The sequence below is a fragment of the Tabrizicola soli genome, assembly GCF_015999335.1.
GTDB lineage: Bacteria > Pseudomonadota > Alphaproteobacteria > Rhodobacterales > Rhodobacteraceae > Tabrizicola > Tabrizicola soli.
The window spans coordinates 125,048-179,863 of the sequence record NZ_JAEACP010000011.1; the positions used below are offsets into that span (position 1 = coordinate 125,048).

At 66.6% G+C, this 54,816-nt stretch carries 54 protein-coding genes and 3 pseudogenes (1 of these 57 running past the window's edge); 33 read left to right on the forward strand and 24 right to left on the reverse strand.

Features of this window, described 5'->3' with window-relative positions; all coding sequences use genetic code 11:
- Together I7S92_RS11905 and I7S92_RS11910 are read left to right on the forward strand one after the other, a co-directional pair.
- Positions 1-1,939 (forward strand): class I tRNA ligase family protein (locus I7S92_RS11905; protein WP_242070182.1); only part of this gene is annotated, 1,939 nt, incomplete at its 5' end.
- A gap of 109 nt (positions 1,940-2,048) precedes the next feature.
- Entirely contained in the window at positions 2,049-2,303 is a 255-nt protein-coding gene (locus tag I7S92_RS11910; protein ID WP_206761074.1) for a DnaJ family domain-containing protein, read from the forward strand.
- Between the two features lie 64 nt (positions 2,304-2,367).
- Here the strand turns inward: I7S92_RS11910 and I7S92_RS11915 are convergent, their stop codons facing one another.
- Positions 2,368-3,405: a cytochrome-c peroxidase gene (locus tag I7S92_RS11915; RefSeq protein ID WP_197644395.1), complete on the reverse strand. Its 1,038-nt coding sequence runs from the start codon at positions 3,403-3,405 to the stop codon at positions 2,368-2,370.
- Between the two features lie 409 nt (positions 3,406-3,814).
- Here I7S92_RS11915 and I7S92_RS11920 point away from each other — a divergent pair, with 409 nt between their 5' ends.
- Positions 3,815-4,915, forward strand: coding sequence for a pyridoxal phosphate-dependent aminotransferase (locus I7S92_RS11920; protein WP_197644397.1), 1,101 nt, complete (start codon positions 3,815-3,817; stop codon positions 4,913-4,915).
- Here the strand turns inward: I7S92_RS11920 and I7S92_RS11925 are convergent, their stop codons facing one another.
- The 3 genes from I7S92_RS11925 to I7S92_RS11935 form a co-directional block, all read right to left on the reverse strand.
- A complete protein-coding gene (locus I7S92_RS11925) occupies positions 4,916-5,296 on the reverse strand; it encodes a DUF4177 domain-containing protein (RefSeq protein WP_197644400.1) in 381 nt (126 codons plus the stop codon). It lies immediately after the preceding gene.
- 154 nt (positions 5,297-5,450) lie between these two features.
- A complete protein-coding gene (gene gatB, locus I7S92_RS11930) occupies positions 5,451-6,962 on the reverse strand; it encodes an Asp-tRNA(Asn)/Glu-tRNA(Gln) amidotransferase subunit GatB (RefSeq protein WP_197644403.1) in 1,512 nt (503 codons plus the stop codon).
- Between the two features lie 66 nt (positions 6,963-7,028).
- Entirely contained in the window at positions 7,029-8,237 is a 1,209-nt protein-coding gene (locus I7S92_RS11935; protein ID WP_197644406.1) for a calponin homology domain-containing protein, read from the reverse strand.
- Positions 8,238-8,310: 73 nt separating this feature from the next.
- Here I7S92_RS11935 and I7S92_RS11940 point away from each other — a divergent pair, with 73 nt between their 5' ends.
- The gene (locus I7S92_RS11940) at positions 8,311-8,931 is read left to right on the forward strand and encodes a transglycosylase SLT domain-containing protein (RefSeq protein ID WP_242070183.1); all 621 of its coding nucleotides are present in this window, start codon (positions 8,311-8,313) and stop codon (positions 8,929-8,931) included.
- Here the strand turns inward: I7S92_RS11940 and pepN are convergent.
- Positions 8,919-11,492 (reverse strand): aminopeptidase N, encoded by a 2,574-nt coding sequence (gene pepN / locus I7S92_RS11945; RefSeq protein WP_197644408.1) that lies wholly within the window; start codon positions 11,490-11,492, stop codon positions 8,919-8,921. The two genes, I7S92_RS11940 and pepN, sit on opposite strands and share 13 nt — an antisense overlap.
- Positions 11,493-11,600: 108 nt before the next feature.
- On the opposite strand from pepN, the gene I7S92_RS11950 reads away from it, so the two are divergent.
- Complete coding sequence (locus I7S92_RS11950; protein WP_197644411.1) at positions 11,601-12,968, forward strand: FAD-binding domain-containing protein; 1,368 nt, start codon at positions 11,601-11,603, stop codon at positions 12,966-12,968.
- 40 nt (positions 12,969-13,008) lie between these two features.
- Here the strand turns inward: I7S92_RS11950 and I7S92_RS11955 are convergent, their stop codons facing one another.
- The 3 genes from I7S92_RS11955 to I7S92_RS11965 are packed head-to-tail and all read right to left on the reverse strand — an operon-like array spanning position 13,009 to position 14,707.
- On the reverse strand, positions 13,009-13,896 hold the full coding sequence (locus I7S92_RS11955; protein WP_242070184.1) for an SRPBCC family protein: 888 nt from the start codon (positions 13,894-13,896) through the stop codon (positions 13,009-13,011).
- Positions 13,893-14,369, reverse strand: coding sequence for an SRPBCC family protein (locus I7S92_RS11960; RefSeq protein WP_197644413.1), 477 nt, complete (start codon positions 14,367-14,369; stop codon positions 13,893-13,895). Before I7S92_RS11960 ends, I7S92_RS11955 begins: the two co-directional genes overlap by 4 nt.
- Positions 14,366-14,707 carry an ArsR/SmtB family transcription factor gene (locus I7S92_RS11965; protein WP_197644416.1) on the reverse strand — a complete coding sequence of 114 codons (342 nt, stop codon included), beginning with the start codon at positions 14,705-14,707 and terminating at the stop codon, positions 14,366-14,368. The genes I7S92_RS11960 and I7S92_RS11965 overlap by 4 nt, the downstream gene beginning before the upstream one ends.
- Positions 14,708-14,890: 183 nt before the next feature.
- On the opposite strand from I7S92_RS11965, the gene I7S92_RS11970 reads away from it, so the two are divergent.
- Complete coding sequence (locus I7S92_RS11970) at positions 14,891-17,032, forward strand: malate synthase G (protein ID WP_197644418.1); 2,142 nt, start codon at positions 14,891-14,893, stop codon at positions 17,030-17,032.
- Between the two features lie 553 nt (positions 17,033-17,585).
- Here the strand turns inward: I7S92_RS11970 and I7S92_RS11975 are convergent.
- The gene (locus tag I7S92_RS11975) at positions 17,586-18,008 is read right to left on the reverse strand and encodes a MerR family transcriptional regulator (RefSeq protein WP_197644421.1); all 423 of its coding nucleotides are present in this window, start codon (positions 18,006-18,008) and stop codon (positions 17,586-17,588) included.
- 84 nt (positions 18,009-18,092) lie between these two features.
- Between I7S92_RS11975 and I7S92_RS11980 the strand changes: the two genes are divergently transcribed.
- Positions 18,093-20,375, forward strand: a complete 2,283-nt coding sequence (locus tag I7S92_RS11980; protein ID WP_197644424.1) for a heavy metal translocating P-type ATPase — start codon at positions 18,093-18,095, stop codon at positions 20,373-20,375.
- 1 nt (position 20,376) lies between these two features.
- On the forward strand, positions 20,377-20,814 hold the full coding sequence (locus I7S92_RS11985) for a hypothetical protein (RefSeq protein WP_197644426.1): 438 nt from the start codon (positions 20,377-20,379) through the stop codon (positions 20,812-20,814).
- Positions 20,815-21,154: 340 nt separating this feature from the next.
- Here the strand turns inward: I7S92_RS11985 and I7S92_RS23480 are convergent.
- A pseudogene (locus I7S92_RS23480) lies at positions 21,155-21,403 on the reverse strand (DUF5681 domain-containing protein); the annotation flags it as partial.
- 195 nt (positions 21,404-21,598) lie between these two features.
- Between I7S92_RS23480 and I7S92_RS11990 the strand changes: the two are divergent.
- From I7S92_RS11990 to I7S92_RS12000, 3 genes are read left to right on the forward strand one after another with little or no spacing between them, the layout of a single operon-like run.
- On the forward strand, positions 21,599-22,045 hold the full coding sequence (locus I7S92_RS11990; RefSeq protein WP_197644429.1) for a DUF3489 domain-containing protein: 447 nt from the start codon (positions 21,599-21,601) through the stop codon (positions 22,043-22,045).
- Positions 22,045-22,476, forward strand: a complete 432-nt coding sequence (locus I7S92_RS11995; protein ID WP_197644433.1) for a DUF2924 domain-containing protein — start codon at positions 22,045-22,047, stop codon at positions 22,474-22,476. The genes I7S92_RS11990 and I7S92_RS11995 overlap by 1 nt, the downstream gene beginning before the upstream one ends.
- On the forward strand, positions 22,473-24,122 hold the full coding sequence (locus tag I7S92_RS12000; RefSeq protein WP_197644436.1) for a recombinase family protein: 1,650 nt from the start codon (positions 22,473-22,475) through the stop codon (positions 24,120-24,122). The genes I7S92_RS11995 and I7S92_RS12000 overlap by 4 nt, the downstream gene beginning before the upstream one ends.
- Before the next feature lie 571 nt (positions 24,123-24,693).
- Here I7S92_RS12000 and I7S92_RS12005 read toward each other — a convergent pair.
- A complete protein-coding gene (locus I7S92_RS12005; protein WP_197644579.1) occupies positions 24,694-26,031 on the reverse strand; it encodes an ATP-binding protein in 1,338 nt (445 codons plus the stop codon).
- A gap of 62 nt (positions 26,032-26,093) precedes the next feature.
- Positions 26,094-26,819: a response regulator gene (locus I7S92_RS12010; protein ID WP_435532920.1), complete on the reverse strand. Its 726-nt coding sequence runs from the start codon at positions 26,817-26,819 to the stop codon at positions 26,094-26,096.
- A 181-nt stretch (positions 26,820-27,000) separates the two neighbouring features.
- Between I7S92_RS12010 and I7S92_RS12015 the strand changes: the two genes are divergently transcribed.
- The 5 genes from I7S92_RS12015 to I7S92_RS12035 all read left to right on the forward strand — a co-directional run bounded on the left by I7S92_RS12015 (position 27,001) and on the right by I7S92_RS12035 (position 29,975).
- The gene (locus tag I7S92_RS12015) at positions 27,001-27,504 is read left to right on the forward strand and encodes an EF-hand domain-containing protein (protein ID WP_197644442.1); all 504 of its coding nucleotides are present in this window, start codon (positions 27,001-27,003) and stop codon (positions 27,502-27,504) included.
- Between the two features lie 207 nt (positions 27,505-27,711).
- A complete protein-coding gene (locus I7S92_RS12020) occupies positions 27,712-28,014 on the forward strand; it encodes a DUF302 domain-containing protein (protein WP_197644445.1) in 303 nt (100 codons plus the stop codon).
- A 113-nt stretch (positions 28,015-28,127) separates the two neighbouring features.
- A complete protein-coding gene (locus I7S92_RS12025; protein WP_197644591.1) occupies positions 28,128-28,295 on the forward strand; it encodes a hypothetical protein in 168 nt (55 codons plus the stop codon).
- A 30-nt stretch (positions 28,296-28,325) separates the two neighbouring features.
- Positions 28,326-28,805 carry a DUF411 domain-containing protein gene (locus tag I7S92_RS12030; protein ID WP_197644448.1) on the forward strand — a complete coding sequence of 160 codons (480 nt, stop codon included), beginning with the start codon at positions 28,326-28,328 and terminating at the stop codon, positions 28,803-28,805.
- A 120-nt stretch (positions 28,806-28,925) separates the two neighbouring features.
- A complete protein-coding gene (locus I7S92_RS12035; protein ID WP_197644451.1) occupies positions 28,926-29,975 on the forward strand; it encodes a YncE family protein in 1,050 nt (349 codons plus the stop codon).
- Positions 29,976-30,173: 198 nt separating this feature from the next.
- Here I7S92_RS12035 and I7S92_RS12040 read toward each other — a convergent pair whose 3' ends face one another.
- Entirely contained in the window at positions 30,174-30,377 is a 204-nt protein-coding gene (locus I7S92_RS12040) for a hypothetical protein (protein WP_197644454.1), read from the reverse strand.
- A gap of 101 nt (positions 30,378-30,478) precedes the next feature.
- On the opposite strand from I7S92_RS12040, the gene I7S92_RS12045 reads away from it, so the two are divergent.
- From I7S92_RS12045 to I7S92_RS12070, 6 genes and pseudogenes are all read left to right on the forward strand, one after another.
- On the forward strand, positions 30,479-30,781 hold the full coding sequence (locus I7S92_RS12045; protein ID WP_197644457.1) for a PadR family transcriptional regulator: 303 nt from the start codon (positions 30,479-30,481) through the stop codon (positions 30,779-30,781).
- The gene (gene chrA / locus I7S92_RS12050) at positions 30,778-31,995 is read left to right on the forward strand and encodes a chromate efflux transporter (protein ID WP_197644459.1); all 1,218 of its coding nucleotides are present in this window, start codon (positions 30,778-30,780) and stop codon (positions 31,993-31,995) included. The genes I7S92_RS12045 and chrA overlap by 4 nt, the downstream gene beginning before the upstream one ends.
- Positions 31,996-32,013: 18 nt before the next feature.
- Positions 32,014-32,219 (forward strand): annotated as a pseudogene (locus I7S92_RS12055) (hypothetical protein); the annotation flags it as partial.
- A gap of 57 nt (positions 32,220-32,276) precedes the next feature.
- Positions 32,277-32,534, forward strand: a complete 258-nt coding sequence (locus I7S92_RS12060; RefSeq protein ID WP_197644478.1) for a metal-sensing transcriptional repressor — start codon at positions 32,277-32,279, stop codon at positions 32,532-32,534.
- Between the two features lie 7 nt (positions 32,535-32,541).
- On the forward strand, positions 32,542-33,855 hold the full coding sequence (locus tag I7S92_RS12065; protein ID WP_197644481.1) for an MFS transporter: 1,314 nt from the start codon (positions 32,542-32,544) through the stop codon (positions 33,853-33,855).
- A gap of 9 nt (positions 33,856-33,864) precedes the next feature.
- Positions 33,865-34,299: a YqaA family protein gene (locus I7S92_RS12070; protein WP_197644484.1), complete on the forward strand. Its 435-nt coding sequence runs from the start codon at positions 33,865-33,867 to the stop codon at positions 34,297-34,299.
- A 253-nt stretch (positions 34,300-34,552) separates the two neighbouring features.
- On the opposite strand, the gene I7S92_RS12075 is transcribed toward I7S92_RS12070, so the two are convergent.
- Together I7S92_RS12075 and I7S92_RS12080 are read right to left on the reverse strand one after the other, a co-directional pair.
- Entirely contained in the window at positions 34,553-35,830 is a 1,278-nt protein-coding gene (locus I7S92_RS12075) for an ATP-grasp domain-containing protein (RefSeq protein ID WP_197644488.1), read from the reverse strand.
- Positions 35,831-36,061: 231 nt separating this feature from the next.
- Entirely contained in the window at positions 36,062-36,523 is a 462-nt protein-coding gene (locus I7S92_RS12080) for a c-type cytochrome (protein WP_197644582.1), read from the reverse strand.
- 82 nt (positions 36,524-36,605) lie between these two features.
- Here I7S92_RS12080 and I7S92_RS12085 point away from each other — a divergent pair, with 82 nt between their 5' ends.
- The 7 genes from I7S92_RS12085 to I7S92_RS12115 all read left to right on the forward strand — a co-directional run bounded on the left by I7S92_RS12085 (position 36,606) and on the right by I7S92_RS12115 (position 46,300).
- Positions 36,606-36,998 (forward strand): hypothetical protein, encoded by a 393-nt coding sequence (locus I7S92_RS12085; protein WP_197644491.1) that lies wholly within the window; start codon positions 36,606-36,608, stop codon positions 36,996-36,998.
- A 75-nt stretch (positions 36,999-37,073) separates the two neighbouring features.
- Complete coding sequence (locus I7S92_RS12090; protein WP_197644495.1) at positions 37,074-38,582, forward strand: multicopper oxidase family protein; 1,509 nt, start codon at positions 37,074-37,076, stop codon at positions 38,580-38,582.
- A gap of 245 nt (positions 38,583-38,827) precedes the next feature.
- Positions 38,828-39,883, forward strand: coding sequence for a type II glyceraldehyde-3-phosphate dehydrogenase (locus I7S92_RS12095; protein WP_197644498.1), 1,056 nt, complete (start codon positions 38,828-38,830; stop codon positions 39,881-39,883).
- Between the two features lie 213 nt (positions 39,884-40,096).
- Positions 40,097-42,211 carry a heavy metal translocating P-type ATPase gene (locus I7S92_RS12100; RefSeq protein WP_197644501.1) on the forward strand — a complete coding sequence of 705 codons (2,115 nt, stop codon included), beginning with the start codon at positions 40,097-40,099 and terminating at the stop codon, positions 42,209-42,211.
- Positions 42,208-43,242, forward strand: coding sequence for a ribose-phosphate pyrophosphokinase (locus I7S92_RS12105; protein WP_242070185.1), 1,035 nt, complete (start codon positions 42,208-42,210; stop codon positions 43,240-43,242). The genes I7S92_RS12100 and I7S92_RS12105 overlap by 4 nt, the downstream gene beginning before the upstream one ends.
- A 33-nt stretch (positions 43,243-43,275) precedes the next feature.
- The gene (locus tag I7S92_RS12110) at positions 43,276-45,645 is read left to right on the forward strand and encodes a phosphoketolase family protein (RefSeq protein WP_197644504.1); all 2,370 of its coding nucleotides are present in this window, start codon (positions 43,276-43,278) and stop codon (positions 45,643-45,645) included.
- 7 nt (positions 45,646-45,652) lie between these two features.
- On the forward strand, positions 45,653-46,300 hold the full coding sequence (locus tag I7S92_RS12115; RefSeq protein WP_197644507.1) for an MBL fold metallo-hydrolase: 648 nt from the start codon (positions 45,653-45,655) through the stop codon (positions 46,298-46,300).
- Between the two features lie 355 nt (positions 46,301-46,655).
- Here I7S92_RS12115 and I7S92_RS12120 read toward each other — a convergent pair.
- Positions 46,656-47,204: pseudogene (locus tag I7S92_RS12120) on the reverse strand (phage tail tape measure protein); the annotation flags it as partial.
- Positions 47,205-47,274: 70 nt separating this feature from the next.
- Between I7S92_RS12120 and I7S92_RS12125 the strand changes: the two are divergent.
- Together I7S92_RS12125 and I7S92_RS12130 are read left to right on the forward strand one after the other, a co-directional pair.
- Complete coding sequence (locus I7S92_RS12125; RefSeq protein ID WP_242070186.1) at positions 47,275-47,487, forward strand: AbrB/MazE/SpoVT family DNA-binding domain-containing protein; 213 nt, start codon at positions 47,275-47,277, stop codon at positions 47,485-47,487.
- Positions 47,487-47,867 carry a type II toxin-antitoxin system VapC family toxin gene (locus I7S92_RS12130; RefSeq protein ID WP_197644513.1) on the forward strand — a complete coding sequence of 127 codons (381 nt, stop codon included), beginning with the start codon at positions 47,487-47,489 and terminating at the stop codon, positions 47,865-47,867. Before I7S92_RS12125 ends, I7S92_RS12130 begins: the two co-directional genes overlap by 1 nt.
- On the opposite strand, the gene I7S92_RS23185 is transcribed toward I7S92_RS12130, so the two are convergent.
- From I7S92_RS23185 to I7S92_RS12155, 5 genes are all read right to left on the reverse strand, one after another.
- Complete coding sequence (locus I7S92_RS23185) at positions 47,857-48,030, reverse strand: DUF7697 family protein (protein WP_264224550.1); 174 nt, start codon at positions 48,028-48,030, stop codon at positions 47,857-47,859. The genes I7S92_RS12130 and I7S92_RS23185 overlap by 11 nt on opposite strands.
- Before the next feature lie 68 nt (positions 48,031-48,098).
- Positions 48,099-48,536 carry a hypothetical protein gene (locus tag I7S92_RS12140; RefSeq protein WP_197644516.1) on the reverse strand — a complete coding sequence of 146 codons (438 nt, stop codon included), beginning with the start codon at positions 48,534-48,536 and terminating at the stop codon, positions 48,099-48,101.
- Positions 48,536-49,477, reverse strand: a complete 942-nt coding sequence (locus tag I7S92_RS12145) for a phage tail tube protein (RefSeq protein ID WP_197644520.1) — start codon at positions 49,475-49,477, stop codon at positions 48,536-48,538. Before I7S92_RS12145 ends, I7S92_RS12140 begins: the two co-directional genes overlap by 1 nt.
- A gap of 24 nt (positions 49,478-49,501) precedes the next feature.
- Complete coding sequence (locus I7S92_RS12150) at positions 49,502-49,918, reverse strand: acyl-CoA transferase (protein ID WP_197644523.1); 417 nt, start codon at positions 49,916-49,918, stop codon at positions 49,502-49,504.
- Positions 49,915-50,340 (reverse strand): MerR family transcriptional regulator, encoded by a 426-nt coding sequence (locus I7S92_RS12155; RefSeq protein ID WP_165054027.1) that lies wholly within the window; start codon positions 50,338-50,340, stop codon positions 49,915-49,917. Before I7S92_RS12155 ends, I7S92_RS12150 begins: the two co-directional genes overlap by 4 nt.
- Before the next feature lie 231 nt (positions 50,341-50,571).
- Here I7S92_RS12155 and merA point away from each other — a divergent pair, with 231 nt between their 5' ends.
- On the forward strand, positions 50,572-51,993 hold the full coding sequence (gene merA, locus I7S92_RS12160) for a mercury(II) reductase (protein ID WP_165054030.1): 1,422 nt from the start codon (positions 50,572-50,574) through the stop codon (positions 51,991-51,993).
- 267 nt (positions 51,994-52,260) lie between these two features.
- On the opposite strand, the gene I7S92_RS12165 is transcribed toward merA, so the two are convergent.
- From I7S92_RS12165 to I7S92_RS12175, 3 genes are all read right to left on the reverse strand, one after another.
- Complete coding sequence (locus tag I7S92_RS12165; protein ID WP_197644526.1) at positions 52,261-52,911, reverse strand: DUF924 family protein; 651 nt, start codon at positions 52,909-52,911, stop codon at positions 52,261-52,263.
- A complete protein-coding gene (locus I7S92_RS12170) occupies positions 52,908-53,636 on the reverse strand; it encodes a P-type ATPase actuator domain-containing protein (RefSeq protein ID WP_242070187.1) in 729 nt (242 codons plus the stop codon). The genes I7S92_RS12165 and I7S92_RS12170 overlap by 4 nt, the downstream gene beginning before the upstream one ends.
- Before the next feature lie 63 nt (positions 53,637-53,699).
- The gene (locus I7S92_RS12175) at positions 53,700-53,918 is read right to left on the reverse strand and encodes a heavy-metal-associated domain-containing protein (protein WP_197644528.1); all 219 of its coding nucleotides are present in this window, start codon (positions 53,916-53,918) and stop codon (positions 53,700-53,702) included.
- Positions 53,919-54,026: 108 nt separating this feature from the next.
- On the opposite strand from I7S92_RS12175, the gene I7S92_RS12180 reads away from it, so the two are divergent.
- Positions 54,027-54,816, forward strand: the 5' portion of a protein-coding gene (locus I7S92_RS12180; protein ID WP_197644530.1) for a LysR family transcriptional regulator. The gene runs 128 nt beyond the window's last position; 790 of the gene's 918 nt are visible here — the first part of the coding sequence; it begins with the start codon at positions 54,027-54,029; the stop codon falls past the right edge of the window.

Consider the following 54,816-nt stretch of genomic DNA (forward strand, 5'->3'; position numbering starts at 1 on the left):
GCGCCCGGCCCCCCCCCCCCCCCCCCCCCCGCCCCCCCCCCCCCGCGCCCCCCCCCCCCCCCCCCCCCCGACTCTGATCCCCTACGTCGAAGCCAAGCCGATCATGCAGCCCTTCGGCGACCGCTCGAAAGTGGTGATCGAGCCGATGCTGACCGACCAGTGGTTCGTCGACACCGCGAAGATCGTCGAACCGGCGCTGGAGGCCGTGCGGACCGGCCGCACCCGGGTCATCCCGCCCTCCGGCGAGAAGACCTATTACCACTGGCTCGAGAACATCGAACCCTGGTGCATCTCCCGCCAGCTCTGGTGGGGCCACCAGATCCCGGTCTGGTATGGTCTCGACCTCACCGCCCCCGGCTTCAGCGACGACGAGGGCGACGGCGCGATGGACGAGGTGGAGATGCTCCAGTTCCTCGGCGATGGCGGCCATGTCCAGCGCGACGCCCGCCACCACTGCGCCGCCGATTTCGCCACCGTCGCCGACCGCTTCCTCGATGACCTCGCCGCCCTGCCGGTGCCGCTGAACCACGCCCGCGTGATCGAGGCCGCCGACCGCGCCCAGGCCGTGGATCTCCTCGCCGCCGCGCTGGGGGAATACGAGGTCACGCAAGACCCGACCAGACTCGTCTACCCGATCTGGCGCGACCCCGACGTCCTCGACACCTGGTTCTCCTCCGGCCTCTGGCCCATCGGCACGCTCGGCTGGCCCGAACCCACCGAAGAACTGAAGAAATACTTCCCCACCTCGGTCCTGGTGACCGGGCAGGACATCCTGTTCTTCTGGGTCGCCCGGATGATGATGATGCAGCTTGCCGTGGTCGACGACATCCCCTTCCACACCGTCTACCTGCATGGCCTCGTCCGCGACGCCAAGGGCAAGAAGATGTCGAAGTCGCTCGGCAACGTCATCGACCCCTTGGAGATCATCGACGAATACGGCGCCGATGCGCTGCGCTTCGCCAATGCGGCGATGGCCTCGCTCGGCGGCGTGCTGAAGCTGGATACCAGCCGCATCGCGGGCTACCGCAACTTCGGCACCAAGCTCTGGAACGCCTGCCGCTTTGCCGAGATGAACGGCGTCTGGGAGGGCCACGCGACCGGCCCCGCGCCCGCGCCGAAAGCCACAGCAAACCGCTGGATCATCGGCGAGACCGCGAAGACCCTGGCCGAGGTCGACGAGGCGCTGGAGACCTTCCGCTTCGACCAGGCCGCCGACGCGCTCTACAAGTTCGTCTGGGGCAAGGTCTGCGACTGGTATGTCGAATTCGCCAAGCCGCTGTTCGACGGCCCCGACGCCACCGAAACCCGCGCCACGATGGCCTGGGTCCTCGACCAGTCGATGATCCTGCTGCATCCCTTCATGCCCTTCCTCACCGAGGAGCTCTGGTCCACCACCGGCAAGCGCGCCAAGCTTCTGGTCCACACCGACTGGCCCGACCTGCCCGCCACCCTGATCGACCGGGCGGCCGAGGCCGAGATGACCTTCGTCACCACCCTCATCGACGACATCCGCTCGGCCCGCGCGCAGGTGCATGTGCCGGTGGCGCTGAAGGCCGACCTCGTGGCCACCAGCCTGACCGACGAGGCCCGCGCCGCCTTCCAGCGCAACGAGGCCCTGATCAAGCGCCTGGCACGGGTGGACAATGTGACCGAAGGCCCCGCCCCCAAGGGCTCGATCGCCGTCGCGGCCGAGGGCGCCGCCTTCGCGATCCCGCTCGCCGGCCTGATCGACATCGCCGAGGAGAAATCCCGCCTGCAAAAGGCGCTGGACAAGCTGGCTAAGGAAATCGGCGGCCTCAAGGGCCGGCTCGACAACCCCAACTTCGCCAGATCCGCGCCCGAGGATGTGGTGATGGAGGCGACCGCCAACCTCGAGGCCCGGCAGGAAGAGGCGCAGAAGCTGCGCGATGCGCTGGCCCGCCTGGCCGATCTCGGCTAGGCCGGGCGCTCGCTTGCGGCGGCGGCCGATCGCACCCACCTTCGGGTGCAAGAGGTGACGCACGTCCTGGCTCTCCCGCCTTGCCGAACGCCAGATCCAGAAGGCCCGCCTGAAGGGCAAGCCCCTGCCCGACCGGACCGGCGATGCCTTCGTGTCGGCGGGCGATGCGGTGGGCTTCCGGATCATGGCCGAGGCCGGCGTCCTGCCCGAGGAGATCCGGCTGAAGCAGCAGGTCGCCGCGGCGCGGGAACGGCTCGCCGGCCTGCAAGACGAGGCCGCGCGCAAGGCCGCCATGGCCGAAATCGCCCGGTTGGAGATGCTGCGGGCGATTGCCGAGGAAGCCCGCCGGAAATTCCTGCGCTGAGCGCCGGTCGCGATGAAAAAGGGGCGGCCCGAAAGCCGCCCCCGCACTCGTTAAAAAACAGGTTTCACTCGACCATGGTCGTCGGGCGCGGCGTGCCCGCGGTCTCGGCCGGCAGCACCGGCAGCGTGACTTCGGGCATGGTCCCGGTCAGGCTGTCCAGGAAGGCGACGATCTGCGCGGTTTCCTCGGGCTTCAACTCCTCGCCCAGCTGGCTTTCCGCCATGATCTCGACCGCGACCGACAGATCCCAGACCTTGCCGGAGTGGAAGTAGGGCGCGGTCAGGGCGATGTTGCGCAAGGGCGCGGCGCGGAAGACATATTCGTCGTCCGCCGTCTCGGTCACGGCGAAGCGGCCCTTGTCGCCTTCCGGCAGCACTTCCGAACCGGGCTTCTCGATCAGGCCGAAGGGATAGTAGCCGTGCCCGCCGACGTTCACGCCCGAGTGGCAGGAGGAGCAACCCTTGTCCATGAAGAGTTGCAACCCGGCCTTGGCCTCGGCCGTCAGCGCGTTGTCGTCGCCGTTCAGATAGGCGTCGAAGGGCGCGGGCGTCAGCAGCGTGGCCTCGAAGGCCTCGATCGCCTTGGCCATGTTGTCGAAGCTGACCGGATCGGCCGCTTCGGGGAAGGACGCGCCGAACCAGGTCACGTAGTCCGGCAGCGATTTCAGCGTCGCCACCACGTTGTCCGGGGTGTTGGCCATCTCGACCCCCGCCTGCACCGGACCCTTGGCCTGCGCGGCAAGGTCATCGGCCCGGCCGTCCCAGAACTGCGCCTCGTTCAGCACGGCGTTCAGCGCGGTCGGCGCGTTGCGCGGCCCCTTCTGCCAGCCGTGGCCGACCGAGGTTTCCATGTTGTCGTCGCCGCCGGTGGTCAGGTTGTGGCAGGAATAGCAGGAGAAGACGCCCGAGGCCGAAAGCCGGGGATCGAAGAACAGCGCCTTGCCAAGCGCGATCTTCTCGGGCGTGACGGTGTTCTCCTTCAGCGCGGGAATGGTCGACGGAAGCGGCTTGAAGGTCTCGGTCGCCGCATCGCGCAGGGCATCTGCAGCAACTGGTGCCGAAAGCGCGGATGAAAGAACAAGGAACAGGATTGGGGACCGCATAACTACCTCCATCTGGGTCTTCGGAACAGTGGGAAGTATCGCGCGCGGGCACGCGCGGGACCATGATCTGGATCAATTCCAAGTTACGCCGCGATGCGGCAGACGGCCGCAGGCAATTGTTATTGCAACGAAATCCCGACAGAATCCGGCAGGAACTCCCATCCCCGCCGCCCTGCCGTCACGCCCCCCTCTCCGACCTGTCATCGGGCGGAGAAAGGGACGGGAAGGCCGCCGAAAGCGCCCGGCGTTGCGGCGAAGGTTGACGCCACCGGGCCAGTTGCCCGGCCAGACAGATGCCAGACGCCTGCCAGACGGATGGCAGACGCTTCGTCCGCCCCAGATCACCCCGTTCCCTGCCGCAGCGCACGCCCCCTTGCGAAGCCCCCCGCCCCGTGCCAGCCTCCCGCGCATGAGCCGCTTCCTCACCCCCCACGCCGCCCGGCTGCCCTCCACCGTCCCCTTCACCGGACCCGAGGCGCTGGAGCGCCGCTCCGGCACCCCGTTCCGCGCCCGGCTCGGCGCGAATGAATCGCTCTTCGGCCCCTCCCCCAAGGCCGTCGCGGCGATGCAGGCGGCCGCAGGCGGGGCCTGGATGTATGGCGATCCCGAAAATCACGATCTGAAACAGGCACTTGCCGCCCATCACAGCGTCACGCCCGCCCATATCGCGGTGGGTCCGGGGATCGACGGTCTCCTCGGCCTGATCTGCCGCCTGACGCTGGAGCCCGGCACCCCCGTCGTCACCAGCCTCGGCGCCTATCCGACCTTCAACTTCCACGTTGCCGGCCATGGCGGAAGCTTGACCCGCGTGCCCTACAAGCACGACCACGAGGACCCGGAAGCCCTTGTTTTCGCAGCGAAAAACACCGGCGCGCGGCTTGTCTACCTCGCCAACCCCGACAATCCGATGGGCAGCCACCACCCCGCCCGGGTGATCGAGGACATGGTGGCGAACCTCCCCGACCATTCCCTGCTGATCCTGGACGAGGCCTATGCCGACCTCGCCCCGCCCGGCACGGTGCCGGCGATCGCGGCGGATCATCCGCAGGTGATAAGGATGCGCACCTTTTCAAAGGGTTACGGCCTTGCGGGCGCGCGTGTCGGCTATGCGATCACCCATCCCGAACTTGCGCTCGCCTTCGACAAGGTGCGCGACCATTTCGGGATGGGCCGCGTCTCCCAGGCCGGGGCCCTGGCGGCGCTGCGGGATCAGGACTGGCTGAAAAGCGTGCAGGATCTGACACTTGCCGCCCGCACCCGTCTCTCTGCCATCGCGTTGCAGAACGGGTTGCGGCCCCTGCCCTCGGCCACCAATTTCGTCACCATCGACTGCGGCCGCGACGGGGACCATGCGGGAAAGGTGCTGGCAGAGCTGGGACGCCGCGGGGTGTTCATCCGGATGCCCGGCATCGCCCCGCTCGACCGTTGCATCCGCATCAGCCTGGGCGACGACCAGGCGCTTGATATTCTTGCGGAAACTTTGCCCCTGGCTCTGAAGGCCGCGGGCTGATCACTCGGCGGCGAGCTTCGGGTTGACCGGGCCGACGGCTGGCGCGGCGCCGGAAAGCGGCACCTCGGCCGGGCCGAGCCGCGGGGCCGAGACCATGGCGGCCTCGGCCGCCACCAGGCGCAGGGGCGCCGAGGCTTCGGCAAGCGCGCCCAGCTGGCGGCGGAACACCAGCACGTTCTGGAACGTGGTCCTGGTCCCGGTCAGCCCGACCCTTTCGTCACAGGGCAGGCTGTCGGCGCGGACATAGTCCCAGCCCTCGGCCCCGAGACCGTTCATCAACTGGGTCAGCGTTTGGGCAAAGCGGTCCTCGGTGGACTTAACGCCCCGCGCCTTCTCGCCGCGCTTGGGGGCGGGAATGACCTTGTATTCGAAGCGCTGCATCCTGGTCTCCGGCCTTGGGTCGGGCAAGGAATATGGCATTCGTTCCCCGACCGCAAATCACGGAAGCTTTCCCCGGCAGAACCGCGCCGGTCAGGCGGCCCAAAATCCTTCGAAGGATTTTGCAAGACTTTTCGAAAAGTCTTGCGCGCCCCGATCAGAGGCCGAGCTTTGCCGCCACCAGCGCGTTCACCGTCGCCGGGTTCGCCTTGCCGCCCGAGGCCTTGATCACCTGCCCGGTGAACCAGCCCGCAAGCTTTGGATTTGCCTTGGCTTTTTCCACCTGCTCGGGGTTCGCGGCGATGATCTCGTCCACCGCCTTCTCGATGGCGCCGGTGTCGGTGACCTGCTTCATCCCCCGCGCCTCGGCAATCGCCGCCGGGTCGCCGCCTTCGGTATAGACGATCTCGAACAGGTCCTTGGCCATCTTGCCGCTGATCGTTCCAGCCGCGATCAGGTCGATGATCCCGCCCAGTTGCGCCGCCGAGACCGGGCTTTCGGTGATGTCGTGGCCTTCCTTCTTCAGCCGGCCGAAAAGCTCGTTGATGACCCAGTTCGCCGCCATCTTGCCGTCGCGGCCCCTGGCCACCTCGTCGAAATAACGGGCCGAGACGGCTTCGGCGGTCAGCACGTTGGCGTCATAGTCGGTGAGGCCGTAGTCGGCCATGAAGCGGGCCTTCTTGGCGTCGGGGAGTTCCGGCATCCGCGCGGCGATGTCGTCGACCCAGGCCTGCTCGATCTCCAGGGGCAGCAGGTCGGGGTCGGGGAAGTAACGGTAATCATGCGCCTCTTCCTTCGACCGCATCGAGCGGGTCTCGTTCTTGTCGGGATCGTAGAGGCGGGTTTCCTGCACCACGCTGCCGCCATCCTCGACGATGGCGATCTGGCGGCGGGCTTCGTATTCGATGGCGGCCTGGATGAAGCGCATCGAGTTCATGTTCTTGATCTCGCAGCGGGTGCCGAGGTGCGAGAAATCCTGCGTTTCCTGATACTTCTCGTATTGACCCGGCCGGCAGATGCTGACGTTCACGTCGGCCCGCAGGTTGCCGTTCTGCATGTTGCCGTCGCAGGTGCCGAGATAGCGCAGGATCTGGCGCAGCTTGGTCACATAGGCCGCCGCTTCCTCGGGTCCCCGGATGTCGGGGCGCGAGACGATCTCCATCAGCGCGACGCCGGTGCGGTTGAAGTCGACAAAACTGAGGTTCGGGTCCATGTCATGGATGGATTTCCCGGCGTCCTGTTCCAGGTGGATGCGTTCGATCCGCACGCGGCGGGCGACGCCGGGGGCCATCTCGACGATCACCTCGCCCTCGCCCACGATCGGATGGTAGAGCTGGCTGATCTGATAGCCCTGCGGCAGGTCGGGGTAGAAATAGTTCTTGCGGTCGAAGGCCGAGGCCAGGTTGATCCGCGCCTTCAGCCCCAGCCCAGTGCGGACCGCCTGTTCGACGCAGAATTCGTTGATCACCGGCAGCATTCCCGGCATCGCGGCATCGACGAAGGAGACATTGCTGTTCGGCTCGGCCCCGAAGGCGGTGGAGGCGCCCGAGAAGAGCTTGGCGTTCGACGAGACCTGGGCGTGGATTTCCATGCCGATCACCAGTTCCCAGTCGTGCTTCGCCCCGGCGATCACCTTGGGCGCGGGCGCGGTATAGGTCAGGTCAAGCATCTGTTTTCCTCGGCGCTGTCGTCGCGCCGGGTTTAGGCCGCGCGGGCGTTCGGGGCAAGGGGTCCGTCACGCGCGCGGGATGCGGCTGCCCAGCCCCTCGCCCCAGCGGACGATCCTGGCACCGCGCGCCAGGGCCGGGCCGAAGACCTCGGCCAGGGCGAAGGCGAGGCCGTCGGCGCCATGGGTCCAGCAATCCAGGTGGATTTCCTTGACCCGGTTCCACAGCACGTCGGAAAGGGCGGCCCGCGCCTTGGTCAGCTGCCAGACCGCATCCGGCCCCGCCGCGCGATAGTCGTGCACCATGCGGGTCAGCAGGTCGGCCGCGACATTGGCGCGGTGCTGGCAGCCGGTCGCATCCTGATAATCCCCCAGCGCCGCGAAGAAGAGCTCGACATCCAGGTTGGGCAGGAAATCCCCCAGCCTTTCCTGCGCCGCGATGTGGAAGATGGCATAGGCCGCCTTTCCGGTAGCCCCCTGCGTCATGCCGGCGGCGCGCCGGGCCTCCTTCTCGAAGCCCTGCAGCGAGCCGAACCAGTCGGGCAGCATGTCGATGGCATGGGTGGCGTGGACCGCGGCGTCCAGCGGGTCGAGGTCGCACCAGTCCTCGAACCAGTCGCGGCACAGCCCGGCCCCGTCCTCGATCCCGCGCACCAGAAGATAGCGCGTTCCGGCCAGAAGCGGCGACATCAGCTCGATCGGGTCGAAGGACAGCAGCAGGTCCTCGGCCTCGGCGTAATGCGCGGCGCTTTCGGCCGAGAGATCGCGCGACAGCCGGCCCTGCCCCGCCGCAAGACCCAGCGCCGCGCCGAAATCGACATGGGCCTGCGCCAGGAGATGCGCGGCGGCGTGATTCTCGGGGTGCATGGCCAGGACGGCATCGAATCGGGCAAGCTCGGTCCGCGCGGCGCCCCAGTCCTGCCGGTCAAGCGCGGCAAGCAGCGCGCCGCGCAGACCTTCGCTGATCAACGCCGCCACCCGCCGCCCGCCCGAGGCCATGCTGCGCTCCTCATCGGCGAAGCGCAGGGATTCCAGCAGATCGGCCCATTCCCCGGCCTCGGCCATGCGGGTGTGATCGGCACGGATGCAATTCCATTCAGTGACTTCCGGGCCCAGTCGCAGCACCGGAACCTCGAGCCGCGACAGCACCAGATCGGCCCGGATCCCCTCGACCCGCCAGGATGCCGGGGCGGTGCCGCCGACCAGCCGGGCGGCATCTTCCTGCCGATCGCGGCCGGTGCGGGTTTTCACGTGCAGAAGCGAGGGGGTAATCAGCATCTCGAATTTCCCGGGCGGTCCACGGGGCCGCCATGGGTGCAAGCATGGCTCAGATCAGGGCGGAATGATGGAAATGCGGTGGATTTCAGGTGACGCCAGCCGGCGCGTGGCGGCAATTTCGGCAGTGATTGCGGCAACTTCGCTGTCGGCCTGCGTTCCCGCCGGCACCGGCGACACGATGTCCTTCGCGGCACTTCCGATGCAGTGGGACCACCATCCCGAGGCCGAGGAATGGACCGAATCGACCATGGTCGCCATCTCGACCAAGGACCCGATTCTCTCGGAACGCGTGCCCGCCGACATCGGGACCTGGTGCCCCGGCTATCCCGATGCCTCGGTCGAGGAGCGCCGCGCCTTCTGGACCGGGCTTCTTTCGGCGGTCGCAAAATACGAGAGCACCTGGAACGAGAAGGCCTCGGGCGGGGGCGGGCGCTGGATCGGGCTGATGCAGATCTCGCCGCGCTCGGCCGCCAATTACGGCTGCGAGGCGACCTCGGTCGGCGCGCTGAAGGATGGCGAGGCCAACCTGGAATGCGCGGTCGAGATCATGTCGACCCAGGTCGCCAAGGATGGCCTCGTCGCCGGCGGCGGCAATCGCGGCATCGGCCGCGACTGGGCGCCGCTGCGCTCGGGCGAGAAGCGCGCCGCGATGGCGGCCTGGACCCGCGCCCAGCCCTATTGTCAGGCCGGCTGACCCGCCGCCAGCATCCGCCCTGCCATTTCCCGCAGGTCGCCGCTGAGATCGGGCGCGGCCAGGATCCGCTCCAGTTCCGCCTGGGCCAGCTTGCGCCGCGCGGCGTCATAGCGCGGCCAGGTCTCGAAGGCGGTCGAGACGCGGGCCGCCGTCTGCGGGTTCAGGGGATCCAGCTTCAACAGCCAGTCCGCCACCACGCGATACCCCCGACCTGAAAGGTGATGGAACCCGGCATGGTTCGCCGCCAGCGCCCCCACGACCGAGCGGAAGCGGTTCGGGTTCTTCCAGTCGAAATCCGCCCGCGCGGTCAGCCGTTCGGTCAGCTCCGCCGCCTCGCCCGGCTCGGCCAGCGCCAGCTGGAGGGCGAACCACTTGTCCATGACATTGGCGTCGCCCCCCCAGCGGTCGGCGAAGACCTGCAACTCGGCCGCCCCCTGCCCCACGTCCAGCAGCGCGGCCAGCGCGCCGATCTCCTCGGTCATGCTGCGCGCCCCGGCAAAGGCCTCGGCCGCCAGTTTCCCGCCGTCCCGCCGCGCCAGGAGCGCCAGCGCCGCCAGCCGCAGCGCCCGCCGCCCTGCCTGTTCCGCCGAGGGCGAGAACTCCGCCCCGTCGTCCAGATCGCGGCAAAGCTGCACCAGCCCCTCGCCCAGCCGGATCGCCAGGGCGCCCGCCATCGCGCGGCGGGCGGAATGGATCCGCGCCGGGTCGGGGATCCGGCCCATGGCATGAATGGTCTGCGCCATGTCGTCCTCGGCCGGAAGCCGCAGGCAAAGCGCCCGGAACGCCGGGTCCAGCCCCCCGTCGAAGGCCACCGCCGCCACCGCGTCCAGCCAGGCCGGGCTGGGCGGCGCATCCTGCAGCACCATCGCGGCCATGACATCCTTGGCCAGCGCCCGGCCCGCCTCCCATTTGTTGAACGGGTCGGTGTCATGCGCCAGAAGGAAGGCGCGTTCCTCGGGCGGGGCCTCGCGCTCCAGCACCACCGGGGCCGAGAAACCGCGCAGGATCGAGGGCACCGGCCGCGCCGCAAGCCCCTGGAAGCGGAAGCTCTGCCGCTCCTGCGTCATCTCCAGCATGATCGTCGGCACCACCTCGTCGCCATTCGGGTTCAGAAGGCCGACGTTGATCGGGATCACCCGGGGCGCCTTCTCGGGCTGGCCGGGGGTGGGCGGGGTCGACTGGGTGAAGGTCAGGGTATAGACCCCGTCCTGCCAATCCTCGGCGACCTGCAGCCGGGGGGTGCCGGCCTGGGAATACCAGAGCTTGAACTGCGACAGGTCGCGTCCCGTGGCATCCTCGAACACATTCAGCCAGTCCTCGATCGTCGCCGCATCGCCGTCATGGCGGTCGAAATAAAGGTCCAGCGCCCGCTTGTAGCCCTGATCGCCGACCAGGGTCTTCAGCATGGCGATGACCTCGGAGCCCTTCTCGTAGACGGTCGCGGTGTAGAAATTGTTGATCTCGACGAAGCTTTCGGGCCGCACCGGATGGGCCAGCGGCCCTGCATCCTCGCGGAACTGGCGCGCGCGCAGCGCCACGACCTCCTCGATCCGCCGCACCGCGGCCGAGCGCATGTCGCCCGAGAACTGGTGGTCGCGGAAGACGGTCAGGCCTTCCTTGAGGCAAAGCTGGAACCAGTCGCGGCAGGTGATCCGGTTGCCGGTCCAGTTGTGGAAGTATTCATGGGCGATGATCGCCTCGATCCTTGCGTAGTCGTCGTCGGTGGCAGTTTCGGGCGAGGCCAGGACATAGCGGGAGTTGAAGATGTTCAGCCCCTTGTTCTCCATCGCGCCCATGTTGAAGTCGTCGACGGCGACGATATTGAAGACGTCGAGGTCGTATTCCCGGCCATAGACCTCCTCGTCCCAGCGCATCGAGCGGATCAGGCTGTCCATCGCATAGGCGCAGCGGTCCTCGTCGCCGGGGCGGACCCAGATGTTCAGCGCGACCTTGCGGCCCGAGGCGGTGGTGAAATCGGCGGAATGGGCGCGAAGGTCGCCTGCCACCAGCGCGAAGAGATAGGCGGGCTTCGGCCAGGGATCGTCCCATTCCGCCCAACCCTGGCCGTTTGCGGTCGGGTTGCCGTTGGACAGAAGCACCGGCAGGTCGCTCTCGATCCGCACCCTGAAGCGCGACATCACGTCCGGACGGTCGAGGTAATAGGTGATCTTGCGGAACCCTTCGGCCTCGCATTGGGTGCAATACATGCCCTTCGACATGTAGAGCCCCTCCAGCGCGGTATTGGCCTCGGGCGCGATCTCGACCTCGGTCTCCAGCAGGAACGGACCTTCGGGCAGGTCCTCGGGCGCGATGGTCAGCCCGCTGTCATCCAGCGCCGGGGCGACCGCCTGCCCCGCCACGGCGCAGGCGACCAGCCGCAGCCCCTCGCCATCCAGCCGCAGCGGATGGCGACCCGGCCGGGCCGGGTTCGGCGCCAGATGCAGCTGCGCCAGAACCCGCGTCGCCCCCGGCGCAAGGCGGAAGGTCAGCTCCACCCGCTCCACCAGATGCGTGAACGGCTGGTAATCGGCCAGGTGGATCGTCTTCTGCGCGTCGAGCATGCGGCACTCCCTTTGCGCCCAAGCTAAGCCCCTGCGCCGCGGGCGCAAGTGGGTCCGGCCCGCAATGGGTGCTTTACGAATCCGCCGGCGACGCTAGATCTATGTTCCATGAATGTTCTCGTCTGGCTGAAACGCGACCTGCGGCTGCACGACCATCCGGCCCTGACCCTGGCGGCGGGCCTCGGCCCCGTGCTGCCGGTCTATATCGCCGAGCCTTCGCTCTGGTCCCGGCCCGATGCCTCGGCCCGGCAGTGGGAGTTCGTGGCCGAAAGCCTGGCCGACCTGCGCGAGGCGATGGCGGGCCTGGGCCTGCCCTTGGTGATCCGCCTTGGCGAGGCGGTGGAGGTGCTGGACCGTCTCTGCCGCCAGCACCGGATCGCCCGGATCATCAGCCATCAGGAGACGGGGATCCCCGCCGACCGGGCCCGCGACCGCCGGGTGGAGGCCTGGGCGCAGGGCGCGGGGATGGAGTGGACAAAGGTGCCGCAGCCCGCCGCCGAGGGCGATCCCGCCGCACAGCCGCTGCCGCTGCCCGCCGCCCGCGCCGTCCCGGGCGTGGAGCCCGGCGCGGTCCCCGGCACCCGCGCCCTGAAACTCGCGCCCGATCCCTGCCCGCACCGCCAGCTTGGCGGCAGAACAAGGGGGCTCGACCTCCTCGACAGCTTCCTCGCCCGTCGCGGCGAACCCTACCGCAGCGCCCTCGCCTCGCCCCTCGCGGCCGAGCGCGCCTGCTCGCGCCTCTCGCCGCATCTCGCCTGGGGCACGCTTTCGGGGCGCGAAGTGGCGCAGGCCACGGCCATCCGCCAGGCCGAGCGCCCCGGCGGGCGCTGGACCGGGGCGCTGGCCGAGTTTCGCCGCCACCTCGCCGCCCGCGACCGGCTCTTGCGGGGGCCGGAGGACGGGCCCGGCCTTAGCGACCATGGGACCGGGGCCGCGGGCCTGCAGGCCTGGGCAGAGGGCGAAACCGGCCTGCCCTTCCTCGACGCCTGCCTGCGTTACCTGCGGGCGACGGGCTGGCTGAGCTTTCCGCTGCGGGCGATGGTGGCTTCGGTCGCGACCGGACCGCTCGGCCTCGAGTCGGAGACGGCGGGGCAGGAGCTGGCGCGGCGCTTCACCGATTACGCGCCCGCGATCCACTGGCCGCAGATCCTGGCGCTGTCGGGCGGTCCCGGGGGGCAGCGCGCGCCGAATCCGGTGCGACAGGGCCTGCGGCAGGACCCGACGGGCGGCTTCACCCGGCGCTGGCTTCCCGAGCTGGCCGCCGTCCCCGAGGCCTTCCTGCACGAGCCCTGGAAGTGGCCCGAAGCGCGCCGCCTTCTTGGCCACCGCTATCCCGAGCCGCTGGTGGACTTCGCCAGCGCCCCCCGACCGGCGCGGAAAGTCCCAGCCCGGCGGGTCGAGGCCGCGCAACTGGTGCTGGACCTCCAGGCCGCCTTGCCCTGCCGGGCGCCGCCGATTTCCGAACGGAAATCGTGACGGAATTCTCCTTCAGAATTCCGCGCGCCCGGCCGCAGCGTCAGTCTGCACCGACAAAGCGCGCAAGCTTGCCCAGCGTCTGCAGCCCCAGTTCCACCGCGCCGAAGCCCTTCGCCTGCTGGAACTCCTGCGCCGTCGCGAAGATCATCCCCAGCGTCACCCGCGTCGCCCCGCCCTCATCGGCGAACATCGCCCAGGCATCGGCATGTTTCGGCCCGTTCTCGCCCCAGTGCAGCGCATAGTCCAGCCGCGCCTCGGGGACCACCGCGCCATAGCGGTGGTGGTTCGGGAACACCGTCCCGTCCGGCCCGATCATGTCGAAGACCCATTCGCCCCCTTCCCGCAGGTCGATGCGCGCGGTGCGGCAGGAGAACCCCTCCGGCCCCCACCATTGCGGCAGGGTCTCGGGGTTCATCCAGGCGCCCCAGACCAGCCGGCGCGGCGCCCTGATCACCCGCTCCAGCAGCATCATCCGCTCGGCCACCCCGCGCAGGTTGTCGAGCCCGCCGCCGAAGCCCTGGCGGTAGCCTTCCGCCATGTCCTCGGCCAGCGAGGAAAGCTGCACCGTCACCGCGATCCGGCTGCCCGCGCCCCCGGCCGCGAACTCCGCCGTCACCAATGCGGCGGACTGGGCGATGCCCTCGGCCGAGATCACCTCGTGGTTCACGCAGCATCCCGGCGCAAGCACCAGCCAGCCGCTCTCGCAGCGGATCTCCGGCGGCCGGGGCCCGCGGCAGATCGAGACCTCGCGCCCGCCCGGCCGCGGGTCTGATTCCAGGATCTCCACCGTCACCTCCGGCGAGGGCGCCGACCAGACCGCCCGCGCGGCGGGGGCGGTCCAGGCCTGCCGAAGCACCGCCACCGGCGCGTCGACCTCGCGTTCGAAGGCCAATGTGGCGAAGCGGCCGCCCATCGGATCGGGGATCATTCCATCAGTCCCTTCGCATAATCTTCCAGCTGCGTCGCCACCGTGCCCCAGCCGTCGAAGAAGCCCATGTCCTCATGTGCCTTGCGGGTGTCCGGGTTCCGGTGCCGGGCGATGGCGGTATAGGTCGTGCCGCCGCCGGGGGCGTCTGCGAGAAGCAGGATCGCGGTCATGAAGGGTTCGGGCGCGGGCTTCCAGCCTTCGGTATAGGCATCGGTGAAGACGAGCTTTTCCAGCGGAACCACTTCCAGATAGACGCCGTGGTTGTCCATCGCGTTGCCTTCGACCTCGAAGGTCGTGTTGAAGCGGCCGCCGACCCGCAGGTCGATGTCGACCGCGGTCACCTTGTGCGGTTTCGGCACGAAGAAATGCGGGATGTGCTTCGGGTCGGTCCAGCATTCCCAGACCAGTTGGCGTGGCACCGCAAGGGTGCGGGTGAAGCTCAGGTCGGTGGCGGGGTCCAGATCGGGGGTCATGTCGCGCGCTCCTGCATCAGGGTCATCACATAATCGTCCAGCCGGTCGAGCCGCGCCTCCCAGATCGCGCGCTGCTCCTCCAGCCAGTCGCGCACCGGAGCCAGCGCCTCGGGGACCAGCGCGCAGGACCGCACGCGGCCATCCTTCTGCGTCGCGACCAGCCCCGCCTCTTCCAGCACGGCGAGATGGCGCATGATCGTCGGCAGCCGCAGCCCGGTGGGGCCGGCAAGCGCGCTTACCGCCGCCGGGCCGCGTGCCAGGCGGGACAGCATCATCCGCCGCGTGGGGTCGGACAGCGCGTGGAACAGAAGCGACAGGTCGGGATCATGCTTAGCCATGTCACTAAGTAACACGGGGCCACCCCTCGCGCAACCGACAGTTCGTCACTTGGCTAAGTTTATTCGCTGCCGATTCAGACAGGTGCTTTTCGCCTTTGCCACATAATCCCCGCCGCCGCCGTCCTTGCCCCGCCCCGCCCCCGGCCGGTATCCTGAAGCCTGAATTCCAGCGGAGGGACGAGGATGGCACGGGTCGAGCGGTCGGGGCTGAAGGTCGACGGACAACTCGCCGGCTTCGTCGAGGACGAGGCCCTGCCGGGCACCGGGATCGCGCCCGCCGCCTTCTGGGACGGGTTTGCCGGCCTGCTGCAGGAGTTCGCGCCGCAGAACCGCGCGCTGCTGGCCCGGCGCGAGGCGCTGCAGGCGCAGATCGACGCCTGGCATGTCGCGCGGCGCGGCAAGCCGCATGACCACCTGGCCTACCGCAGCTTCCTGGGCGAGATCGGCTATCTTCTGCCGGAAGGCCCGGCCTTCGCCATCGAGACCGCCAATGTCGACCCCGAGATCGCCCGCGTCCCCGGACCGCAGCTGGTTGTGCCGATCACCAATGCCCGCTATGCGCTGAACGCCGCCAATGCCCGCTGGGGCAGCCTGTACGACTGCCTCTACGGCACCGACGCCATGGGTTCCACCCCGCCCGCCGGCGGCTATGACCGCGGCCGCGGCGCGCGGGTGGTGGCGCGCGCGCGGGTCTTCCTGGACGAGGCTTTCCCGATCGCCGGGACCAGCCATGCCGACGTGCGCCGCTATGTGGTGAAGGACGGCGCGCTTCTGGTCGACGACCTGCCGCTGGTCCAGCCCGGGAAATTCGCGGGCTACCGCGGCAATCCGAAGGCGCCGGACTCGGTTCTTCTGCGCAACAACGGCCTGCATGTCGAGCTGGTCTTCGACCGGGCGCATTTCATCGGCTCGCGCGACCAGGCGCTGCTGGCCGACGTGCAGCTGGAAAGCGCGATGACCGCGATCATGGACTGCGAGGATTCGGTCGCCTGCGTCGATGCCGGGGACAAGGTCGGCGCCTATCGCAACTGGCTGGGGCTGATGCAGGGCAACCTCGCGGAGGCGTTCGAGAAGGCTGGTCGCCAGGTCGAGCGGCGGCTGGCGGCGGACCGGGAATATCTGGACCCGAACGGCAGCCCCTTCACCCTGAAGGGCCGCGCGCTGATGTGGGTGCGCAACGTCGGCCACCTGATGACCAACCCGGCGATCCTGCTGCCCGACGGCTCGGAAGTGCCCGAGGGGCTGATGGACGCGATGGTGACGGTGGCGATCGCGCTGCATGACCTGAAGAAGACCGAGGGAATGCGAAACTCGGTCCTGGGGTCGGTTTATGTGGTGAAGCCGAAGATGCACGGGCCGGAGGAGGTCGCCTTCGCCGATGCGGTGATGGCGCGGGTCGAGGCGGTGCTGGGCCTGCCGGCCAACACGGTGAAGCTGGGGATCATGGACGAGGAGCGGCGGACCTCCGTGAACCTCAAGGAATGCATCCGGGCCGCCAAGGGGCGGGTGGCGTTCATCAACACCGGCTTCCTCGACCGGACCGGGGACGAGATTCATACGAGTATGGAGGCCGGGGCGTTCAGCCGGAAGGATTTCATCAAGCGGAAGTCCTGGATCACGGCCTACGAGAACCTGAACGTCGATATCGGGCTGGAATGCGGGCTGTCGGGCAAGGCGCAGATCGGCAAGGGGATGTGGGCGATGCCCGACCTGATGGCGGCGATGCTGGACGAGAAGATCGCCCATCCCCGCGCCGGGGCGAACACGGCCTGGGTCCCCTCGCCCACGGCGGCGACGCTGCATGCGCTGCACTATCACAAGGTCGACGTCTTCGCGGTGCAGGCGCGGCTGGCGAAGGGGGGCCGCAGGGCGCAGGTGGACGGGATCCTGGAGATTCCGCTTGCCACCTTCCAGGGCTGGACCCGCGCCCAGGTGCAGCGGGAGGTCGAGAACAACGCCCAGGGGATCCTGGGCTATGTGGTGCGCTGGATCGACCAGGGGGTCGGCTGCTCGAAGGTGCCGGATGTGAACGATGTCGGGCTGATGGAGGACCGGGCGACCTGCCGGATCTCGGCCCAGCATGTCGCGAACTGGCTGCATCACGGGGTGGTCTCGGAAGGCGAGGTCATGGCGGCGATGCAGAAGATGGCCGCCGTGGTGGACCGGCAGAACGCGGCGGATCCGCTGTACGTTCCCATGGCGCCGGGGTTCCAGGGCGCGGCCTTCCAGGCGGCCTGCGAGCTGGTCTTCAAGGGCCGGGAACAGCCTTCGGGATATACCGAGCCCCTGCTCCATGCCTGGCGGCTGCGGGTCAAGGCGGGGTGAGAGGCCAGGGCAGCCTTTCCTGCCCGCGTGACCCCTCGGTCCGGGGCGGCTTTTGAAGCGAGCGCCTGGCAGCTCAGGCGAAAGCTTCGCGGATCCGCCTGACCCGTGCGGCAAGGAAGAACGTCCGCCAGGGCATTGTCAGGCAATGCGATTTTCCGCCGGCTTTCGGTGGCGTCGATGACCGGCAATCGACGGATGTCACGCCGCCGGCGCGGTAATCGGGCCCGCGCCCGGCATCGCCTGCAACGGGCGCGGCATTTCCGCTCCGTTCGACATGGCCGCGATCCGCGCCATCGGCGACATGGCCAAACTCGGAGAAAGGCGACCGCCCGCGCCTGCTGGTCGGCGGAGGCCGCCTCGGCGATCGCCCCGGCGCCGGCCTGCTGCCGCTTCAAGAACGGCGTGACGGAATGCGGCGCGACCAGCCGCAGCTATAGTATTCAAGGCTTGCGGCGAGCGCCCCTTGCGGCCCCAAGCCAAGGCGCATCCGGGCCCGGACCGCGCAATCCGGGCCAAGGCCGTCAGGGCGTGGAGGCCAGAATCGGAAGGGTTGTCATGCCGGCCCGTGGTCATGGGCGCAAAGCGCGTGGTCGCCCAGCGTCTCGATCACCCGGCAGTCCCTGATCGTGCCGCAGGCGCACTGGTCGATCATGCGGTGCAGTTCGGCCTCCAGCGCCTTCAGCCTGCCGATCCGGGCCTGCACGGCCTTCAGTTGCGCCCTGGCGATGTCGTCCACCGCGGCGCAGGGCCGGTCGGGCCGGTCCGACAGGCTGAGGAGGTCGCGTATCGCCTCGAGCGGGAAGCCGAGTTCGCGGGCATGGCGGATGAAGGCGAGGCGGTCGAGCGTTTCGCGGCCATAGAGGCGCTGGTTGCCCGCGCTGCGCCCCGCTTCGGGCAGAAGGCCGATCTGTTCGTAGTAGCGGATGGTCGGGACCTTCACGCCCGTGGCCTGTCCCAACTTCCCGATGCTCAGCATGCGAATGTCCTTGAAGCTATAGCCGCTAGAGAAATTAGGTAGGAGGCTGACCCGATTCGGACAAGGTGAGGGAAGGCGCAGCAAATGGCAGAGCGGCTCGAATGGAATGTCAGCGGCATGGACTGCGCCTCTTGCGTGGCGAAGGTGGCGCGGGCGGTGGAGCGGATGCCGGGGGTGAGCGAGGTGTCGGTCGCGCTGATGGCCGAGAAGCTTTCGTTGACCCTCGCACCCGACACCACGCCGAGGGAAAGGATCGAGGCGACGGTCAGGGCGCTTGGCTATGGCATCGCGCCGAAGGGCACGGCGGCGCCGAAGCAGAAGGGCTTCGTGCTGCCCGAGGCGAAGACGCCGCCCGACCACGGGCCAGGGCATCTCCATGCGGGCGGGACCGAGCTTGACCCTGGCCATGAGCCGGGCGACGGCGACCATGCCGCTGCCGCGGGGGCCGATGCCGGTCATGGCAGCGGTGGCCATCTCCACGACGCCCCCGCCGACCGGGGCAGGCGCTGGTTCCGGACGGCCAAGGGTCGGCTGGTCCTCGTCACCGGACTCTTGCTGGCGGCGGCCTGGGCTGTGGATCTGACCGCCGGCCACGAGCTCGGATATCGGGCCTTCGCCGCCGCCTGCGTGATCGGCGTCGCTCCGGTCGCGCAACGGGCATTCGCGGCGCTGCGGATGGGCCAGCCTTTCACCATCGAAAGCCTGATGACCATCGCCGCTGTGGGCGCCCTGTTCATCGGCGCGGTCGAGGAGGCGGCGCTGGTCGTCTTCCTCTTCGCCGTGGGCGAAGTGCTGGAGGGGGTGGCCGCCAACCAGGCCCGGGACGGCATCCGTGCGCTGGCGAACCTCGTCCCCAGGACCGCGCTGCTGGTCGAGGGCGCGGCCACGCGCGAGGTCCCTGCGGCCAGCCTGGTCATCGGCCAGACGGTCCTTGCCCGCCCCGGCGACCGCATTCCGGCGGATGGCGAGATCGTCGAGGGAACGAGCGGCGTGGATGAAAGCCCCGTCACCGGCGAAAGCCTGCCCAAGACGCGCGGCCCTGGCGAGGCGGTCCTTGCCGGCTCGATCAATACCGAGGCCGCCCTGCGCATCCGCGTGACCAAGGCGGCCGAGGACAACACCATCGCCCGCATCATCCGGCTGGTGGAGGAGGCCGAGGAGGCGCGCGCCCCGACCGAACGCTTCATCGACCGCTTCAGCCGCTGGTACATGCCGCTGATCGTCGCGCTGTCCGTGGCCGTGATCCTGATCCCGCCCTTGGCCATGGGGGCGGACTGGGACACCTGGATCTATCGCGGGCTGACGCTGCTCCTGATCGGTTGCCCTTGCGCGCTGGTGATCTCGGTCCCGGCCTCCATCGCCTCGGCCCTCTCGGCGGGGGCGCGGCGGGGGCTCCTCATGAAAGGCGGCGCCGTGATCGAGGCGGCGGCCTTTGTGCGGCAGGTCGCGTTCGACAAGACCGGCACGCTCACCCATGGCCGCCCGGAGGTGGTGGATGTGGTGCCCGCCGGCCGCGCGACCGAGGCGGAGGTGCTGCGCCTCGCGGCGGCCGTCGAGAGCGGGTCCAGCCATCCGCTGGCGCAGGCGATCCTGCGGCGGGCGGAAGGAATCCCCCTGCCCGCTGCCACTGCCGCCCGGGCCATCACCGGCAAGGGCGTGTCGGCGACGGTCGAGGGGCGCGATCTGACCATCGCGAGCCCTCGCCACGCCGCGGAGACGGGCGCGCTTCAGGGCGAGGGAATCCACCGGACCAGGGTGATGGAGGAGGAAGGCAAGACTGTCGCCGTCCTGTTCGAGGGCAAGGCGGCGCTTGGCCTGATCGGCTTGCGCGACGTGCCGCGCGCCGATGCGGTCGAGGCGGTGCGCCAGCTGCGCGCCATGGGGATCACGCCCACGATCCTGACCGGCGACAACCCGCGCACCGCGGCGGCCATCGCAGGCAGCCTCGGCACCGAATTCCGGGCCGGGATGCTGCCCGGGGACAAGCTGGCCGCGATCCGCGAGATGGCGGCGCGGGGCGGGGTGATGATGGTGGGCGACGGGATCAATGACGCGCCGGCGCTGAAGCACGCCTCGGTCGGGGTGGCGATGGGATCGGGGACGGATGTGGCGCTGGAGACGGCGGATGCGGCGATCCTGCGCGACCGGGTGACGGACGTTCCGGCGCAGATCCGGCTGGCCCGCGCCACCATGTCGAACATCCGGCAGAACGTGGCGCTGGCCCTGGGGCTGAAGGCGGTGTTCCTCGCAACGTCCGTCTTCGGCATCACCGGGCTCTGGATCGCGATTCTCGCCGATACCGGGGCGACCGTGCTGGTGACGCTGAACGCGCTGCGGCTTTTGGCCTACAACCCGGAGAAGGCCTGACATGCTTCTTCGCTCTGGTTGGGCGGCGCTGGCTGTCCTTGGCGTCTACCTGATCCTGTTCTTCGTGGGCGGGGTGCGGGCGGCGCAGGCGTCGGGGCGTCCGATCTGGCTCTTCGGGGCGGCGACCGGGTGGGATCGCATGGCGGCGACAGGCTTCCGTGCGGCCTTCGCATTCTCCCTCGCGGGGCCGCTGCTGTGGCTCGCCGTTCCTGCACTGCACAAGGTCGATCCCCTCTGGACCGCAGGGGGCCTTTCCCTTCCCGGCCTTTCGGGCGTCGCCCTCGCGGCAGGCGGCGCGATGCTGGCCTTTGCGGCGCAGAGGACGATGGGGGCGTCGTGGCGGGTGGGTGTGAAGACAGGCGAGACGGGGGCGCTGGTGCGGGGCGGTCTGTTCCGGCTTTGGCCCGACGCAGGTTTCGGGGGCCAAGTTTCATGGTAGAAGCTGTGTGGGATGGCGAGCGCCTGTTTCGATCCGCGCTCCCGGATGGAGAGCGACTGAAGGGCGTGGCAGCGTTCGCCCCCCGAGCCGAGTTTCGATCCGCGCTCCCGGATGGGGAGCGACGCGCGCTTCTCGCGCACAGCGATGTCATCGCGGAAGGTTCCAGCAACAGACGTTCGCAGGCGTTGTCCGGTCCATAGATCGGGTCATCATTCCGTGTGGCAATCCCGAGGATCAGCAAAGCCATGTCCGCGTTCGCAGGGTCGGGCGAATACTTTGTTTCCCACGGCCAGTACTGCGGCCTTGTGACATTGGCTGCCATCCAGGCCTCCCGTTTCTTGATCCATTTCAGAACCTCGCGTTGCGCAAGCCGCTTGCCCGCAATCGCATCCTGATAGGTGCGGTGCTGGAGCGCTTCCTCCACCGACACCTCCTGCGCCCGCCCGTTGCGGGTGATCGTCAGGATCCGGTCGATGATCACGTCGAAGGCCGATGGCTGTGTGTCGACCGCCTTCGTCGGTCGCCCCTTCGGATTGCCACTCGCTCCCGGCCTGAAGCGCCCGGCGTTGGAAGCATTGCCCTTCGTCATGAAGCCTCGCCCTCGCGCTGCGGATCCTGCCCGGTCACAGTACCATGTGATGGAATACTATCGAGAAGTTGAAAAATTCTTACACCAGCGACTGGACTTGCCCGGCAAGAAGAGCGTTGCGGACATCATGCCCGGATCCCCGGGCTTGCCCCGGTACGGGCGACAGGTTCGCCCGCCAACCGAAAGGGCAACAAGATGACCACCCGCAAACACAACACCATTGTCCCGGACACACCGCCCAGCGAGCGGTCGAAGGATGCGGCCAATAGCGACGACACGACGGCCGCGATCCCGGCGGTGCCGAAAGCGCCCCAGCCTCCACGCCGAGGCAAGGACAAGGCGACGACAAGAAACGAGACGAACGCGCCAGCAGCTTCTGAGGACGAGGCGCCGAACGGGGCCGCCCTTGCGACCGGAGTGGCAGTCGCGAACTCCCTGCCACAGTCGAAGCTCGACCGTCTCCTTATCCGTCTCCGCCAGCCCGGCGGCGCTACGATCAGCGATCTTATGGATGCGACCGGCTGGCAGGCGCACTCCGTGCGGGGCGCGATTGCCGGCGCGCTACGGAAGAAGGGCCACACTGTGGTGTCCGGGAAGACGGACGGCGGAGAGCGGCGCTACCGGCTCCAGGGGGCTCCATGATGCGGCGAGCCTCTGGGGCGAATGTAACGGAGGCCGAGATCAATGCCCTTGCGGGGCTCGACCTGCCCGCCCTCCGCGCCATCTGGGAGAACCGCATCGGCCAGCCACCGAAACTGCGATCCCGGGAGCTTCTGCGCCACCTCCTCGCCTGGCATCTGCAAGTCGAAGCGTTCGGGGACCTCGACCGCGAAACCCGACGGCGGCTTGCCGCCCGTGGGCCGGTCGAGGCCGAGGGCCGGCATCTCGGGATCGGGGCCATCCTGCGCCGTGACTGGCAGGGGCGGCGCATCGAGGTGGCCGTAGAGAGCGATGGTTTCCGCTGGGACGGGCGGCTCTTCCCGAGCCTGTCATCAGTGGCCCGCGCCGTCACCGGCACCCGCTGGAACGGTCCACGCTTCTTTGGGTTGCGCGCCGACGAGGCGGCGGCATGAAGCCAGATGCCGGGCGACCGCAGTTCAGACGGCCGGAGCAAAGGCGCTGCGCTGTCTACACCCGCAAAAGCTCCGACGAAGGTCTGGATCAGGAATTCAACTCGCTTGATGCGCAGCGCGAAGCCTGCTCCGCCTATGTGAAAAGCCAGTCCGGCGAGGGCTGGAGGCTCTTGCCCGCGCCTTACGACGATGGCGGCTGTTCAGGCGGGACAATGGATCGTCCCGCACTCCGGCGCCTCCTTGCCGACATCGAGGCCGGGCGCATCGACATCATTGTGGTCTACAAGATCGACAGACTGACCCGCTCGCTGACGGATTTTGCACGGATGGTCGAGATCTTCGATCGCCACGGCGTCAGCTTTGTCTCGGTCACTCAAGCCTTCAATACCACAACGAGCATGGGGCGGTTGACGCTCAATGTCCTGTTGCCCTTTGCCCGGTTCGAACGCGAGGTGACGGGCGAGCGGATCCGCGACAAGATCGCCGCCTCCAAGGCCAAGGGCATGTGGATGGGGGGAGTCTTACCCATCGGCTACGACAGGCCGATCCACGGGAGCCGCACACTCGTTGTGAACGAGACCGAAGCCGCGCTGGTGCGACGTATCTTCGCCAGCTATCTCGATCTCGGATCAGTCCATGCGCTCGAGCACCAATTGCAAAGGGAAGGCATCGTCTCGAAGCGGCATGTCAGCAGCACGGGCCGAGAGACCGGAGGCCAGCCCTTCAGCCGGGGCGCACTGTTCCACCTCCTGCGCAATCGTCTCTATCTCGGGGAGATCCGACATGGCGACACCTACCATCCGGGTTTGCATCCCGCCATCGTGGACGCGACCCTGTTCGACGCCGTGCAACATCGGCTCGACGGCAATGCCCGCAAGCGCAAGTCCGCGCGCGAAAGCGTGGCGCGCTCCGCCCTGACCGGTCGGATCTTCGATGCCGACGGCCATCCGATGTCGCCGACCTTCGCCTATGGCAAGGGTGGCCGGCTCTACCGCTACTATGTCTCGGCGCCGCTGCAGCAGGGCGCGCGGCGCAGTGCAGGCGACACTGGCCCCCGCCGGGCCTCAGGCCCAGCGCTGGAAGAATCGCTCGCCACTGCGCTGCGCCGTCTGATGCCGGAAGACATGAGGATGGACGTGGATCCGCTTGCCCGCATTCTGCGGATCGAGGTTCTGCGCGACGGCGTCGAGGTCGTTCTGCCCATCACGCTTCTACGCCGACTTGAGCCCCGATTGGCCACCGGCGAACAGGCTGCTGTCGATCCTGCCGATCCCACGCACCTGCGCCTGGAACTTCCGCTGCGGCTCTCGACCCACAGGGGCCGTACAGAAATTCTGGCGGCAGCACCGCGCCCGCGCAAGGCAGATCCGGTCCTGGTAGCGGCCCTGCGTTCGGCGCAACAGATGTTCATGCGGGGCACTCAAGGCAGGCCCACGCTCGACGCCGCACCTGACACCTCGCACCGCCGTCGCCTTGTCCGTCTGGCCTTCCTCGCACCCGATCTGCAGCGCGCCATCCTGGCGGGAGAGCAACCGGAAAACCTGACCCTCGCCCGGTTCCTTGACAGTGATCTGCCCCTGTCCTGGGCGGCCCAGCGGCGGATGTTCGAGGTCATCGCCTCCGAGAACCATCACCGGCGCGTTTGAGCACAAGGCGCAGCGGCAGAGGCGATCAGCAGCACTCCGTGCCTCCTTCACGAGCCAGATTGCAGTCACCTGTTATTTTGCGAAACTGCCCGATAACAGGAGGGAACAGGCCCTGATACGGCGCCTAAATCGCCTGTTCCGCGGCAAAACAGGAAACTGCCGTTCTGCGCTCCAACCCACTGAAATGACGGCACTCTCTGGCGCATAGGCCGGTAGACTCCGCGATCCGGGCCTGTTTTGTCCTGTTAATCGCGAAAAACTCCCTGTTCCGCGCAAACTCCACCTCCTTCCGGGCCGCCGGAGACCGGGCCGCGGCAAGGGCTTGAATACCCAGGAACAGGTGCCGAATACGCGAGGCAGGAACGGGTTGGCGATAGGAAAGTGCCCCTGTTACGGGCGGTTAGCGGCGCGCGGCGCCATCAGAGACCAATCGTGGGGGTGGGTGGCGGAGGAAACGGGACTGCCGTCGAACCTTCTCTGAAAAAGATGTAATAAATTCAATAAGCTGCGACATCGCAACAGATCGTGTGCACAAGGTTGGAACCGGCTTTGGAAGGCTGGTCAAGATTGTTCACACGTCTCCGACGGGCAAGCGAACAACGACTTCTAGTCCTCCTTCTGGCAAATTGCGGAGCAGGACCGTCCCGCCATGAGCCTGAATGATTGACCGGGCGATTGCGAGGCCCAGACCAACGCCCCCCGTATCGCGGCTGCGTGATCCCTCCAGGCGCACAAACGGCTCAAACACAGCCTCAAGCTGATCACTGGGCAATCCGGGACCCTTGTCTGCGATGGTAATGACAGCCATTCCCGGTTCTTGCTTCAGCGTCACCTTCGCTACGCCGCCATAGCGGACCGCATTGTCGATCAGGTTGCGCAGCGCGCGGTTCAGGGTCTGCGGGCGGATGGTTGCGAGCAGCGGCTGTGACGGGGCAAGGGTGGCCCTGTCGCCGCCTACATCGCCCACCAGATCGGCCAGCAGCTTGGCGAGGTCGACTTCGGTGGCGGGTTCCGCCCTCGCGACCCCGCGCGCGAATTCCAGCGTGGCCTCGACCATGGCCTGCATCTCCTCGACCAGTGCTTTCAGCCGGATGCTGTCCTCGGTTTCATCAAGCATCTCGATCCGGAGCCGCATCGCGGTCAGGGGCGAACGCAGGTCATGGCTCAGGGCAGCAAGCATATGCGCGCGCTCGTTCACGAAGCGGGTCAGTCGGTCTTTCATCCGGTTGAAGGCCTGTGTGGTCTCGCGCACCTCGGACGGCCCCTTCATCGGCAGCGGATCGGCATCAAGGCCGCGACCCAGCCGGTCGGCGCCGACGGCGAGGGCGCGCATCGGGCCGACGACACGCTGCGCAGTCCACCAGGCCACCAGAGCCACGGCCACCGCCATCAACAGCAGCGGCAACAGGGCTTGCGGCGAAAGCTGCGGGCCGGGGCGATGAAACATCGTGCGCACGTTCAGCCAATCGCCCGCAGCGAGACGGATCGACAGCGTCAGTTCGATGGGGTCGGTGTGTCCGGCCATCATCGCCTCGTGCATTGGGCGCATGGCGGCGGGCATTGTATCCGGCATCGGCAGGGGAGCGACGGAAAGTGCATGAACATCGGCGCGGACTTCCCGGTCCGGCTCGCCAAGGATCTGCCGGATCTGGCTGAGAACCAGGTCCGCCTCGGCGCTGTCGCGGGACGCTTCAGGTTCTGGTCCCACCTCGAACCTGACCAGAGGCGAGTCTGCCGCCCGCAGGATGGACGGGCGCAGATCGGGTGGGGCACTGTCCAGAAGCAAGACCACATTCGCTGCGCGCCCTGCGGCCTCCAGCCCCAAGGCAGCCCGGACCGCGCGGTTCCGCTCATCTGTCAGCAGCAAAAGGCCAAGCCCCTGCGTGACGGCCAGCGCCAAAAGCAGCATGACCAGCAACTGTCCTCCCAGGGATTGAGGAGACAGCCTGCGCAGGAAAGGGGAGCGCGGGTTCACGGTATCTCCCTCACATCGGCAGCAAGGCTGTACCCGCCACCCCAGACCGTAGCAATCAGCGCAGGCTTGGCGGGATCGGCCTCGATCTTGCGGCGCAGGCGGCTGATCTGGTTGTCGATGGTGCGGTCAAACACTTGCGCTGCGCGGCCCGAGGTCAGATCCAGCAGTTGTTCGCGGCTGAGCACGAAGCGCGGCCGTTCGAGGAACACCGTCAGCAGGCGGAATTCGGCGGTCGTCAGCGAAACTTCGTCGCCATCGGCTTCGGTGAGGGTTCGGCGGTCGGTATCCAATACCCAACGGTCGAATGCCAACCTGTGCCCGGCAAGGCTGCCGCCCACCACTTCCGCCCGATCGGATCGGCGCAAGATCGCCTTGATCCGGGCCAGCAACTCGCGCGGGTTGAACGGTTTGGGCAGATAATCATCGGCGCCGACCTCCAGCCCCACGATGCGGTCGGTTTCATCGCCCAAAGCGGTCAGCATCAGGATCGGGATGCCGCCTTGTGCGCGAAGGCGTCGGCAGACCGACAGGCCATCTTCGCCCGGCATCATCACATCCAGCACGATCAGATCGAACTGACCCACCTTCATCGCCGCATCCATCGCCACGGCGTCAGCGGCAGAAGTCGCGCGCATGCCGTTCCTTGCCAGATACTTCACCAGCGCGTCGCGGATCTCGCGGTGATCATCGACGATCAGGATGTGCGGCGGGCTGGTCATCATCGTGTCTCCTGATCTGAACCCTAGCTGATCCTGAGGGCGCTTCGGGTAGAAGATTGTCGCAAACCTCTCTCTGCGCCGCCGCTTGCGACAGATTGATACAAAACACCCGCCGACCTGACAAACCTGTGGGACATCTGCCCCCCAGATTGGACCCATCACAATCCAATCCAGGAGAGACGGAATGAAAAGCTCGACAAAATTCGCCCTTGCAGCCGTTGCCGCCCTTGGCATTGCCGCTGTCGCGGTGCCTGTCGTCGCCCAGCAGGGCCAGATGCAGCTTGGTGGCATGATGGATGGCGGCATGAGCATGATGGGCCACCATGGCGGCAAGATGGGCGGCGGCATGGGGATGATGGGCGGTGCTCAAAGCTACGCCATGGCGACATTCGACACCAACAAGGATGGCACGCTCAGCTCCGAGGAAATGACGGCCGGTATTCAGGCCGAGATCAAGACCTATGACACCGACACCAACGGCACGCTGTCGCTGGATGAGTTTGCGGCAATGCACGCGGCCCATACCCGGCCGATGACCGTGCGTGCCTTCCAGTTGCACGACGCCGACGGCGACGCGCAGGTAACGGAAGGCGAAATGGCTACCATGGCCGCGATGATGCAAGGCCACATGGACGGGCAGCGGGGTGCCATGCAGGGCATGGGTCAGGGCATGATGGGCAACAACTGACAGGCGCCTTTCCCTCGCCAATCGGGCCTTGCACCGGTTGGCGGGGACAATCCCATCACAGATCAGGAGGCTTTGATGATGAACGGCTATGGTATGGGTTTCGGAATGGGCTTCGGCTGGCTCTGGATGATCGTCATCCTTGTGCTTGCCGGTCTCGCCATTGCGGCGCTTGTCAAATACCTGCGCAAGTAGGCGAAAGGTAAGCCAATGGATTACACGATCAACCGTCTGATAACGGAAGCGGACTTTGACGCCGTCGACGCCCACACCCGCGCAGCGCTGTCCGCACATGGCTTTGGCGTTCTGACCGGAATCGACATCAAGGCGAAGAAGAAGAAGCTGGATGTGGATATGCCACCCTGCAACGTGATCCTGCGCGAGGTGACAGGCGGGGTGGAGGTCAGCGCGATCGACCCGGCGGCCTCGATGCAGGTCATCGACAATCCTCTCTTGCATGCAGTCGCCGGTCAGATGCGCGACCTGCTGACCAAGGCCGTTGCAGACATCTGATTGTGCGCGCAGCAACAATCCGTGCGTGATCTTCCAGTACTTGGAATGAGCACATTCAAGCGGAGGCCCGCGTAACGGCCTTCACGCGGCGCAGACCGCGAAAGGAGAACGCCATGTCCACGACCGATCCGATCGCGGGCCATGGCATACCGATTGCGGCCGGGTTGCTCTACCCCGTCACCGGCCTCTTGCTGTCGCCGATGATCGCGGCGGCCGCGATGAGCCTGTCTTCCGTCTCGGACATCACCAACGCGCTACGGCTCAGGAGGGTGAAACTCTGAAATGACCATTGCAAATCGAAAGGAAAGACAATGACCCGACACACATTCTCACGCCGCGCCGCTTTGATCGCCGGGGCGGCGATGCTGGCCGCCGGCGCCCTGCCGGCGGCGGCGCAGGACACCGGACCGGCGCTCCATGTGCTGAAGGACCCGAACTGCGGCTGCTGCACCGCCTGGATCGAGGTCGTCGCGGCCGAGGGGTTCGAGGTGACGACCGAACTTGCCGACGGGGCGGCCCTGATGCGCTTCAAGATGGAAAACGGCATCCCCGAAGCGATGGCCTCCTGCCACACGGCGCGGGTCGAGGGCTATCTGATCGAGGGCCATGTCCCGGTGGCCGACATTCGCCGCCTGCTTGATGAGCGCCCCGATGCCGTTGGCCTCGCCGTGCCCGGAATGCCCTGGGGATCGCCGGGCATGGGGCCCGACACCGAGCGCGACGCCTATGACGTCCACCTGATCCACCGCGACGGCAGAACCACGGTGTTCAGCAGCTACGCCGCCGCCTGAGTCTCATTCCAGAATCTCCACGCATCCGGCCCGGCGATTGCCACGCCCGGTCCTGACTTCGTAACATCCAGAGGAAAACCCGACATGACATTTCACGCCTCTTTCCCCGCTGCATCCGCGATGCTCGCGACCAGATCCCGCCGGGGCCTGGCTGCCCTGGCGCTGACCGCCCTTCTTGGCGTGCCGGGCATGGCGCTGGCGCAGCAGGCCGCCGCAACGAACGGCCTGGTCTTCACGGCCGACGAGCATGGCAATTCGGTCAGCCGCGTCGATCTGGCGACCGGAGAGGTGACAACCGTGCCGCTGTCGGTCACGCCCCACAACGTGCAGGTCACGCCGGACATGAAGCAGTTGCTGCTGGTGGGTTCACCGGCCATGGCCGGTCATGGCGACGGCAATTCTGGCGACCACGGTGACACCGGCATGGCCGGCCGGCTCCTCGTGCTCGATCCGCTGGCGCTGGATGCCGCCCCGGTGGAAATCGAGGTCGGCAACCATCCCGCCCATCTCGTGACCGACCGCGAGGGAGGCCGCGCCTTCGTCACCAACGCGGAAGACGACACGATCTCGGTCGTCGATCTTGCCTCGCGCAAGGTCACGAGCATTCCGGCCGGCGACTATCCGCATGGGCTGCGGCTGTCACCGGACGGGCGGCACCTGCTGGTGGCGAACGTCGAGGGCGGCTCGGTCTCGCTGTTCGATACCGAAATGCTGGCCGAGGTCGCGCGCATTCCCGTGGGTGCGGCGCCGGTTCAGGTGGCCTTCCTGCCCGACGGCAGCCGCGCCTATGTCTCGCTGCGCGACGAGGATGCGGTGGCGGTGATCGACCTTGCCACCCGCGAAGCCACCGCCCGCATCCCGGTCGGCGACGGCCCGATCCAGCTTTTCGCCACACCGGATGGAGGCAGGGTGTTCGTTGCCAACCAAGGCACCGAAACCGCCCCGAGCGATGAGGTTTCGGTGATCGACGTGGCAAGCAATGCCGTCATCGCCACGGTGAAGGCGGGCATGGGAGCCCACGGCGTTTCCATCAGCACGGATGGCGCGCTGGCCTTCGTGACCAACGTCAACGACGGCACGCTTTCGGTGATCGACACCGCCAGCAACGAAGTCGTTGCGACCCACACCGTCGGCGCTGGCCCGAATGGCATCACCTATTTGACCCGGTAATCCTCTCAAGCCATGGGGCGCACGATTTGCTCCGAAGCATTGGTCGGCCGAATCCTGGACATCGCGGATATGCGGCCGACCAACATGCACGGAACCGAGGATTGGGCTGGATGCCTTCTCCTTCAGCTTGTGCTTTGACACCACGAGTTTTCGCGCATCGTGATGCCGTCAGGGGAGAGCGGCATCCACCCCATATCTCTACCCGAGCATCGGCCCGCCCCCCACCAGAGCCAGCTTGGACAGGTTATTGGCCATCTGAACCAATGCCGAGGCGCCGACGACCATTTCGACTGGCATTGGAAGGGCAAAGGCCAACGTCAGGATCGTGCTGAGGCCGAAGCCAGAAAAGAGCGTGGGTTCCGAGGCCAGGAAAGGGACAAGCGCGACGAACAGGATGTCCATGAAACTCTGCGCTCCGGCGTTGCGGGGATTGACGCCAGAAATAGGAGGTAGTTTATCGAATACCGATAACGAAAGCAGATAGAGACATTTTTCCCGAGCGCATGGACCATCATGATCTGCTGTCCGGCCTGGTGCGGCTGCACATCCTGCACCATGCAGCGCAGCACCCGGTCTACGGCCAGTGGATGATCGACGAGTTGGCGCGGCACGGCTACCGACTGTCGCCCGGAACCCTCTATCCGATGCTTTCGAAGATGGAGCGCGACGGCTACCTGACCAGCACCACAAAGCGCGAGGGACGCACATCCCGCAAGTTCTACACGATCACCGACAAGGGGCACGAAGGGCTGGCGGTCGCGCGGGTCCGACTCATGGAACTCAAGGGCGAGGCAGGAACGCAATGAGCGATAGCACAGACACTGCCGACGATAAGCCATCCCGAGGAACTCCGGGAGAAGTCTTTGGGACCTTCCTGAAACTCGGCCTGACATCGTTCGGTGGCCCTATCGCACATCTGGGTTACTTCCGCGACGAACTGGTCACGCGGCGCGGCTGGCTTTCGGATCACGCCTATGCGGATCTTGTTGCCCTTTGCCAATTCCTCCCCGGGCCAGCTTCGAGCCAGGTCGGTTTTGCGCTGGGGTTGATGCGGGCCGGCTGGCTGGGTGCGCTCGCGGCCTTCACCGCGTTCACGCTTCCCTCGGCTCTCATCCTTCTGGCCTTCGCGATGACGGCCGCGACCGTCTCGGGTCCGATCGGCACCGGCGCCCTGCATGGGCTCAAGATCGTCGCCGTCGCCATCGTGGCGCAGGCGGTGTGGGGCATGGCCAGGAACCTGTGCCCCGACCGTGAGCGCGCCAGCATCGCGGTCGGCGCCGTTGCCGTACTTGCCCTCGTCCCCGGCGCATTCGGGATGGTGGGCGCTATCGTCCTTGGCGCCCTCGCGGGGCTGATCCTCGGCCGGGGGACAGAAAAGCCGGTCGGGGGCCACGTCACGATGCCCGTCCGCCGCGGACAGGCGGGTATCGCCCTCGCGGCCTTCGCCTCCCTTCTCGTCCTGCTGCCGCTTGTCGCTGGCGGCTCGCAGACACTCGCGGTCATCGACAGTTTCTACCGCGCGGGCGCGCTGGTGTTCGGCGGTGGTCACGTCGTTCTACCCCTTCTGCAGGCGGAGGTCGTCGTCCCGGGCTGGGTCACGCCGGACGCCTTTCTCGCGGGCTACGGCGCGGCGCAGGCGGTACCGGGGCCGCTCTTCACCTTCGCCGCCTATCTCGGCGCCGTGCTGGGACCCGAGCCGAACGGCATCTCTGGCGCGGTCATTGCGCTCCTCGCCGTCTTCCTCCCCGGCTTCCTGATCCTGATCGGAGTCCTGCCGTTCTGGGACCGGTTTCGGGCCATGGCCACTGCGCAATCCGCGATGCAGGGCGCGAACGCCGCCGTCGTCGGCATCCTCGGCGCCGCGCTCTATTCGCCGGTCTTCACCAGCGCTATCGGAGATATGCGGGACTTCACCCTGGCGCTGGTCTGTTTCGTCCTGCTCATGGCGTGGAAGACGCCGCCTTGGGTTGTGGTGATCGTCGCCGCCCTTGGCGGTGCAGGGCTGGCGCTGACGGCCTGAGAGGGTCAGCCGAGAGCGGCCACGATCCGCTTGTCCCGCGCAGCCATGTCGAACATCCCCAGAACGTGACCATCGCGCTTTGCCTGAAGCTCGTGTTCCTCGTGACCTCGGTTCTGGGGTTGACCAGCCTCTGGATCGCGATCCTTGCCGATACCGGGGCGACGGTGCTGGTCACGCTGAATGCGCTGCGACTGTTGCAGTTTAATCCGGAACGCAGGGCCTGATACTGCTCGCGCATCCATGATCTTGCAGACATCCCCCCTGGGGGGATATGTGCCATCATGACCGAGACAGCATTGCACCGATCGCACCCCGACATCATCAACCGGCTCAAGCGGGCTGAAGGTCACCTGAGATCAATTATCGCCATGCTGGAGGCGGGGAAGCCCTGCGCCGAGATTGCGAACCAGCTCAAGGCGGTCGAAAACGCCATCACGGCCGCCAAGCGGACGCTGATCCACGACCACATCGATCATTGCCTGGGGCTCGGCGGCGAGGACGAACTCGCCGAGTTGCGGGCGATGGCCAGACTTCTTTGAGGGCGTCATGCTGGCCATCCTTGCCAATCGCACCTACCGCCATCTGTTCGCCGCACAGGTGATCGCGCTCGTCGGCACCGGACTTGCCACGGTCGCCCTCGGACTTCTGGCCTGGGAGATCGCGGGGGCCAATGCGGGGCTGGTGCTCGGCACGGCGCTCGCGATCAAGATGATCGCCTACGTGACACTTGCACCCGTCGCCGCCGCCTTCGCCGAGCGCGTGCCGCGCCGCGCGATGCTGGTGGCGCTCGACCTGATCCGGGCGACGGTGGCGCTGGCGCTGCCCTTCGTGTCCGAGGTCTGGCACGTCTACATCCTGATCTTCCTGCTACAGGCCGCGTCGGCCGGTTTCACGCCAACCTTCCAGGCGACGATCCCGGACGTTCTGCCTGACGAGGCCGAATACACCCGGGCCCTGTCGCTCTCGCGGCTGGCCTATGATCTGGAGAACCTGCTCTCGCCAATGCTCGCGGCCGCACTTCTGACGGTGGTGAGCTTTCCGGTTCTGTTCGGCGGCACCGTCATCGGCTTTCTCGCATCGGCCGCACTCGTGATGACCGTCACCCTGCCTTCACCACAGCCCACGCAGCCGCGCTCCGTCTGGGACCGGACCACCCGCGGCATCCGCATCTATCTCGCCACGCCGCGCCTTCGCGGGCTGCTTGCGCTGAATCTTGCGGTGGCCGCGGCGGGGGCGATGGTGATCGTCAACACGGTCGTGCTCGTTCAGGCGCGCCTCAGCCTCGGCGAAGCACAGGTGGCGCTGGCCCTCGCAGCCTTCGGCGGGGGCTCAATGATCGCGGCGCTGCTACTGCCGCGGCTGCTCGATCGCATGCCTGACCGTCCCGCCATGATGGCGGGCGCGGTGATTCTTGCGCTCGGGACGGCTCTTGGGCCGCTGGCCGGATCTCTGACGGCGCTGATGTCCCTGTGGCTCGTGATCGGCTTCGGCTACAGCCTGACACAGACACCGACGGGTCGGCTGTTGCGTCGGTCCGCCCAGCCGCAGGACCGGCCGGCGATCTTCGCCGCCCAGTTTGCGCTCAGCCATGCCTGCTGGCTTCTCACCTATCCGCTGGCCGGGCGGTTCGGGGCCGCGTTCGGTCTGGATGCGACCTTTCTCACCATGGCTGGCCTCGCTGCGCTCGGGGTGGCGGGGGCAATGATGCTCTGGCCTGCGGCAGAGCCGGAGGTTCTGTCCCATGAGCACCCCGATCTGCCCGAAGGACATCCGCATCTGCGAAACAAGGGAGAGAGCGGCCACAGCCACGCCGTGGTGATCGACGACCTGCATCGACAATGGCCGCCGCGGCGCGTCTGACCGATCATCATGGGCGATCCTGCCGTTTATGGAGGCCTGTTTCTGGCTGCCTTCACCGCTGCGACTCTGCTCCCTGCCCAGTCCGAGGCACTGGTAGTGGGCCTCTTGCTGACCGATTACCCGCCATGGCTGGTGCTGGTTGTGGCGAGCGTCGGGAATGTACTGGGTTCTGTGGCCAACTGGTTTCTCGGGCGAGGGATCGAACGGTTCCGCGGCCGCCGCTGGTTTCCGGCGAGCCCCGCCGCGCTGGAACGGGCGGAAGGCTGGTATCGCCGCTACGGTCGATGGTCGCTGCTGCTGGCCTGGGCGCCGATTATCGGCGACCCGCTGACTGTCGTAGCGGGCGTGCTGCGCGAGACCTTCCTGGTATTCCTGCTCCTCGTCAGCATCGCGAAAATCGGCCGCTACCTTGTTCTGGCAGCAGCGACGCTGGGGTTCGGCTGACTATGGCTCTGAGTGTGCCTCGGCTCGCAGTGCGAAGATAAAGTGCTACGGCGCGCGGCGTAGCGGTCTCCAGGTGTTTGATCCCACGGTTTGATGGTGCGATCCTTTCGTCAGAATGGAACGATGCCCGTGCTGAGTAGCGGTCGGCATCGCTGGTCGCACGGGCAACCGGACGCCACCAGATGCCCTTCGGCGGGCTTCCGCGCCGCCCTTGCCATCCCGAAGCGCCGAGTTCACTCCACCAGTTCTCGCTTCAGATCACGAACACCGGCGCGAACCCGCCCCCTGGCGTCCTGAAGTTCGTGGTTTGACCTTGATAAAGGCGCGCGGCCACCAGAAGCACCTGCCCATCATAGGTATACAGTCGCACGTCCATTTTGCGCCTCTGGGGTGTCTCGTCGATCTTGATCATGCGCTCGCTGGGGCGGACCAGCGTCTGAGCAACGTATCCGCCCTCCGCGATTTCCGCCCAGACTCCTTTTGTCAGCTTGTCGCCGCGATATACCGCCTTGCCGCCATGTCCGCCGGTCGGCTTGAAGAACAGGTCCTTGCGGGATCTCCAAAGTGCATCAGCGTTGTCGGGATTGACCAGGACGGTGCGTGGCACAGCATCGAGCAGGGCGCGAAATCTCGGCTCCACTCCCCATGCCTCAAGCGTCGCGGCATTCGAAAGAAGCGAAAGGTTGCGCTTGTCGGCAAGGAGCGCGTGGTTGTGCGGATTCGGCGTCACGACCACCGCGCCATCCCGGTAGGCTTCCTGCAGTGCCTTGTGCTCGGGCTGATCGAAGGCGAAATCGGTGACCCGGTTGTAAACGAGATCGATTGCCTTTCCATCGACGCTGAGCCGACCATCGTCGTAGCGAAGGCGACCGGCGTCGGCGATGACCGCGTCTACTCCTCGTGCCGCGAAAACCTGCCGCGCGAGCACGAACTCGGGATAGAGATACTGTTCCGGCGGACTGTCATCGACGATGGCGATGCGTTGTGGCGCGCCCGTTCCCCGCTGCCGAATCCATTCGTTCTGGAACATGTGGAACGCCGCGTCCTCGAAGGATAGCAGCGTCGGGGGGATGTCCATTTCGGCGCAACACGCGCGCTGCGCCCTCGCAAGAAAGGCATTGAGAAACGCGCCGCCGGCGTTGGTGTTGATTTCGATCAACCGGGGGCCGTCTTCACCAAGATGAAAGTCGTAGCCCATCAAAGCCCCGAGCGGGCCGTGATCCGCCCGCGCGATTTCCGGCGCCCAGGAGAGGACTGCGGCCTTGTATGTCGCGAGTTGGGCGGTGGTCTCCACGGCCACTGCGATCGCGCGCATCTCATCCACCGTGGTGGCCGAAAGGAACACTGGCACGTGCGAGAACAGATGGGCTTTGGGGCGGATGAACGTCTCGAAGAACGCCGACTCACCAGCCTCGTGCTCCATCGCTTCGCGCAGCGATGGAACGTCCAGTGTAACGCAGAAGCAGTTCTTGTTGAGCCGCTCCGTGCGGTCCTGAACTCGATCCGATGAACTGGAGCCCGGATTGTTCATCGAGAGAAACCCCGAGGTTGCGCCAAGGTCAAGCGTGCTTCAAACGCGAGGTAAGCCATGAATAATCCCACAAAAATCGCTCCCAAAAGTTTCGCCATCATGCCGATCCAAATATGCCGCTTCTGTCCGGCAGTCTCAACTGTCACCGGGCTGGCCTCGTGAAACTGAACTGCCGGTCGCTCGGCAGCTCCGGCCTGCAACGAAGCTCCATCCCGAAGGTGCCGTCATCGCTCAGCGTGCCTGCGACACATTCTCCTGGTAGGTCCGCTCGCGCGCTGGCCAGGTGCTCTTGATATAGACGAGGACAGCCCGGATCTCGGCGTCGCTGAGGACATCGGCAAACCCCGGCATGTCGCTCTCATAGCCGCCCCCGACGATGGCGGCCGTGCCTTCCTTGACGATGCGGAACAGGATGTCATCGGGATGGTGCCAAGTGTGGCCGCCGGCATCGTGCGGTGGCGCCGGGAGACGCCCGGACGGAAGGGGCGTCTTCCAGTCCGGCTGCCCCTCGAGGTGCGCACCGTGGCAGGTCGCACATTGGTCCGCATAGACCTGCCGGCCTTGTTCGAAGACTTCTGCAGATGACGCGGCGGTGGACGCGGTACGGACCTGATGCCATCCAACGAGGACCGCCAGGATCAGGCCGCCGAGGAGCAACCCGAGCCACAAGATCTTACGGAGTTCATTGCGCATGAGTTGCATGACTGCTGGTGAAGAATTTCAATCGGCTACATGCCGAGATTGAATTTCTGCCAGAGGCGCGACGTTGGGGGCAATGGACATTCCCGTGACCAGCGCCTATCTTTCCCGCATGTTCTCGCGCTTCATCACCATGATTGCCGTACTCGCGATCGCCGTCATAACGACGGTGACGTCCGCGCATGCGGCGGGCTTGAGCGCAGAGCCGGATCACTCGGTGCATGTCGGCGAGATGATGCAGGTTGCGACCGGCAGCGAAAATCCCTGTGATGGTGATCAGCACTGCGGCTCAGGTGATGCCGAAGCCTGTGAGGTGCTTTGCGCAGGTCTTTCGGTCTTCCTGACCTCCCCTGGCGAAGGCTCTGGCAGCGATTACGCGCCCGCCAGCCATGACCTGCCCTCCGGTGCAATCGTCGCCAGCCGGGCACCTGCGCTGAACGACCGACCTCCCAAATTTCGTCTCCTCTGATCACGCGTCCGGGCCGAGGCCCGCGGCGTCCTGTCGGTTTTGATGAACGGGACAGGCTGTCCCGAGGAGACGACCATGAATACCCTTTCAAGACGCGGCTTTCTTGCCGCTGGCGCAGCCGTGCTGGCCCATGCGCATCTGCCCCGCATCGCGGCAGCGCAGGGCTTGGCCCCGCTGTCGCTGCACGCCGCCACCCGGACGCTGGACATCGACGGCCGCGCTGCCACGGTCTGGGGTCTTGCCGGGCCGACCGGACAGGGCCTGACACTCGATCCCGGCGCGCGGTTCCGGGTGGATCTGCGTAACGATCTCGATGTCGACACGCTGATCCACTGGCACGGCCAGATCCCCCCCAACGCACAGGATGGCGTGCCCGACATGCCTCTGCCGATGCTCACCCCCGGCGAGACACGCGCCTATGACTTCGCGCCGCTTCCCGGCACCTATTGGATGCACGCGCATGTGCCGCTGCACGAGATGCGCCTCCTGGCGGCACCGCTGATCGTGCGCAGCGCCGAGGATGTCGCCGCTGACCGGCAGGAGGTGGTGCTGTTCCTGCACGATTTCTCGTTCAAGGCGCCCGAGGAGGTGATGGCCGAGATCACGGCCGGCCACGGGGCCGCGGGTGGGCACGGAGGCGATCAAGGCGCGAGCATGGGCGGCATGGCAGACATGGACCATGGCGCGATGGGAAACATGCCGATGGCTGGCATGGATCACGGCGCCATGGGCGGCATGATGGGGATGGGGGCCATGGACGGCATGGCGATGGACCTCAACGACTATGACTGGGACGCCTATCTTGCCAACGACCGCACGCTTTCGGATCCCGAGGTGGTGCAGGTCGAGCGCGGCGGGCGCATCCGGCTGCGGGTGATTAACGCCGCCGCCGCGACGGTGTTCTGGATCGACACCGGGGCCGCGCCAGCGCGATTGGTGGCGGTTGATGGTCATGCCGTCGCACCACTATCCGAAACGCGGTTCGGTCTGGCTATGGGCCAGCGACTCGATCTCGAGATCGACCTGCCGCAGGAGGGCGGCGCTTGGCCGATCCTCGCGCTGCGAGAGGGCGCGCGCGAGCGCACCGGCCTGATTCTTGCCACGCAGGGCGCCGAAATCCGGCGCATTGATGGCGTGGCGGAAAGCGAAGCACCCGCCTTCGACACCGACCTTGCGCAGGAGTCGCGACTGACCGCCGTCGACACCTTGCCGGATCGGCCGGTGGACCGCAGCCACATTGTGATGCTGGGCGGTTCGATGCAGCCCTATGTGTGGACGATCAACGGTGCCGTCTGGGGCCAGCATCGCGCGCTTGCCGCACGCAGCGGCGAGCGGGTCGTGCTGTCCTTCCACAACATGTCGATGATGGGCCACCCGATGCATCTGCACGGACATGTGTTCCAAGTCGTCGGGTTGAACGGACGCGCGGTCCGGGGCGCGCTGCGCGACACGGTGTACGTGCCGCCGATGTCGATGGTCGATATCGCGCTCGACGCCGGCGAGGCCGCGCGCTGGATGCTGCATTGCCACCACATGCCGCATCTTGAGACCGGCATGATGACCGAGTTCACGGTCAGCGCATAAATCAGAGGATGGCAGAGGACGCCGGATGCCGGCGTCTTCCCATGGCAACAAGGAGGCACAAGCATGGTGATGTCGCAAAGCGATCATGCCGGTCACATGCCCACGAGCGACGGTCGCAAGGCGCTATGCATCAACGCGAAGCCGCTCGAACGCGACGCAAGGATAACGCAGCCACTCGGGCTGTCGATGAGGAGATATCCGCGAAGCCAGTCGCTGCGAACCTGCAGAGCAAAGGAGTGAAGATCATGGCCGAGCAAGCTAGAACGCGTGTCGCTGTCAACGGCTACGGAGTGATTGGCAAGCGGGTCGTCGATGCTATTGCTCTCCAAGACGATATGGAGCTGGTCGGCATCGCCGACGTTGCATTCGATTGGCGCATTCAAGTGGCGGCGCGCAAGGGCTATGCCATCTTCGCCGCTACGGAAGAACGGCTTGAGCCGATGCGCAAGGCGGGGCTCGACGTCGCGGGTGCCCTTGGCGATTTACTTGGAACCGCCGACGTGGTCGTCGACTGCACGCCGAAAAACGTCGCCGCGAAGAATGTCACAATCTACCGGAAGAAGAACGTGAAGTTCATCCTCCAGGGCGGCGAGAAGCACGAGGTCACCGGCCATTCCTTCGTCGCTGACGCCAACTACGAGAGTGCGATCGGCCGGGACTCCACTCGCGTCGTCTCGTGCAACACGACGTCGACGGTCCGCACGCTGACGGCGCTCAAGCACGCCGGGCTGCTCCGGAAGGCCCGCGGGACTTTGCTGCGGCGCGCCACTGACCCATGGGAAAGCCATCTCGGCGGCATCATGAACACACTGGTGCCCGAACCCGAAATCCCAAGCCATCAAGGACCTGACGCGCAGAGCGTCGACCCCGAGCTGGACGTCCTGACGATGGCGGTGAAGGTGCCGCAAACGCTGGCGCATCTGCACTACTGGACTGTGCAGCTGACCGGCGCCGCGAGCAAAGACGAAGTACTCAACGCGTTCCGCGCCTCGTCGCGGATCGCACTCGTCGAGATTGGCGACGGCCTCTCGGCGATTAACGCCGTCAAGGAAATGATGGCCGACCTCGGGCGCCCCCACGATAATCTCTACGAGGTGGCGCTCTGGGCCGACATGCTGAAGGTCGAGGGCGACGAGCTCTTCTACGCCTACATGGTCGACAACCAGGCGATCGTGATCCCCGACACGATCGACGCCATCCGCGCCCTGACCGGCCGGGAACGCGATGCAAAGCGCTCGATCGCCGCGACGGACCGCTCACTCGGCGTCGGCGCGATCACCGATGCCCTTGGGCGAGGCTGACCGATGTCCGCCCTAGACCCATTCCTGTCGCGGACGCGCATCGCGTTCACGATGAGATGGTTTCTAGCGGAAAGCACCTGTTTGATGGCCTCGGATCGCTCGGCGCAATACAGCCCGGTTGCTCGCCGCCTATCCCAAGTACAGCATCACACCGATACGCAAGAGCAACGCTATCTCGCGGCTCTGCCGCACAAGTAACGATAGGGACAACTGATGAGTTCTCCACACTCCCACCATCATGGCCATCAGAACCATCAGGCGGATGCGAGCGTGCATCATGATGGAGAAGGCCCACGCGGTGACTCGCAAATTCTAGCCGCCGCCGGCTCCAGCCATTCCGAGCATGCCGGCCACGCCGGACATGATCATGGTGAGATGGTCGCCGACTACCGGCGCCGCTTCTGGCTGGTTCTGTTACTGACGCCGCCGATCTTGTTGCTTTCGCCGATGATCCAGCATTGGCTTGGCATCGCAGAGACTCTGGCGTTCCCCGGCGACCGCTACGTCATCTTCGTGCTCTCAACAATTGCGTACCTTTATGGCGGATGGCCGTTTCTGACGGGCTTTACCTCCGAGCTGCGCAAAAGGCAGCCCGGCATGATGACCCTGATCGCGCTGGCGATCTCGGCCGCCTATTTCTTCTCGGTCGCCGTAACGTTCGGCTTTCCGGGCGAAGAACTTTACTGGGAACTGGTGACCCTCATCGCGATCATGCTGCTCGGTCACTGGATCGAGATGCGTTCGATCATGGGAGCATCGCGCGCGCTTGAGGAACTCGTGCGGCTCCTTCCGGATTCGGCCACCCGGATAAGGCCCGACGGATCCGCGGAGGAGGTGCCAATCTCAACCCTCCAGCCCGGTGACAAGGTCATCGTACGGCCCGGTGCAAAGGTTCCGGTGGACGGCGAGATCATCGAGGGCTCGTCCGGTTTCAACGAGGCCATGCTCACCGGCGAATCGCGGCCAGTAACCAAGGGGGTCGGCGCCGCCGCCATCGGCGGCGCCATAAACGGGGCCAGCGCCGTGACCATAAAGGTAACGGCGACAGGCGACGCCACCTACCTGTCGCAGGTCATCGAACTCGTAAAGAAGGCGCAGGCGACGCGATCGCGGACTCAGGACGTCGCCAACCGTGCGGCCGCCTGGCTGACCTACATAGCACTCATCGTGGGCTTCGGCACGCTGTTCGTCTGGTGGCTTTTCCTCGACGCGCCCCTCGAGTTTGCCATCGAGCGCATGGTGACGGTCATGGTCGTTGCCTGCCCCCACGCCCTCGGTCTCGCTGTCCCGCTGGTCGTCGCGGTCAGCACGTCGCTGTCGGCCGGCAACGGGCTGCTGATCCGCGACCGCGCAGCCTTTGAGCGGGCGCGCAACCTCAACGCGGTCGTGTTCGACAAGACCGGCACATTAACCGAGGGTCGTTTCGGTATCAGCGATATCGTATTGCTTGCCGAGGGTGACGAAAACGAGGAACTCAGCTTCGCTGCGGCCGCCGAGAGCCAGTCCGAGCATCCCATCGCCCACGGCATCGTGGCCGAGGCGAAGGAACGAAGCCTGGTCATTCCCAGTGCAACTGACGTTAGCAACATCACCGGCGAAGGCATCGTGGCCAAGGTGGACGGCCAGGATGTGCGTATCGTCAGCCCTGGCCACCTGGCACGACAGGGCAATGCTATCGCCCATAACAGCCTCAAGCGACTGGAAGGACAGGGCAAGACAGTCGTCGTTCTCGTCCGCGACGGCGAGCCGCGGGCACTCTTTGCGCTGGCTGATATCGTTCGTCCGGAATCGAAGGAGGCCATTGCAGAACTCAAGTCCCTCGGGATCAGCTCGATGATGCTCACCGGTGACGCCGAGGGCGTTGCAAAAACGGTCTCGGATGAACTCGGAATCACCGAATACTTCGCCGAAGTGCTGCCTGATCAGAAATCGCAAAAGATCGAGGAACTCCAAGCACGAGGGCTCTCCGTGGCCATGGTCGGCGACGGGGTGAATGACGCGCCTGCGCTCGTGATGGCCGATCTCGGGATCGCCATCGGCGCGGGCACCGATGTTGCCGTCGAATCGGCCGACGTGGTTCTCGTGCGCAGCGACCCGAGCGACGTCGGCGCGATCCTTGGTCTCTCGCGCGCCACTTACCGCAAGATGGTCCAGAACCTCGTCTGGGCGACCGGGTATAATGCGATCGCCATCCCGATGGCAGCCGGCATTACCTTCGGGACCGGCTTCATGATGACCCCTGCTGTTGCGGCTGTCTTCATGTCGGCCAGCACCATCATCGTGGCCATCAACGCCCAGTTCCTGCGCTCCTACAGGAGGCACAAATGACGACCAGAAGCGAATCCTTGGAAGCTCGTGCCATGCGACTGATCCTTCCCTTGCCGGGTAACGAAACGTTCGCGCGCCGTCTCGCTGACGAAGGAGGATGGGAATTGGGTGCGCTGGAAACGCGGCGTTTTCCTGATGGCGAGACTTACGTCCGCCTTCTCTCGGAGGTGAAAAATAAGGTAGTCGACTTGGTTTGCACGCTAGCGCGTCCCGACGATGGTTTTCTACGGTTGATCTTCGCGGCGGATGCAGCCCGGGACTTGGGGGCCAGTCAGGTGAACCTGATCGCCCCCTACCTCTCCTACATGCGGCAGGATCGCCGCTTCCAACGGGGAGAGGCGGTCACCTCCAAGAGCTTCGCGCGGCTTGTCTCGGCCAGCTTCGACCGGTTGGTGACCGTAGATCCGCATCTCCATCGCTATGCGGCGTTGTCGCCTCTCTACACGATCCCGACAGATACACTGCATGCCGCGCCGCAGCTGGCGCACTGGATCGCCGCAGAAGTCGACAAGCCCCTGATCATAGGTCCTGACGAGGAAAGCGACCAATGGGTCTCGGCCATCGCGGCACGTATCGGTGCTCCGCACGCCGTGCTTCGCAAGGTGCGCCATGGCGACCGCAATGTTGAAGTTAAGCTGCCGGACCTTTCCGAGTGGCGCGGGCTCCAGCCGGTGCTCGCCGACGATATAGCATCGTCGGGGCATACGCTGATTGAGGCTGCCCGCCAGCTTCCGCTGCAGGGCTTCGTTCGGCCCGTGGTTGCCGTGGTGCATGGGATATTCGCCGACAATTCCTTTGAGCGCCTCGCTGCTCTTTGTGACCGCATCGTCTCGACCGACTCCGTGCCCCACGAAAGCAATGCCGTCCGGCTCGCCTCCCTGGTCGCCAAGGCAGTTGCCGCTGCGCCCGACGATGAGGGCGATCTCATCAGGCATCGGCGTCCGCCGGAACCAATAGACGAAGTGGAACAGGCGGGTTTGGACTCCTTTCCGGCGAGCGATCCGCCATCCTGGACCGGGGGCGTTACCTGACAACGAGAGCAATTTGGTGAAAGCGGTGACGACATGAACGAGTTCACAACGGCGACCTCAGAAGCATGGCGGCAGGGATATGGCCTGATCAGCCACAACGATGAGACGATTGAACGCGTAGCTTTGCTGGCGGCGTCCGGCCTGATCGAACAGGAGGCCCTCTATCGTATCCTTGCCGCAGCGGACCGGCTGACTTCCGCCGCAATGTGGACAGTTGTCCACATGACCTATGCCCAACGTGTCGACCTTTCGGGCGCGCCGCTGCCTGCCGAGGCGTTCAAGCCGACGCCCGAGGGCCACACCGGCGGCTCGCTCAACATGGTGCCCGCTTTCGTCGGCTATCTCGCGGCCAACGCGATCACCGCGAAAACCCGTTCATGGATGATGGGGCAAGGCCATTCTGTCGCTGCGATCGAAGCGATAAATGCGCTGACGGGGGACGTTTCTCCTGCACAGAGGGGCCGCTACGATAGCAGCGAGAGAGGACTTTCGCAGCTAGCGGCCGATTTCTATTCCTATGCCATCGACGCCGACGGCGCTGCCGCGGTCCCGCTCGGCAGCCATGCCGGGCCGAACACCGCTGGCGCCATCTCGGAGGGCGGCTATCTCGGCTTCGCCGAAGTCCAGTACGCCCATGCGCCGCTGCCGGGCGAAAGCCTCGTCGCCTTCCTGAGCGACGGGGCCTTCGAAGAGCAGCGCGGCTCGGACTGGACGCCCCGGTGGTGGCGCGCTGAAGATTCTGGCCTCCCAATTCCAGTCATGATCCTCAACGGCCGGCGCATCGAGGAACGTGCCCAAATCGCGCAGCAGGGCGGTGCGGACTGGCTCGTCGACCACCTGAAGCTGAACGGTTTCGATCCCTTCATCATCGATGGCCGTGATCCCGCAGCCTTCGCCTGTGCGATCATTGAGGCTGAAAGGCGACTTGAACGCTTCGCAGCCGATCCTGGCCGCACCTATCCGGCTCCCGTTCCCTATGTCATTGCCGAGTCGGTCAAAGGCTTCGGCTTTCCAGGCGCCGACACCAACGCGGCGCACAATCTACCGCTCGGCGGCAATCCCTCTCAGGACCAGCCGGCGAGAGACGCCTTCAACGAGGCGGCGCAAACGCTGTTCGTTCCCGCCGGGGAGATCGAGAGCGCCGTCGCTGAAATCGCCGTTTACGGCAAGCAGGGACGGGAGCCGGAAAGCCGGCATGCGCTCGCGCTGCGCAACCCGGCCGCACCTGACCTGCCCGAGCCGGACTGGACGGTCGCCGGCGATCCGCCCGATTGCGCGATGCATGCGCTCGACCGCTGGTTCGCCCGCGTCGTGGACGCCAACCCTGCGCTCCGCCCGCGTGTGGGCAATCCCGACGAGTTACGCTCCAACCACATGGGAGCCACGCTCGACCGGCTGCGCCATCGCGTGAATACCACTGAGCCCGGCGTTGCCGACGCGATCGACGGTGCAGTCATCACCGCGCTCAATGAGGAAGCGGTCGCGGGCGCGGCGCTGGCCAACAAGGGCGGGATCAATCTGATCGTCAGCTACGAAGCCTTCGCCATGAAGATGCTTGGTGGTGTGCGGCAGGAGATCGTCTTTTCCCGGCGGCAGCGGGAGGCCGGCCAGGAGCCGCGCTGGATTTCGGTTCCCCTGGTCGTCACTTCCCATACCTGGGAGAACGCGAAGAACGAACAGTCACATCAGGACCCGACCATTGGCGAGGCGCTGCTGGGCGAGATGTCCGACACCTCGCGGGTGCTTTTCCCGGTGGATGCGAACAGCGCCATGGCTGCGCTCCGATCCATCTACGAGGGTCGCGGTCAGGTGGGGTGCCTGATCGTCTCCAAGCGCGACATGCCGCACCGCTTCGATGCCGAGGCCGTCGAGCGTTTCGTAACCGACGGTGCCGCCCATGTGCAGGGCGAGACGGAAGGAGCCGAGCTCCAAATCGTGGCGATCGGCGCCTATCAGCTTGAGGAGGCCCTCAAGGCGGCCTATCGGCTCCGGAGCCATGGTCGCCATGTGCTAGTGACCGCGGTCTCCGAGCCGGGTCGCTTCCGCATGCCCCGTGATCCCATCGAGGCCGCTTTCACAGCGAGCGACGAGAACCTGGCTGCCCTGTTTCCGCCGGGCATTCCCCGCCTGATCGTTTCCCATACGCGACCGGAACCCATGCTCGGCCTGCTCCGGCGAGTGGACTCCGGCCCGCGGACGACGGCCGCCCGCGGCTACATCAGCCGGGGCGGCACACTGGACGTGCCAGGGATGCTGTTTGCCAATCGCTGCACCTGGGCGCATCTGATCGACGCTGCTGTTCCTCTCACTGGGTGGAGCAGGGATGACCTTCTTGCTCCCGATGAACGGGACGCCGTGGAAGGCCGCGGAAATCCCGCTGACATCGCTGCATTCAACATCTGAGGCAATCATGCTGACGCTAACCTCTCTCGGCGGCGCAAGCACCGTCACCGGCTCCAAACACCTCCTTACCAACGGCGACAAGCGCATCCTGATCGATTGCGGCCTTTTCCAGGGGCTCAAGAACCTGCGCGAGTTGAACTGGGCGCCGCTGCCAGTGCCGCCGTCCAGCATTGATGCCGTGGTGCTCACCCATGCCCACCTCGACCATTCGGGCTATCTCCCGCGACTGGTGCGCGATGGATTCAGGGGTCGGATCTACGCCACCGCGGCGACACGAGACGTGGCGGAGTTGATCCTCAAGGACAGCGGCTTTCTCAACGAAAAGGATGCCGAATACGCCAATCGGAAGGGCTTCTCCAAGCACAAGCCGGCTTTACCGCTTTACGGCGTGCGCGATGCGGAACGCGCCATGGCAATGTTCACCATTGTGCCGTTCCAAGACGCCTTTGAGCTTCCAGGCGGTGCGACCCTGACGTTCCGCTATGCGGGTCACATTTTGGGTGCGGCTAGCGCCGACATCGAATGGGGCGGTCGCCGTATTGCGTTTTCTGGTGACCTTGGGCGCTACGGCGACCCTTTGGAGCCTTTTGCTTCTGGGGCTTGCACTCCTCGTAGTTGCCGCATTGATCAAGTACGTATTCTTCCGCTGACGTAGCGCTTCGATCGAGCTGAGGGGCGCTACTGCGGCGTTTGCTGCTGCCCTCGCAGAAGCCGCGAGCCGATCTGCCTCTGCGCTCGCCTCCGCAGCCGCGCCAGCCGTTTCGTAGAAGGCAGACCCGGCGCTAACCGCCGCTCCATAGACGCCAAGCATGGTGGACTCCATGCCTGGAATGCCGTCGAGGCCGCGCGCCACGGCGTGCAGGAAGTCCGCCCACGTCTTCTGGATCTTTTGGAGCGCTGAAAGCCAGCCCGCGCGAATGGAAGCCCACACGGATTGGAGGGAGAGCGAAAGCGACTCTCCGCCCAGCTTGATCCGGTCCCAGACCTCCGAGGCGACATCGCCAAGCAAGGCCATCGCATTGGCCCGCGACAGCCGCGCGCTCTGCGGCAGGCACGAAGTTCTCGATGGCGGCGTTGATCGCACCCACGCGCTGGTCCAGCGGCAGCGCGATCAACTCTGATGCGGAAAGCCCCAGCCGGTCGAACGCGTCGGCAGCGGGACCGGTCCCGGCGGCCGCCTGGCTGAGACGGCGCGTCAGATCCTTGGTGGCCTGCTCGATGCCGGACATCGACACGCCCGCCAACTCGCCCGCCCGCTCCAAGGTCTGGATCGAGGCGACGGTGGTGCCGAGCGACTGCGCGAGCTTGGCCTGCGCATCGACGGTCTGGAGGCCGGAGCGGATCATCGCCACGCCAGCGGCAGCTGCGGCTCCAACTGCGGCGGCGGCCGCGACCCGCACCCGCCGCGAGAAGGCCGCGAGCCGTGCGTTCGCCGCTACCATCTCCCGGCTCAGCCGTCCAAAGCCGCGCGATCCGGCCTCGCCGACGCCTTCCAGTTCGGCGCGCACCTGCCGTCCGCCCACGGCCGCGAGGCGGACGGACACTCGCTTTTCAGCCATTGGTCAGAGTCCTTGCTTTCGCCGCACCGGCGTCTTACGTTTTAGGCATCGATTACATGAGGGTATGACCATGGCCGAGACCGCGACCCTGTCCTCGAAGTTCCAGATCTCGATCCCCAAGGCGATCCGCGCGGCGCAGCACTGGGAGGCCGGGCTGACCTTTGCCTTCATCCCGAAAGGCACGGGCGTCCTGCTGGTGCCTGTGCCCAAGCGGGAGGCGCTGAAGGGGCTCGCGCGCGGCGCGTCCGCCACCGATTATCGCGACCGGACGGATCGGCTCTGATGATCCTCGTCGACACGTCGGCGTGGATCGAATGGCTGATCGGCTCACCAACGGGTGAGAAGATGTCCGGGCAATTGCCCGAACAGGCCGAGTGGCTTGTCCCGACCATGGTCCAGCTCGAGCTGGCGAAATGGCTGACCCGCGAGGTCGGCGAGGACAAGGCGGATCAGGTCATCGCGTTCACGCAGGTCTGCACTGTCGTTCCGCTCGATACCGAGATCGCGCTCGCGGCGGCGGAGGCGTGCCGGGAGCATAAGCTGGCAACCGCCGACGCCATCATCTTCGCAACTGCACGGGCCCAAGGCGCGACGCTTCTGACCTGCGACGCGCATTTCGAGGGGCTGCCCGGCGTCTCGCTGATCGAGAAGATCAAGACCTGACACCGCTGCCGCCATTCGCGGCCAGTTCCTCGTTCAGCTTGGCGACCATCACCGCTTCGAGGACGGGCAGCAGTTCGGCCATGGCGAGCGGCGGCACGCCGAGCGCGTCACCGAGCGCCAGCGCCGCCGACATGTCCCAGCCGATCACAGCGCCGGGCAGCACACGCAGCTGGCCGCCGAGACGGCCGACCAGGTCCCAGACCTGCCAACCCTCCGGCGTTTCCGGACGGTTCAGCCGCGTCGGGCAGTCCGGGCAGGTTTGCGCGCAGGCTTCGCAGTAGCGCTCGCCCCCGCCGAAGGACCATTCGGCGAGGGCGCGGAGGCGTTTTTTTCCTGCTCCAGAAGCAGGCCCTTCGAGACGTAGGTCAGCTGGAACGCCTCGAAGATCGGCCAGATGTCGAGCAGCGCGTCGATGGCCTCCGGGCTCGGGTCGATAGGCTTGCTGTCGGCGTTGCCGATGCCCTCCCAGGCGAGCACCGCCCGCCGCGCCAGCGCCTTGGCGAAGGCGACGGCGCGTTCCTCGTCGGAGGCATTGTCCGGCATGGCCTCGACGGCCGGATCGCTCCGGGTCGCGACCATCAGGGCGGTGGTCAGCGGGCGCAGCTGCACCCGCACGCCCGGGGCAAGGTCGTGCCAGCGGGGCGCGTTGGTCAGGTCGAGCGTGAGCATCAGTACACCTCAATGTCATTGATCAGGGTTGCGGTGCACATCCGGCCAACGACGCTGTCGCGCGCCGCCTGCCAGTCGAAGGTGGCCTGAACGCCCTGCGGCCCCGAGATCTCGATGCGCGGGCGCGGCAGGTAGACGGCGTGCACGGTGAAGGTGAAACTCTCTCCGGAGGGTAGCGAATAACCGAACTCGAGTTCGCAGGCCTCGCCGTTGATGGCCTGCGTCACCAGCGTGCTGTCGGCGAAGCGCACCTCAATGGAGCCGGTCAGTGCCGCGATGGACGGGTCCGCGCCGTCGATGCGACCGTCGTTCCGGATGGTCTCGATCCGGTCGAGGTTGTTCGCGTAGGTGATGTCGGCCGAGACCACATTGCCAAGCGGGGAGCCATTCCGGGTCATCGCGCCGTTGAAATGCCCAAAGCGTTTCAGTTCGAGCGCGGCAGGAGTTCCCGCGCTGGTGGTCGTGCCCACCGTCTCGCCCTGCGCGACCAGCCGCGCCGTCGCGGTCAGCAACCCCGAGCGCTGCATCTGCCAGGTGATCTGGTCGAGGACGCAGCCCGAATACATCGCGTAGCGCGGCACCTCGGGCATGCCCGTCTCGATCGACATCGAGGGCAGCGTCCAGGACCCCGACTGGAACTCGTGGCTGTATGGGGCTTCCGCGCCGGTGGTCGTCGGCGTGCCGAAGGCCGCCTTCAGCCAGAAGCCGAAGGCCTCTGCGTCGAGCGGCAACACGACATCGCCGTCGGCCGTCACCGCGTCCTTGATCGGCGCCAGCGGATCGCGTCCGTAGCCGAGCAGTTCCGAGTTCAGCAGCGGCTGCTCCGCGCCGAGCGAGGTGCTGGCGAAGGGCATGCGGGTGAAGCCGCTGGCGGGCGGCGTTCCATAGGTGGTCTCGAACGCAAGCGCCATCAGCGCCCGCGCCCCCTGGGCTCGTGCCATGTTCGTCTCCTATGATCGGTTGGGTCAGGCCAGCTGGTCGGCCGTGGAATAATGCAGCACCACCGGGATGACGGCAGCCTTCAGGCTGGCCGCGCCCTCGACCGGCAGATCGACCGGGCGCGGCGCTTCCGCCTCGACCCAGTCGCAGAGGCCGCCGAGTGTGCGGTCGATCGAGAGCGCAGCCCCGATGCTGGCGATCAGCGTGTCGAAGTCAGCGTCACGGTCGGTGCCCTGCACGACCGCCTCGATCTCGGCGCGGTGCTGATAGTGGTAGGCGAGCGGCGACAGCGTCACTTCGGGCTCTCCCGGCTCGCCATCGCGCAGGATCAGCAAGCCATTGGTCGGTACGCGCTCGGGCAGGACGTCGCCGCGCAGGGCGGTGGCAGGCAGCGCCGAGAGCCGCGTGTGCAGCGCGGCGAGGATGGTTTCGCGAGGGGTCATGGATTGGCGGACCTGGAAATTGCGTCGAGCACCGGACAGTCCGGAACCTCGGCGCCCGAACACTTGGATGCGGTCTCGGTGAGGACGATTTCGATGCGCCTGAGATCCGCGATCCTCGCGCGGACATCGGCAAGGTGGCGCTCGGTCCGCTCCTTGACCTCTGCGCAAGTTGGCGCGGCACCGTCTTCGAGCCCCATGAATCCGCGGATGTCCTCCATCGAGAACCCGAGTTCGCGCGCGCGCAGGATGAAGCGCAGGCGCGTGGCATGCACAGAGGAGTAGATGCGGTAGCCTGCGCCCGTCCTGGGCGGGTCGGGCAGCAGGCCAGTCTTCTCGTAATAGCGAATCGTCTCGATGTTGCAGTCGGTCGTCCGAGCTAGGTCTCCGCGTGTAAGGCCGCTCTCGCTCTCGTGATCGGTCATCGGCCAGTTTCCCCTTGAGCCTGTAGTTGCTACAGATCTTACACCTCTCATCAATAGCAGACGAGAGGTACGCGACGGGGAGCTTGCAGACGACCGAACGGACAGCCCGACCGCGGATCGCCCGGCCCGAAAGGGATGGCTCGCAGCGGGTGCCTGTTGGGCGCCTTTTACAGGTCTAGGCTGTCTGACGGCGGCAGCGGCGACTGAACACTCGAACGGACGGATGACCTCATGAAAGACGACTGCGCCCCGAAAGACGATTTCGACCTTGCCGTGATCGGTGCCGGCTCGGCCGGGTTCTCGGCCGCGATCACCGCCGCCGAAGGAGGCAAGCGGATTGCCCTGATCGGTCATGGCACCATCGGCGGGACCTGCGTGAACGTGGGCTGCGTGCCGTCCAAGACGATGATCCGTGCCGCCGAGGCTGTCCACGGCGCGCAGTCGGCGCATCGGTTCCCGGGCCTCAGGGGCGAGGCGCAGGTCGCCGACTGGGCGGCGCTGGTCGCGGCCAAGGACGATCTCGTCTCGACGCTGCGCCAGAAGAAATATGCCGACCTGCTGCCGGGCTACGATGGCGTGACTTATCTCGACGAGGGTCCGGCACGTCTGGTCGAAGGCGGCGTCGAAATCGGCGGGCGCAAGATCACAGCCCCCAAGGTCATCGTCGCCACCGGCGGGCGGCCCGCCGTGCCCGACATCCCCGGTATCCTGGACGTCCCGACGCTCGACAGCACGTCGCTCCTGGAGCTGGAGCGGCTGCCCGAGAGCCTGATTCTCCTCGGCGGCGGCTATATCGGCGTGGAACTCGCGCAAATGATGGCGCGGATGAGCACACGCGTCACCATCGTCTGCCGCTCGCGCCTGCTGCCGCGGGCAGAGCCGGAGGTCTCTAGGGCACTCGCCGAGGTCTTGCGTGCCGAAGGTCTCACGATCCTCGACGGCGTGACCTATGACGCCGCGCGGCGCGACGGCGACCGCGCCGTTCTGACGGTAACGGTTGACGGCAACGTACGCGATCTGACCGCGGATCACCTTGTCCTGACCACCGGGCGCGCGCCCAACACCGAAGGGCTGGGTCTGGCCGAAATGGGCATCGAGACCGATCGACGCGGCGCGATCAAGGTTGGCGACGACATGGCCACGACACGCCCCGGCATCTATGCGGCGGGCGATGTGACGGACCGGGACCAGTTCGTCTACATGGCCGCCTATGGCGCCAAGCTCGCGTCCCGCAACGCCGTGCTGGGCGGGGCCGAGCGCTACGACAACGCCGCGATGCCCTGGGTGGTGTTCACCGATCCGCAGGTCGCCGGCGTCGGCCTGACCGAGGCGCAGGCGCGCGCGGCGGGTCATGACGTCAAGACCAGCGTGCTGACCCTCGACAACGTACCCCGCGCGCTCGCCGCCCGCGACACGCGCGGCCTGATCAAGCTGGTCGCGGACCGGGCGACCGACCGCCTGCTGGGCGGCGTGATTATGGCGCCGGAGGGCGCCGACAGTGTCCAGACGCTTGTCCTGGCGTTGAAGTTCGGCATGACGACAAAGGCGCTCGGCGAGACGATCTTCCCCTATCTCACCACGGTCGAGGGCCTGAAGCTCGCCGCGCAGACCTTCGACAAGGATGTCGCGAAGCTGTCGTGCTGCGCGGGGTGACCCTACCGGAACATCGCCGGTGACCACCTCAGCCAGAACTTACACCACGCTCAGGGACAGCATCCACCTCGGTCACGTCCGTCACTGAGGTGTAGAATCTCGATGTAGCGGTTGCTGCCATCGTTATGCGGCCTTGGTGCTGGTGATCATGGGCTGAGGATCTGAAGCGGGCGCGTCGAGACCGTCGGGGAGATTTCAGACCACAATCTCGATGAAGCCATCACCGGAAAGAGCATGCTCGGCTCTGCGCCGGATAGTCTTGCCGGATCAGTCAAGAAGCGCCCGTTGGTGCGGGAATGCGCCTCTCGCGAGCCAGGCAATCTCTGCTGGCGTGGAGACGCGGCCGAGGATGGCGTTGCGGTGGGGATGGCGGCTAAAGGCGGCAATCACCGCGCGCACCTCGCCGGCCTGTGCGACAAGCGAGTGATAGAGCGGTTGCAAGGCTTCGGGCGACCGGGCAGCGACACCCTCACGCAGGGCGATCAGGCGGTCGATGCGCTCCAGATGGTCCGGCCCCTCGGCATGGCCCAGCGGCTGGGTGAAGGCGATCTGGAACCATGGCGCGGGCTGCGCCGCGTAGTGGCCGTTTTCCAGCCCCGCCAGCGCCAGCGTCAGCGCGGCCGGGTCCTGCGCGAAGGCGCGGGGCGTTCCGCGCCAGAGCGAGCGCGGGAACTGGTCAAGGACGACGATCAGCGCCAACCGCCCCTCGGGCGTCACGGCCCAGTGGTCAAGCGCGCCCTCGACCGCCCTTGCCGTCAGATCTGCAAAGCGCGCCGTGATCGCCTCGTCTGCACCGCCATGCAGCCGCCAGCGCCAGTGCTCAGTATGGCGTTCCGGGTCGATACCCGGTGCACTACCCTCGGGGAACCAGAAGGCCAGAACCTCGTGCCATGGTCTTGCGTCATCGTTGTCAATCATCGTGGTTCCTCCGGGTTGAAGCGAAGGCCGGGGGCGCGTTCCTCCTGGGCCTCCTCGACGCGGCGGATGATGCGGGCCAGCGTGGTGTCAGAACCGATGCCCGTGGCGCGGATGCGCAGCACGCCGTTTTCGGCGATGGTGCCGGCATGGACGTGGCTGCCCGGCGCCTTTTCAGCCGGGATCGGCTCGCCGGTGATGGCGGCCTCGGAGACGGCGGCATTGCCCTCGGTCACCTCGCCATCGACAGGGATGCGGCTGCCGGCGCGCACCAGCACCGTCTCGCCGAGGCGCACGGCATTGGCCGCGACCTCGACCGGCTGACCGTCGCGGATGACGGTCGCGACCTCGGGCGCGGCCTTCAGCAAATCGGCCAGCGCGCCACGGGTCTGGCGCAAGGTGCGCGCCTCCAGCCAGGCGCCCAAGCTGAACAGAAAGGTGACAGCGGCGGATTCCCAGTATTCGCCGATGAACAGCGCGCCGATGGCGGCGACCGTCACAAGCAACTCGATCGAGAAATGGCGGATGCGCAGCGCGTGGACCGCCCGCCAGGCAATGTCGGAGCCGGCGACAAAGGCCGCCGTCACCATGGATGCCGCCCAAAGCCCGGGCAGGCCGAACCCGTATAGGGCAATCAGGCCCAGCACGATCAGGGTGCCGCTGATGATCGTCAGCCGTTTCCGGCGGCTGGCGGGCTGGCGAAGGGTCGTCAGGATGGGGGTCAACATGCGGGACCTCTGATTTGAAGGTCCGGCCGCACGCGCACGCACGGCCAGGCTGGAAGGGATGCATCAGAATGCGGTCGGGCGGGCCTCATAGCCGGCGGATTTCACCACCGAGACAAGGGCCGCGACTGGCGCGGATGCGGGATCATGCTCGACCTCGATGCGGCCGGTGTTGAAATGCACCTTGGCGCTGGTCACGCCAGGGGTTGCGGCGAGCGCCTTTTCGATCTTGACGACGCAGGAGGGGCAGGAGAATTCGTCGCTGCGCAGAACGGTCGTGGTCATGGCTGGTTTCCTTCCATTGCCCACCGGCTCGGGCGGTGACTGCTTGCCCTCTCAAGATATGCTGTTCTTTAAGGATCAGCATTGGCGATACCGACAAGGAGTCCTTGCATGAACGCACAGGGGCAGGATTGGGACGATCTGCGACTGTTTCTGGCCGTGGCGCGGACAGGGTCGCTGTCGGGCGCGGCGCGGGTGCTGGGCGTCACCCATTCGACCGTCTTTCGCCGCATCGGCGCCTTCGAGACACGGCTGGGGGTGCGGCTGTTCGACCGGCTGCCCGGCGGCTATGCCCTGACCGCCGCCGGCGAGGAGATGCGCGATTCCGTTACGAGGATCGAGGAGGAGATCGCAGCGCTGGCACTGAAGGTCGCCGGACAGGACCAGCGGCCAGGCGGGACGATCCGCGTCACCACGACCGACCTGCTCGCGGTGGGGCTGCTGCCTCGGCATATCGCCGCATTTCGCGGCAAGTGGCCGCGGATCGAGGTCGAGGTGATCGTCGCCGATACCATGCTTGACTTGACGCGGCGCGAGGCGGATGTGGCCTTGCGCATCGGCAATCCCGGTCAGGAGGCGCTGGTCGGGCGGCGGGTCGGGCGGCTGGCCTTTGCCGTCTATGCCGCGGCAAGCCTGCATGCGCGGGGTCTGGACGATCCGGGTGCAAGCGACTGGATCGGCTACGGTTCCGCGCACGGTCCGCTCAGCCGCAGCCTGACGCACTGGTGGCCCGGCATGCGGCAGGTCTATCGGACGAACTCGATCACCGCCGCCCATGCCGCGGCGCGCGTGGGAATCGGTCTGGCGGCGTTGCCTTGCACGATCGCCGATTGCGACCACGAACTGGTTCGCGCCGCTACGTTTCCCGAAGACTTTATGCTGGATCTCTGGCTTCTGACGC

Bases quoted from the DNA above. Each gene is read 5' to 3' on its own strand.
- I7S92_RS12130 (WP_197644513.1), top strand. From the start codon at position 47,487: ATGATCCTCGTCGACACGTCGGCGTGGATCGAATGGCTGATCGGCTCA.
- I7S92_RS12035 (WP_197644451.1), top strand. From the start codon at position 28,926: ATGCTCGCGACCAGATCCCGCCGGGGCCTGGCTGCCCTGGCGCTGACC.
- I7S92_RS12040 (WP_197644454.1), bottom strand. From the start codon at position 30,377: ATGGACATCCTGTTCGTCGCGCTTGTCCCTTTCCTGGCCTCGGAACCC.
- I7S92_RS12100 (WP_197644501.1), top strand. From the start codon at position 40,097: ATGAGTTCTCCACACTCCCACCATCATGGCCATCAGAACCATCAGGCG.
- I7S92_RS11940 (WP_242070183.1), top strand. From the start codon at position 8,311: ATGCGGTGGATTTCAGGTGACGCCAGCCGGCGCGTGGCGGCAATTTCG.
- I7S92_RS12025 (WP_197644591.1), top strand. From the start codon at position 28,128: ATGTCCACGACCGATCCGATCGCGGGCCATGGCATACCGATTGCGGCC.
- I7S92_RS11990 (WP_197644429.1), top strand. From the start codon at position 21,599: ATGACCACCCGCAAACACAACACCATTGTCCCGGACACACCGCCCAGC.
- I7S92_RS12105 (WP_242070185.1), top strand. From the start codon at position 42,208: ATGACGACCAGAAGCGAATCCTTGGAAGCTCGTGCCATGCGACTGATC.
- I7S92_RS12175 (WP_197644528.1), bottom strand. From the start codon at position 53,918: ATGACCACGACCGTTCTGCGCAGCGACGAATTCTCCTGCCCCTCCTGC.
- I7S92_RS12080 (WP_197644582.1), bottom strand. From the start codon at position 36,523: ATGCGCAATGAACTCCGTAAGATCTTGTGGCTCGGGTTGCTCCTCGGC.
- I7S92_RS12015 (WP_197644442.1), top strand. From the start codon at position 27,001: ATGAAAAGCTCGACAAAATTCGCCCTTGCAGCCGTTGCCGCCCTTGGC.
- I7S92_RS11985 (WP_197644426.1), top strand. From the start codon at position 20,377: ATGCTTCTTCGCTCTGGTTGGGCGGCGCTGGCTGTCCTTGGCGTCTAC.
- I7S92_RS12020 (WP_197644445.1), top strand. From the start codon at position 27,712: ATGGATTACACGATCAACCGTCTGATAACGGAAGCGGACTTTGACGCC.
- I7S92_RS12170 (WP_242070187.1), bottom strand. From the start codon at position 53,636: ATGTTGACCCCCATCCTGACGACCCTTCGCCAGCCCGCCAGCCGCCGG.
- I7S92_RS12030 (WP_197644448.1), top strand. From the start codon at position 28,326: ATGACCCGACACACATTCTCACGCCGCGCCGCTTTGATCGCCGGGGCG.
- I7S92_RS12155 (WP_165054027.1), bottom strand. From the start codon at position 50,340: ATGACCGATCACGAGAGCGAGAGCGGCCTTACACGCGGAGACCTAGCT.
- I7S92_RS12115 (WP_197644507.1), top strand. From the start codon at position 45,653: ATGCTGACGCTAACCTCTCTCGGCGGCGCAAGCACCGTCACCGGCTCC.
- I7S92_RS11925 (WP_197644400.1), bottom strand. From the start codon at position 5,296: ATGCAGCGCTTCGAATACAAGGTCATTCCCGCCCCCAAGCGCGGCGAG.
- gatB (WP_197644403.1), bottom strand. From the start codon at position 6,962: ATGCTTGACCTGACCTATACCGCGCCCGCGCCCAAGGTGATCGCCGGG.
- I7S92_RS11935 (WP_197644406.1), bottom strand. From the start codon at position 8,237: ATGCTGATTACCCCCTCGCTTCTGCACGTGAAAACCCGCACCGGCCGC.
- I7S92_RS12150 (WP_197644523.1), bottom strand. From the start codon at position 49,918: ATGACCCCTCGCGAAACCATCCTCGCCGCGCTGCACACGCGGCTCTCG.
- I7S92_RS12065 (WP_197644481.1), top strand. From the start codon at position 32,542: ATGCTGGCCATCCTTGCCAATCGCACCTACCGCCATCTGTTCGCCGCA.
- I7S92_RS12045 (WP_197644457.1), top strand. From the start codon at position 30,479: ATGGACCATCATGATCTGCTGTCCGGCCTGGTGCGGCTGCACATCCTG.
- I7S92_RS12110 (WP_197644504.1), top strand. From the start codon at position 43,276: ATGAACGAGTTCACAACGGCGACCTCAGAAGCATGGCGGCAGGGATAT.
- I7S92_RS11920 (WP_197644397.1), top strand. From the start codon at position 3,815: ATGAGCCGCTTCCTCACCCCCCACGCCGCCCGGCTGCCCTCCACCGTC.
- I7S92_RS12075 (WP_197644488.1), bottom strand. From the start codon at position 35,830: ATGAACAATCCGGGCTCCAGTTCATCGGATCGAGTTCAGGACCGCACG.
- I7S92_RS12085 (WP_197644491.1), top strand. From the start codon at position 36,606: ATGGACATTCCCGTGACCAGCGCCTATCTTTCCCGCATGTTCTCGCGC.
- I7S92_RS11995 (WP_197644433.1), top strand. From the start codon at position 22,045: ATGCGGCGAGCCTCTGGGGCGAATGTAACGGAGGCCGAGATCAATGCC.
- I7S92_RS12090 (WP_197644495.1), top strand. From the start codon at position 37,074: ATGAATACCCTTTCAAGACGCGGCTTTCTTGCCGCTGGCGCAGCCGTG.
- I7S92_RS12000 (WP_197644436.1), top strand. From the start codon at position 22,473: ATGAAGCCAGATGCCGGGCGACCGCAGTTCAGACGGCCGGAGCAAAGG.
- I7S92_RS12165 (WP_197644526.1), bottom strand. From the start codon at position 52,911: ATGATTGACAACGATGACGCAAGACCATGGCACGAGGTTCTGGCCTTC.
- I7S92_RS11950 (WP_197644411.1), top strand. From the start codon at position 11,601: ATGAATGTTCTCGTCTGGCTGAAACGCGACCTGCGGCTGCACGACCAT.
- I7S92_RS12140 (WP_197644516.1), bottom strand. From the start codon at position 48,536: ATGCTCACGCTCGACCTGACCAACGCGCCCCGCTGGCACGACCTTGCC.
- I7S92_RS12145 (WP_197644520.1), bottom strand. From the start codon at position 49,477: ATGGCACGAGCCCAGGGGGCGCGGGCGCTGATGGCGCTTGCGTTCGAG.
- I7S92_RS11955 (WP_242070184.1), bottom strand. From the start codon at position 13,896: ATGATCCCCGATCCGATGGGCGGCCGCTTCGCCACATTGGCCTTCGAA.
- I7S92_RS12060 (WP_197644478.1), top strand. From the start codon at position 32,277: ATGACCGAGACAGCATTGCACCGATCGCACCCCGACATCATCAACCGG.
- I7S92_RS11915 (WP_197644395.1), bottom strand. From the start codon at position 3,405: ATGCGGTCCCCAATCCTGTTCCTTGTTCTTTCATCCGCGCTTTCGGCA.
- I7S92_RS12005 (WP_197644579.1), bottom strand. From the start codon at position 26,031: ATGCTGCTTTTGGCGCTGGCCGTCACGCAGGGGCTTGGCCTTTTGCTG.
- I7S92_RS11975 (WP_197644421.1), bottom strand. From the start codon at position 18,008: ATGCTGAGCATCGGGAAGTTGGGACAGGCCACGGGCGTGAAGGTCCCG.
- I7S92_RS12095 (WP_197644498.1), top strand. From the start codon at position 38,828: ATGGCCGAGCAAGCTAGAACGCGTGTCGCTGTCAACGGCTACGGAGTG.
- I7S92_RS12125 (WP_242070186.1), top strand. From the start codon at position 47,275: ATGGCCGAGACCGCGACCCTGTCCTCGAAGTTCCAGATCTCGATCCCC.
- I7S92_RS12010 (WP_435532920.1), bottom strand. From the start codon at position 26,819: ATGATGACCAGCCCGCCGCACATCCTGATCGTCGATGATCACCGCGAG.
- pepN (WP_197644408.1), bottom strand. From the start codon at position 11,492: ATGCTCGACGCGCAGAAGACGATCCACCTGGCCGATTACCAGCCGTTC.
- I7S92_RS11960 (WP_197644413.1), bottom strand. From the start codon at position 14,369: ATGACCCCCGATCTGGACCCCGCCACCGACCTGAGCTTCACCCGCACC.
- I7S92_RS11970 (WP_197644418.1), top strand. From the start codon at position 14,891: ATGGCACGGGTCGAGCGGTCGGGGCTGAAGGTCGACGGACAACTCGCC.
- I7S92_RS11980 (WP_197644424.1), top strand. From the start codon at position 18,093: ATGGCAGAGCGGCTCGAATGGAATGTCAGCGGCATGGACTGCGCCTCT.
- I7S92_RS11965 (WP_197644416.1), bottom strand. From the start codon at position 14,707: ATGGCTAAGCATGATCCCGACCTGTCGCTTCTGTTCCACGCGCTGTCC.
- I7S92_RS12070 (WP_197644484.1), top strand. From the start codon at position 33,865: ATGGGCGATCCTGCCGTTTATGGAGGCCTGTTTCTGGCTGCCTTCACC.
- chrA (WP_197644459.1), top strand. From the start codon at position 30,778: ATGAGCGATAGCACAGACACTGCCGACGATAAGCCATCCCGAGGAACT.
- merA (WP_165054030.1), top strand. From the start codon at position 50,572: ATGAAAGACGACTGCGCCCCGAAAGACGATTTCGACCTTGCCGTGATC.